55 protein-coding genes, 1 tRNA gene and 1 riboswitch (2 of these 57 only partly in view) are annotated in these 57,237 nt (G+C 68.9%); of the genes, 48 read left to right on the top strand and 8 right to left on the bottom strand.

Annotation, left to right across the window (positions count from 1 at the left end; translation table 11 throughout):
• The 3 genes from ACYVK7_RS25930 to ACYVK7_RS25920 all read left to right on the top strand — a co-directional run.
• Positions 1–195, top strand: the final stretch of a protein-coding gene (locus ACYVK7_RS25930) for an FAS1-like dehydratase domain-containing protein (RefSeq protein ID WP_460890601.1). 291 nt of this gene lie to the left of the window's left edge; only the last 195 of its 486 coding nucleotides appear in the window; its start codon lies off the left edge, out of view; the stop codon is at positions 193–195.
• Positions 192–614 carry a MaoC/PaaZ C-terminal domain-containing protein gene (locus ACYVK7_RS25925; RefSeq protein ID WP_460890600.1) on the top strand — a complete coding sequence of 141 codons (423 nt, stop codon included), beginning with the start codon at positions 192–194 and terminating at the stop codon, positions 612–614. Before ACYVK7_RS25930 ends, ACYVK7_RS25925 begins: the two co-directional genes overlap by 4 nt.
• 116 nt (positions 615–730) lie before the next feature.
• Positions 731–3,028: an N-acetylmuramoyl-L-alanine amidase gene (locus ACYVK7_RS25920; RefSeq protein WP_460890599.1), complete on the top strand. Its 2,298-nt coding sequence runs from the start codon at positions 731–733 to the stop codon at positions 3,026–3,028.
• A 105-nt stretch (positions 3,029–3,133) separates the two neighbouring features.
• On the opposite strand, the gene ACYVK7_RS25915 is transcribed toward ACYVK7_RS25920, so the two are convergent.
• Entirely contained in the window at positions 3,134–4,480 is a 1,347-nt protein-coding gene (locus ACYVK7_RS25915) for a C39 family peptidase (protein ID WP_460890598.1), read from the bottom strand.
• Positions 4,481–4,609: 129 nt separating this feature from the next.
• Positions 4,610–4,715, top strand: a riboswitch (TPP riboswitch).
• On the opposite strand from ACYVK7_RS25915, the gene thiC reads away from it, so the two are divergent.
• Entirely contained in the window at positions 4,710–6,485 is a 1,776-nt protein-coding gene (gene thiC, locus ACYVK7_RS25910; RefSeq protein WP_460890597.1) for a phosphomethylpyrimidine synthase ThiC, read from the top strand. Its footprint overlaps the riboswitch before it by 6 nt.
• 84 nt (positions 6,486–6,569) lie before the next feature.
• On the opposite strand, the gene ACYVK7_RS25905 is transcribed toward thiC, so the two are convergent.
• On the bottom strand, positions 6,570–7,691 hold the full coding sequence (locus ACYVK7_RS25905; RefSeq protein WP_460890596.1) for a LacI family DNA-binding transcriptional regulator: 1,122 nt from the start codon (positions 7,689–7,691) through the stop codon (positions 6,570–6,572).
• Between the two features lie 106 nt (positions 7,692–7,797).
• On the opposite strand from ACYVK7_RS25905, the gene ACYVK7_RS25900 reads away from it, so the two are divergent.
• The gene (locus tag ACYVK7_RS25900; protein ID WP_460890595.1) at positions 7,798–9,042 is read left to right on the top strand and encodes an MFS transporter; all 1,245 of its coding nucleotides are present in this window, start codon (positions 7,798–7,800) and stop codon (positions 9,040–9,042) included.
• Between the two features lie 158 nt (positions 9,043–9,200).
• Entirely contained in the window at positions 9,201–10,415 is a 1,215-nt protein-coding gene (locus ACYVK7_RS25895; RefSeq protein ID WP_460890594.1) for a UDP-N-acetylmuramate dehydrogenase, read from the top strand.
• 23 nt (positions 10,416–10,438) lie between these two features.
• On the opposite strand, the gene ACYVK7_RS25890 is transcribed toward ACYVK7_RS25895, so the two are convergent.
• Positions 10,439–11,482: a L,D-transpeptidase family protein gene (locus tag ACYVK7_RS25890; RefSeq protein ID WP_460890593.1), complete on the bottom strand. Its 1,044-nt coding sequence runs from the start codon at positions 11,480–11,482 to the stop codon at positions 10,439–10,441.
• A gap of 140 nt (positions 11,483–11,622) precedes the next feature.
• A complete protein-coding gene (locus tag ACYVK7_RS25885; RefSeq protein WP_460890592.1) occupies positions 11,623–12,696 on the bottom strand; it encodes an adenosine deaminase in 1,074 nt (357 codons plus the stop codon).
• A 185-nt stretch (positions 12,697–12,881) separates the two neighbouring features.
• Here ACYVK7_RS25885 and ACYVK7_RS25880 point away from each other — a divergent pair, with 185 nt between their 5' ends.
• A complete protein-coding gene (locus ACYVK7_RS25880) occupies positions 12,882–14,867 on the top strand; it encodes a serine/threonine-protein kinase (RefSeq protein ID WP_460890591.1) in 1,986 nt (661 codons plus the stop codon).
• A 31-nt stretch (positions 14,868–14,898) separates the two neighbouring features.
• On the opposite strand, the gene ACYVK7_RS25875 is transcribed toward ACYVK7_RS25880, so the two are convergent.
• The 4 genes from ACYVK7_RS25875 to ACYVK7_RS25860 are packed head-to-tail and all read right to left on the bottom strand — an operon-like array spanning position 14,899 to position 18,602.
• Positions 14,899–15,510 (bottom strand): response regulator, encoded by a 612-nt coding sequence (locus ACYVK7_RS25875; protein ID WP_460890590.1) that lies wholly within the window; start codon positions 15,508–15,510, stop codon positions 14,899–14,901.
• On the bottom strand, positions 15,507–16,805 hold the full coding sequence (locus ACYVK7_RS25870; protein WP_460890589.1) for a sensor histidine kinase: 1,299 nt from the start codon (positions 16,803–16,805) through the stop codon (positions 15,507–15,509). Before ACYVK7_RS25870 ends, ACYVK7_RS25875 begins: the two co-directional genes overlap by 4 nt.
• Positions 16,795–17,658, bottom strand: coding sequence for an ABC transporter permease (locus tag ACYVK7_RS25865; RefSeq protein ID WP_460890588.1), 864 nt, complete (start codon positions 17,656–17,658; stop codon positions 16,795–16,797). Before ACYVK7_RS25865 ends, ACYVK7_RS25870 begins: the two co-directional genes overlap by 11 nt.
• Complete coding sequence (locus tag ACYVK7_RS25860) at positions 17,658–18,602, bottom strand: ABC transporter ATP-binding protein (protein WP_460890587.1); 945 nt, start codon at positions 18,600–18,602, stop codon at positions 17,658–17,660. Before ACYVK7_RS25860 ends, ACYVK7_RS25865 begins: the two co-directional genes overlap by 1 nt.
• Positions 18,603–18,854: 252 nt before the next feature.
• Between ACYVK7_RS25860 and ACYVK7_RS25855 the strand changes: the two genes are divergently transcribed.
• The 41 genes from ACYVK7_RS25855 to rplO all read left to right on the top strand — a co-directional run.
• Positions 18,855–18,930, top strand: a tRNA-Trp gene (locus ACYVK7_RS25855).
• 101 nt (positions 18,931–19,031) lie between these two features.
• On the top strand, positions 19,032–19,277 hold the full coding sequence (secE, locus tag ACYVK7_RS25850; RefSeq protein WP_460890586.1) for a preprotein translocase subunit SecE: 246 nt from the start codon (positions 19,032–19,034) through the stop codon (positions 19,275–19,277).
• A gap of 246 nt (positions 19,278–19,523) precedes the next feature.
• The gene (gene nusG / locus ACYVK7_RS25845) at positions 19,524–20,363 is read left to right on the top strand and encodes a transcription termination/antitermination protein NusG (RefSeq protein ID WP_460890585.1); all 840 of its coding nucleotides are present in this window, start codon (positions 19,524–19,526) and stop codon (positions 20,361–20,363) included.
• Positions 20,364–20,434: 71 nt separating this feature from the next.
• Positions 20,435–20,866, top strand: coding sequence for a 50S ribosomal protein L11 (rplK, locus tag ACYVK7_RS25840; RefSeq protein WP_275004517.1), 432 nt, complete (start codon positions 20,435–20,437; stop codon positions 20,864–20,866).
• Positions 20,867–20,960: 94 nt separating this feature from the next.
• Entirely contained in the window at positions 20,961–21,677 is a 717-nt protein-coding gene (gene rplA, locus ACYVK7_RS25835) for a 50S ribosomal protein L1 (protein ID WP_357465115.1), read from the top strand.
• Between the two features lie 274 nt (positions 21,678–21,951).
• Entirely contained in the window at positions 21,952–22,584 is a 633-nt protein-coding gene (locus ACYVK7_RS25830; protein WP_460890584.1) for an RNA polymerase sigma factor, read from the top strand.
• Positions 22,575–23,135 (top strand): hypothetical protein, encoded by a 561-nt coding sequence (locus ACYVK7_RS25825; protein ID WP_460890583.1) that lies wholly within the window; start codon positions 22,575–22,577, stop codon positions 23,133–23,135. Before ACYVK7_RS25830 ends, ACYVK7_RS25825 begins: the two co-directional genes overlap by 10 nt.
• 84 nt (positions 23,136–23,219) lie before the next feature.
• Positions 23,220–24,773, top strand: coding sequence for a S8 family peptidase (locus ACYVK7_RS25820; protein ID WP_460890582.1), 1,554 nt, complete (start codon positions 23,220–23,222; stop codon positions 24,771–24,773).
• 42 nt (positions 24,774–24,815) lie between these two features.
• Positions 24,816–27,413: a CHAT domain-containing protein gene (locus ACYVK7_RS25815; protein ID WP_460890581.1), complete on the top strand. Its 2,598-nt coding sequence runs from the start codon at positions 24,816–24,818 to the stop codon at positions 27,411–27,413.
• 735 nt (positions 27,414–28,148) lie between these two features.
• Positions 28,149–28,598: a GNAT family N-acetyltransferase gene (locus tag ACYVK7_RS25810; RefSeq protein WP_460890580.1), complete on the top strand. Its 450-nt coding sequence runs from the start codon at positions 28,149–28,151 to the stop codon at positions 28,596–28,598.
• A 261-nt stretch (positions 28,599–28,859) separates the two neighbouring features.
• Positions 28,860–31,457: a CHAT domain-containing protein gene (locus ACYVK7_RS25805; protein WP_460890579.1), complete on the top strand. Its 2,598-nt coding sequence runs from the start codon at positions 28,860–28,862 to the stop codon at positions 31,455–31,457.
• 187 nt (positions 31,458–31,644) lie between these two features.
• On the top strand, positions 31,645–32,883 hold the full coding sequence (locus tag ACYVK7_RS25800) for an MFS transporter (RefSeq protein WP_460890578.1): 1,239 nt from the start codon (positions 31,645–31,647) through the stop codon (positions 32,881–32,883).
• Between the two features lie 476 nt (positions 32,884–33,359).
• Positions 33,360–33,890: a 50S ribosomal protein L10 gene (rplJ, locus tag ACYVK7_RS25795; RefSeq protein ID WP_377190354.1), complete on the top strand. Its 531-nt coding sequence runs from the start codon at positions 33,360–33,362 to the stop codon at positions 33,888–33,890.
• An 81-nt stretch (positions 33,891–33,971) separates the two neighbouring features.
• Positions 33,972–34,358: a 50S ribosomal protein L7/L12 gene (gene rplL / locus ACYVK7_RS25790; protein ID WP_357465130.1), complete on the top strand. Its 387-nt coding sequence runs from the start codon at positions 33,972–33,974 to the stop codon at positions 34,356–34,358.
• A gap of 395 nt (positions 34,359–34,753) precedes the next feature.
• Positions 34,754–38,266 (top strand): DNA-directed RNA polymerase subunit beta, encoded by a 3,513-nt coding sequence (gene rpoB / locus ACYVK7_RS25785; RefSeq protein ID WP_460890577.1) that lies wholly within the window; start codon positions 34,754–34,756, stop codon positions 38,264–38,266.
• A gap of 96 nt (positions 38,267–38,362) precedes the next feature.
• On the top strand, positions 38,363–42,247 hold the full coding sequence (locus ACYVK7_RS25780) for a DNA-directed RNA polymerase subunit beta' (protein ID WP_460890576.1): 3,885 nt from the start codon (positions 38,363–38,365) through the stop codon (positions 42,245–42,247).
• A gap of 468 nt (positions 42,248–42,715) precedes the next feature.
• Entirely contained in the window at positions 42,716–43,090 is a 375-nt protein-coding gene (gene rpsL / locus ACYVK7_RS25775; RefSeq protein ID WP_108492305.1) for a 30S ribosomal protein S12, read from the top strand.
• The gene (rpsG, locus tag ACYVK7_RS25770) at positions 43,090–43,560 is read left to right on the top strand and encodes a 30S ribosomal protein S7 (RefSeq protein WP_020016110.1); all 471 of its coding nucleotides are present in this window, start codon (positions 43,090–43,092) and stop codon (positions 43,558–43,560) included. The genes rpsL and rpsG overlap by 1 nt, the downstream gene beginning before the upstream one ends.
• Before the next feature lie 93 nt (positions 43,561–43,653).
• On the top strand, positions 43,654–45,756 hold the full coding sequence (gene fusA / locus ACYVK7_RS25765; RefSeq protein ID WP_460890575.1) for an elongation factor G: 2,103 nt from the start codon (positions 43,654–43,656) through the stop codon (positions 45,754–45,756).
• Between the two features lie 122 nt (positions 45,757–45,878).
• On the top strand, positions 45,879–47,075 hold the full coding sequence (gene tuf, locus ACYVK7_RS25760) for an elongation factor Tu (RefSeq protein WP_460890574.1): 1,197 nt from the start codon (positions 45,879–45,881) through the stop codon (positions 47,073–47,075).
• Positions 47,076–47,600: 525 nt separating this feature from the next.
• Positions 47,601–47,909, top strand: coding sequence for a 30S ribosomal protein S10 (gene rpsJ / locus ACYVK7_RS25755; protein WP_019146773.1), 309 nt, complete (start codon positions 47,601–47,603; stop codon positions 47,907–47,909).
• A 14-nt stretch (positions 47,910–47,923) separates the two neighbouring features.
• A complete protein-coding gene (gene rplC, locus ACYVK7_RS25750) occupies positions 47,924–48,577 on the top strand; it encodes a 50S ribosomal protein L3 (RefSeq protein WP_460890573.1) in 654 nt (217 codons plus the stop codon).
• A 5-nt stretch (positions 48,578–48,582) separates the two neighbouring features.
• Positions 48,583–49,275 carry a 50S ribosomal protein L4 gene (gene rplD, locus ACYVK7_RS25745; protein WP_460890572.1) on the top strand — a complete coding sequence of 231 codons (693 nt, stop codon included), beginning with the start codon at positions 48,583–48,585 and terminating at the stop codon, positions 49,273–49,275.
• Positions 49,272–49,571 (top strand): 50S ribosomal protein L23, encoded by a 300-nt coding sequence (gene rplW / locus ACYVK7_RS25740; protein ID WP_460890571.1) that lies wholly within the window; start codon positions 49,272–49,274, stop codon positions 49,569–49,571. Before rplD ends, rplW begins: the two co-directional genes overlap by 4 nt.
• Before the next feature lie 31 nt (positions 49,572–49,602).
• Positions 49,603–50,439: a 50S ribosomal protein L2 gene (rplB, locus tag ACYVK7_RS25735; protein ID WP_460890570.1), complete on the top strand. Its 837-nt coding sequence runs from the start codon at positions 49,603–49,605 to the stop codon at positions 50,437–50,439.
• A gap of 14 nt (positions 50,440–50,453) precedes the next feature.
• Positions 50,454–50,735 (top strand): 30S ribosomal protein S19, encoded by a 282-nt coding sequence (gene rpsS, locus ACYVK7_RS25730; RefSeq protein ID WP_357473565.1) that lies wholly within the window; start codon positions 50,454–50,456, stop codon positions 50,733–50,735.
• Between the two features lie 67 nt (positions 50,736–50,802).
• The gene (rplV, locus tag ACYVK7_RS25725) at positions 50,803–51,162 is read left to right on the top strand and encodes a 50S ribosomal protein L22 (protein ID WP_116673591.1); all 360 of its coding nucleotides are present in this window, start codon (positions 50,803–50,805) and stop codon (positions 51,160–51,162) included.
• A complete protein-coding gene (gene rpsC / locus ACYVK7_RS25720) occupies positions 51,162–52,004 on the top strand; it encodes a 30S ribosomal protein S3 (protein ID WP_460890569.1) in 843 nt (280 codons plus the stop codon). Before rplV ends, rpsC begins: the two co-directional genes overlap by 1 nt.
• Positions 52,005–52,006: 2 nt before the next feature.
• Positions 52,007–52,423 carry a 50S ribosomal protein L16 gene (gene rplP / locus ACYVK7_RS25715; RefSeq protein WP_020016120.1) on the top strand — a complete coding sequence of 139 codons (417 nt, stop codon included), beginning with the start codon at positions 52,007–52,009 and terminating at the stop codon, positions 52,421–52,423.
• Positions 52,423–52,662 carry a 50S ribosomal protein L29 gene (rpmC, locus tag ACYVK7_RS25710; RefSeq protein ID WP_116673593.1) on the top strand — a complete coding sequence of 80 codons (240 nt, stop codon included), beginning with the start codon at positions 52,423–52,425 and terminating at the stop codon, positions 52,660–52,662. The genes rplP and rpmC overlap by 1 nt, the downstream gene beginning before the upstream one ends.
• Before the next feature lie 4 nt (positions 52,663–52,666).
• On the top strand, positions 52,667–52,954 hold the full coding sequence (gene rpsQ, locus ACYVK7_RS25705; protein WP_460890568.1) for a 30S ribosomal protein S17: 288 nt from the start codon (positions 52,667–52,669) through the stop codon (positions 52,952–52,954).
• A gap of 133 nt (positions 52,955–53,087) precedes the next feature.
• Positions 53,088–53,456: a 50S ribosomal protein L14 gene (gene rplN / locus ACYVK7_RS25700; RefSeq protein ID WP_020016123.1), complete on the top strand. Its 369-nt coding sequence runs from the start codon at positions 53,088–53,090 to the stop codon at positions 53,454–53,456.
• Positions 53,457–53,458: 2 nt separating this feature from the next.
• Entirely contained in the window at positions 53,459–53,800 is a 342-nt protein-coding gene (gene rplX / locus ACYVK7_RS25695; protein ID WP_253869170.1) for a 50S ribosomal protein L24, read from the top strand.
• Positions 53,800–54,372: a 50S ribosomal protein L5 gene (gene rplE / locus ACYVK7_RS25690; protein ID WP_460890567.1), complete on the top strand. Its 573-nt coding sequence runs from the start codon at positions 53,800–53,802 to the stop codon at positions 54,370–54,372. The genes rplX and rplE overlap by 1 nt, the downstream gene beginning before the upstream one ends.
• A 1-nt stretch (position 54,373) precedes the next feature.
• The gene (locus ACYVK7_RS25685; RefSeq protein ID WP_021480434.1) at positions 54,374–54,559 is read left to right on the top strand and encodes a type Z 30S ribosomal protein S14; all 186 of its coding nucleotides are present in this window, start codon (positions 54,374–54,376) and stop codon (positions 54,557–54,559) included.
• Between the two features lie 73 nt (positions 54,560–54,632).
• Complete coding sequence (gene rpsH, locus ACYVK7_RS25680; protein WP_460890566.1) at positions 54,633–55,031, top strand: 30S ribosomal protein S8; 399 nt, start codon at positions 54,633–54,635, stop codon at positions 55,029–55,031.
• Positions 55,032–55,052: 21 nt separating this feature from the next.
• A complete protein-coding gene (gene rplF / locus ACYVK7_RS25675) occupies positions 55,053–55,589 on the top strand; it encodes a 50S ribosomal protein L6 (RefSeq protein WP_460890565.1) in 537 nt (178 codons plus the stop codon).
• Between the two features lie 2 nt (positions 55,590–55,591).
• Positions 55,592–55,963, top strand: a complete 372-nt coding sequence (gene rplR, locus ACYVK7_RS25670) for a 50S ribosomal protein L18 (RefSeq protein ID WP_460890564.1) — start codon at positions 55,592–55,594, stop codon at positions 55,961–55,963.
• A 31-nt stretch (positions 55,964–55,994) separates the two neighbouring features.
• On the top strand, positions 55,995–56,648 hold the full coding sequence (gene rpsE, locus ACYVK7_RS25665; RefSeq protein ID WP_460890563.1) for a 30S ribosomal protein S5: 654 nt from the start codon (positions 55,995–55,997) through the stop codon (positions 56,646–56,648).
• Positions 56,648–56,830 carry a 50S ribosomal protein L30 gene (gene rpmD / locus ACYVK7_RS25660; RefSeq protein ID WP_020016131.1) on the top strand — a complete coding sequence of 61 codons (183 nt, stop codon included), beginning with the start codon at positions 56,648–56,650 and terminating at the stop codon, positions 56,828–56,830. Before rpsE ends, rpmD begins: the two co-directional genes overlap by 1 nt.
• A gap of 2 nt (positions 56,831–56,832) precedes the next feature.
• Positions 56,833–57,237 carry the 5' portion of a 50S ribosomal protein L15 gene (gene rplO / locus ACYVK7_RS25655; protein WP_460890562.1) on the top strand. The gene runs 48 nt beyond the window's last position, so the window shows 405 of its 453 coding nt (coding positions 1–405); its start codon is at positions 56,833–56,835; its stop codon lies off the right edge, out of view.

Below are 57,237 nucleotides of genomic sequence, written 5' to 3'. Positions count from 1 at the left end.
GCCGGCGACGAGCTGACGACGGTGCTCCACGTGGACCGGGTCGTCATCCGCGGCGCCATCAGCATGGTGACCACGCGCTGCGAGATCTACGCGGTGCCGGAGAGCGTCGAGGTGCCGTCCCCCGAGGCCGACGCCCTGGGCGAGTCCGTCGCCACCGTGACGTCCACGCTCGCGATCCGAGGTGAGGACGCATGAGCCGTCCCGACATCGCCACCCTCGCCGTCGGCGACGTGATCGGCACGCGCACCGTCACCTTCGACCGCGCGGCCCTCGTCCGTTACGCGGGTGCGAGCGGCGACCTCAACCCGATCCACTGGAACGACAAGGTCGCCGAGGGCGCGGGTCTGCCCGGCGTGATCGCGCACGGCATGCTCACCATGGGCACCGTCGTCGGCCTCGCGGTCGACTGGGCGGGCGACCCCGGCGCCGTCGTCGACTACCAGACGCGGTTCACGAAGCCCGTCGAGGTGCCCAACCCGGGCACCGCGTCGATCGAGGTCACAGGGACGATCGGCCAGATCGACGCCGCCGCGGGCACGGTCCGCGTGGACCTGGCCGTCACGGTCGACGGAGCCAAGGTGCTCGGCCGTACCCAGGTGCTCGTCCGCCTCTGACGCCGAGTCGGGCCCGGCGGGCTCAGCGCTGTTTCACCTCCAGGCCTTCTCATGCGCGCCCCGATCGGGTGTGATTCTCTCGTCCAGGTTTACGGACTCGACGAGAGGATCCCCGCGTGACGTCACGACGGCGCATCACAGCCTTGGCCACAGCGGCCGGGGTACTCCTTCCACTCATTCCCCTCTCGGCGGCCGATGCGGCCCCGACAGCGGCCGATGCCGCCCCGACAGGGGGCGACGGCGTCGTCGCCTGCGCCCCGGTTCTCGCCGCCGGTTCGCTCGACGAGGCCTTCACCGCCGCCGCCGAGGCGACCGGAGTCCCGGCCGACCTGCTCAAGGCGGTGTCGTACATGGAGTCGCGCTGGGACCAGCACGCCGGCCAGGTCAGCGCCGACGGCGGCTACGGGGTGTTCAACCTCGCGGGCGGCGCGGGGCCCGGCCACGCGCACGGCGAGGGGTTGCCCCTGTCGGCGGTCACCGACAAGCAGGGCCCCGCGCGCGAGGGCACCCCGGAGCTCGCCCGTGCGGCGGCGCTCACCGGTCTCGACCAGGCCACCCTGAAGTCCGATGCGCAGGCAAATGTCTGCGGCGGTGCGGCGCTCCTCGCGTCCTATCAGGCCCAGGCGGTGCGGGACGGCGCGACCGACGACGCCGCTACCGGTGCCGCCACGACCGACACCGATCCGGCCGCCACGACGTCGAACACCCTGGCCGCCTGGCAGACCGCCGTGTCGCGGATGAGCGACGTCGAGAGTTTCGCTACACAGGTGTACCGAACTCTTCGTGAGGGTGCCGGCACCACCACCCCGGCGGACGGAGCGGTCGTCCTCACCGGCAACCGGGACGTCGTCGTGCCGCGGACGGCCGGCAGCAGCGACCCGGAAGCGGACTGCCCCGAGGACCTGGGCTGCGAGTGGCTGCCCGCCCCGTACGAGAAGGCGTCCCCTGACCTGCCGGACGGTACGGGGGACTACGGCAACCACGACCAGGCCGACCGCACCGGCGCGGGCGGCCCGTCGCTCGACTACATCCTGATCCACGACACGGAGACGGCCTACCAGCCCACGGTCAACCTGGTGCAGGACCCGACCTACCTGGCCTGGAACTACACCCTGCGCTCCTCGGACGGACACGTCGCGAACCACCTCGACCCCGCCGACGTCGGCTGGCACGCGGGCAACTGGTTCATGAACATGCACTCGATCGGCCTGGAGCACGAGGGCTGGGCGGGTACGGGCGCCTGGTACACGGAGGCGATGTACCAGGCGTCGGCGGCGCTGGTACGTCACCTCGCGGCGGAGCACGACATCCCGCTGGACCGGGCGCACGTCATCGGGCACGACCAGGTTCCGGGCATCCTGCCCGGGTACACCAAGAACGTGCACTGGGACCCGGGTCCGTACTGGGACTGGGACCACTACTTCGAGCTGCTCGGCGCACCGGTCGGCGGTGACCTGGAGGCGACGACGAACGTCGAGCCGGGTGACGTCGTCGAGGTGCGCACCGGATATGCCGAGAACCCGAACCTGGTGACGGGCTGCGAGGCGGCGTCTCCTGGTTCGGGCGACTGCGTCGAGGGGGCGGGGACCAACTTCCGATACCTGCACCAGGCGCCGTCGGACGACGCGCCGCTGGCGAAGGACCCGGGCTGGAAGCCGGACGGGTCCGACGGCAGCACCTACGCGAGCGACATCAGCGCGCGCGTGCAGTCCGGGCACAAGCTCGTCGTCGACCGGGTCGAGGGCGACTGGCTGGGCGTGTGGTGGGCCGGGTCGCTGGCGTGGCTGCACAACCCGGCCGACCGGCCGGTGGTGGTGCCCGCCACGGCGAAGACCGTCACCGTCGCCGGTGACGCCCCGGCGCCGGTGTTCGGCCGCGCGTACCCGGAGGTGGACGCGTACGAGGAACACCCGGGCGTACCGGTGCAGGAGGTCACGCCGATCGAGTACCGGGTCGGCGTGGAGCAGACCTACGCGGTGGCCGACGACCACGTGCCCTCCGACTACTACCGGGCCGCCACCTTCGACGGTTCCGGGCCGGGCGACCGCACGGTGGTGCGGGGCGACGACGTGTACTACCAGCTGTGGCTGGCCCACCGGCACGTGTTCGTCAAGGCGGCCGACGTCGAGCTGCACGACCCGGTGGTCGCGGATGTGACCGGGCCGACCATCGAGGGCCGGGCCAAGCCGGGGAAGGTGCTGACGGCCGACGCCGGCACGTACCTCCCGGAGGACGTCTCCGTCACCTACCAGTGGCTGCGCGACGGCGAGCCGGTGCACCGGGCGACCGGCCCCCGGTACCTGGTGACGGGCCACGACCGGGGTGCCGAGCTCACGGTCGAGGTCACGGCGTCGGCCCCGGGCCACACGCCGGCGACGTACACGTCCCCACCGAAGCCCATCTCGCCGAAGTAGTCATTTGGCGAGGTAGTCGGTTGGCGAGGTAGTCATCCAGCGAGGTAGTCATCCAGCAGGCGCTGGATGACTACCTCGCCAACCGACTACCTCGGCGAGGGGCGGCTACCAGTTGGGCGTGACCCCCGGGACGTTGCGGGGGAGCTTCACGTCGTGCGGGTGGTAGACGTACGTGATGCCGTCGGTCGACGTCTGCCACACGCGCTCGAAGTTCTCCCGCGTGTACACCGAGCGCACCGCCTCGTTGCTGGCCTTGTTCGGGTCGTTGATGATCGGGTCGCCCTCCGCGGTGAACCCGATCAGCGTGACGATGTGCCCGTTCGTGCCGTAGCCGGCCTCCGGCATCTCCTCCTCCTCGAAGTTGATCGAGAGGATGAGCGGGATGCCGGCCTCGATGAACCGCTCGGCCTCCGCGAGGGAGCGCAGCCGGGTCACGAACGAGTCCAGGCCGAACGTGCTCGCGTACGCGGCGTTGAACGGCCAGTTGCCCGCGCCCTCGTACGCGTAGTCCCACGTGTGCATGGCGGCGTAGTCGACCTGCGGGTCACCGTTCGGCGCCTCGATCCCCTCCAGCTCCTCCGGCGGGACCTCCCGGCCGTAGGAGTACAGCACCATCGTGGACGACGTCGGCGAGCACCACACCTGACCGCCGCCCCCGAACTCGGGGTACTCGCCGCGGTGGATGTTCTGGCTGTACCGCGGCACGTCGAGCTCGACCGCGCGGCCGAGCGTGAACTCGGTGGTGCCCGGGTAGTGCGAGTCGGGCAGGTACTCGTTGGTCATGGTGGTCACCATGTCCAGCCGCGGGGAGACCCGCGTGCCCTCCGGCCGGTACAGCGTGGCCCGGGTCTGGAAGGCGACCGGTTCGTGGCCGGACTTCGCCACGTAGGTATCGGTGAAGAGGTACGCGTCGTCGTCGGTCTGGCCGTTCACCGAGGTGCGGTGGATGTCGCCGACCTCGCCGTCGGCGGGCGCGAACTCGTCGCCGGACGCCCAGCGGCTCATCACGAACCACTTGGTCCACGTCCCGTCGGCCTTGCGCCCGCGGAACTCGATCTCCACCCAGGTGCCCGTCGGCGTGACGGCGTTCCACGAGCTGACCGACTCGTCGACCGGGTACCCGGTCTCGACGACCGGCGAGGTCCACCGGCCCGTCTCGTAGCTGACCGGCGTGCCGTCGCCGAACGGATCGGTGTACTCGACGGTGTCACCGGCGCCCCGCAGCACGAGCCCGCCCCTGGCGCCCGGCCGCAGGTTCTCCGACTCGCCCGCGCGCAGCTCGTGGTACCCGTCCCAGGTGGTCAGCGTGATCTGGTTGTCCGACGCCGTCGTGCCTGCCTCGGGCGCGCCCGTCGCCGGCACCGCACTCGCCACGATTCCTGCCTGCACCACGAGCGCTCCCGTCGCTGCCAGCGCGAACGCCCTCGTCCGCAGCTTCTCTCGGATCGACATGCCTGCCTCCATGTCCCGGGCCCACAACGGGATGGAGTGGGCCGTTGACCTTCTTTACCAGACCCGAGGCCGGGACAGAAGGGTTCTGCCCCCAGGTGATCTGACAGCCGTCATGGTGCTAACGTCATCGCGATCCCACGGGTGCCTCGCGCAGGGGCTGAGATCGGGCTGGACGGCCCGGGACCGTTGAACCTGTCCGGTTAACACCGGCGTAGGAAGCAGGAGTCTCATGATGGAGAACACCCAGTCCCGCACGCTCGCGTACGAGCACGAGCACGACGGCGGGCACAGCACACCGCACGAAGAGGACGGCCTGCGTGTGCCGGTCACCGAGATCGCACTGGCCCCCTCGCCCGACGGCACCCCGAACGAACCGGTGCGGGTCTACCGCACCCAGGGGCCCGGTTCCGACCCGGTGCGCGGTCTCGCTCCGGCCCGAGAACCCTGGGTCGTGGCGCGAGGAGACACGCAGGAGTACGACGGCCGCCGTCGGGCGCTGACGGACGACGGCAGGGGCGCCGTGCGCCGGGGCGCAGCCTCGCAGGAATGGCAGGGCGAACGGCGCAGGCCGCGCCGCGCGCTCCCCGGGCGGACCGTCACCCAGATGCACTACGCACGCCAGGGCGTGATCACCCCGGAGATGCGGTTCGTCGCGGTACGCGAGGGCTGCGACGTCGAGCTGGTGCGCAGCGAGGTAGCCGCCGGCCGGGCGATCATCCCGAACAACGTGAACCACCCGGAGTCCGAGCCGATGATCATCGGCAAGGCGTTCCTGGTGAAGGTCAACGCGAACATCGGCAACTCGGCCGTCCACAGCTCGATCGCCGAGGAGGTGGAAAAGCTCGAGTGGGCCACCAAGTGGGGCGCCGACACCGTCATGGACCTGTCCACCGGCGACGACATCCACACCACCCGCGAGTGGCTGCTGCGCAACTCGCCCGTCCCCATCGGCACCGTGCCCATCTACCAGGCGCTGGAGAAGGTCAACGGCGACGCGAGCGCGCTCACCTGGGAGGTCTACCGCGACACGGTGATCGAACAGTGCGAGCAGGGCGTCGACTACATGACCGTGCACGCCGGCGTGCTGCTGCGGTACGTGCCGCTCACGGCCGACCGCGTGACGGGGATCGTGAGCCGCGGCGGGTCGATCCTCGCGGGCTGGTGCCTCGCCCACCACCAGGAGAACTTCCTCTACACCCACTTCGACGAGCTCTGCGAGATCTTCGCGGCCTACGACGTCGCGTTCTCCCTGGGCGACGGGCTGCGGCCCGGCTCGCTCGCCGACGCGAACGACGAGGCCCAGTTCGCCGAGCTCGACACGCTCGCCGAGCTGACCAAGCGAGCCTGGGAGCACGACGTCCAGGTCATGGTCGAAGGTCCGGGGCACGTCCCGTTCCACCTCGTCCGCGAGAACGTGGAACGACAGCAGGAGCTCTGCGAAGGCGCCCCCTTCTACACGCTCGGCCCGCTCGTGACCGACATCGCGCCCGGCTACGACCACATCACCTCCGCCATCGGCGCGACCGAGATCGCCCGGTACGGCACGGCGATGCTCTGCTACGTCACGCCCAAGGAGCACCTCGGCCTGCCGGACCGCGACGACGTGCGCACCGGCGTCGTCACCTACAAGATCGCCGCGCACGCCGCCGACGTCGCCAAAGGGCACCAGGGCGCGCGCGACCGGGACGACGCCCTGTCCAAGGCCCGCTTCGAGTTCCGCTGGCGCGACCAGTTCAATCTCTCGCTCGACCCGGAGCTCGCCGAGGCGTACCACGACGAGACCCTGCCGGCCGAGGCAGCGAAGACCGCGCACTTCTGCTCGATGTGCGGGCCCAAGTTCTGCTCGATGCGCATCTCGCAGGACATCCGGGACGAGTTCGGCGGCGTGCAGGCCCAGGCGGCGCTCGCGGACGCGGCGGTAGCGGACGGCATGGCCCAGAAGTCGGCGGAGTTCCGCGAGTCGGGCGGCGACATCTACCTCCCGACCCCCACCCTCCGCCCCTGACCCTCCGTTGAGTGCTGGATCTTCGCCCCGTCCACCGCCCGGATGGGGCGAAGATCCAGCACTCAACGGGTTGGGCGGGGCGGGTCAGGTCAAGTGGGGGACCGGGCCTGTCGTCGTCCCCTCGACCAGGCTGACCGGGAGCACCACCGACTCCGGCTCCTCACCGGCGAGCAGCGCGATGACGGCCAGGCCGAGCGCACGACCCTTCTCGACGAGCGGCTGGTGCACGCTGGTGAGCAGGTCGGGAGAGAGCCACGGCAGGTCGAGCCCGTCGAACCCTGCGACCGACACGTCCTCGGGCACGCGCAGGCCCAGCTCGCGAGCGGCGATCACCGCGCCGGCGGCGAGCAGGTCGGAGTGGGCGACGATCGCCGTCGGGCGGTCCCGGGCGGGCGCCCACTCGGACAGGATCTCGGTGGCGGCGTCGCGTCCGTGTTCCACGAGCGAGGCGGGCGTCTCCCACGACATGACCGGCTCGATGACGTCCCGCACTCCGGCCAGGCGGTTACGGGTGGGCGTGCGCTCCACGATGGCGAGCCGGTCGGCGTCGACGAGCCCCGACCGCTCGTCCCTGCCGAACGGCAGCGCGATCTCCGCGATGCGCGTGTGCCCCAGCTCGACCAGGTGCCGCACCGCCTCGGCGGAACCCTGCCGGTCGTCGACGCCGACGACGGGCACGCCGGGCACGTGCTGGCCCTCGCCGATCACGACCGGGACGCCCCGCCGCTGCAGGGCGGCGAGGTTGGGGTCGTCCTTGAGGGTCCCCCAGACGAGCACGGCCACGTCCATGGCGGCGGCCTCGACGAGCGGGTCGACGGCGGGCGGCAGCCCGGCCTCGGCAGCGAGCCCGACGGACTGTGCCGTGGCGCCCTGCGGCATCCCGGGGACGAGCAGCACGCCGAGGCCCTGCTCGCCGATCGCCGAGACCAGGCCGTGCAGCACCTGGGTGGAGACAGGGTCCCTGAACGACCGGCCCAGCTGGTCGCCGATCACGACGCCGACGATCCCTGAACGACCCGACCTGAGCTGCCGGCCCAGGGGGTTCGGGCCGGAGTACTCGAGCTCACGGGCGGCGGCCAGCACCTTCTCCCGCGTCTCCGGCGTGATGGGCCCCGCGCCGGAGAACGCGAGCGATGCGGTGGAGACGGAGACACCTGCCAGCTCGGCGACCTTCGCGAGGGTCGGTCGTACGGTCTGGCGGCTCATCGCGGTCCTTCTCTCGATCGGGCACGGGCGGTGCAGGGAGGAATCTGCTGGGCTGATCCCAGGTTGTGGCCTACGGTCGGGAGATTCAATCGCACCAAGGAGTCCAGTGCCTACTGCACACGCCGCCGCTCGTGCGGTCTTCGTCGTCTTTGCTGCCAGTGGGTTCGCGTTCGCGAGCTGGGCGTCGCGCCTTCCGGCGGTGCGCGACGGCTTGTCCTTCTCCGAGCAGGAGATGGGCCTCCTGCTCCTGACCGGGTCCATCGGCTCGGTCGCAGCGATCCCGCTCTCCGGCCTGGTCGCGGAGCGTTTCGGGACCTCTCGGACAGTAGTCACCTTCGCGGGGGTCCTGGTCGTGGGGCTGGCCGTCGCCGGGTACGGCGTGGTGACGGACGCGCACCTCGCGGTGCGCCTCGGCCTGATCCTCTTCGGCGTGGGCGCCGGGGTCTGGGACGCCGCGATGAACCTCGAGGGCGCCGCCGTGGAGCAGCGTCTCGGCCGTGCGGTCATGCCGGTGTTCCACGCCGGGTTCTCGTTCGGCACGGTGCTCGGCGCGGGTATCGGTGCCCTGGTGGCCACGGTGGGCGTGCCGGTCGTCTGGCACATCGTGACGGCCGGGCTGGTCGCCCTCGTGTCGGTGCTGGTCTCCGTCCGCTACTTCTCGCCGAGCGTGGTCTCCGCCGCGGTGCCGCACGGCGTGCCCGTCGGTGACGCCGGCAGCGCGGACGGCGCCGACCCGGGAGAGGTGACGCCGCCGACGTCGGGCGTCCGGGGGCTGCTCGCCGCCTGGCGCGAGCCGCGCACCCTCGCGATCGGGCTGGTCGTGCTCGCCGCGGCGCTCACCGAGGGAGTGGCCAACGACTGGGTCAGCCTCGCGGTCGTGGACGGCTTCGGCACGTCCGACGGTATGGGGGCGGTTGGCCTGGCCGTCTTCCTCACCGCCATGACGACGGCGCGGCTCGCCGGCACGCGCGCCATCGACCGGTTCGGGCGGGTGCCGGTGCTGGTGCTGTCCGCCCTGCTGGCGTTCGTCGGCGTGCTCACGTTCTCGCTGGTCCCCGTGCTGTGGGTGGCCCTGGTCGGGGTAGGCCTGTGGGGCCTCGGCGCGGCGATGGGGTTCCCGATGGGCATGAGCGCCGCGTCGGACGAGCCGCGCCGCGCCGCGATGCGGGTGGCCGCGGTCTCGACCATCGCGTACACGGCGTTCTTCGTGGGCCCGCCGCTGATCGGGTTCGTCGCCCACTCGACGGGCTACCGCCTCGCGGTGCTCGTGCTGCTGGTCCCGATGGTGCTGGGCCTGCTGGTGGCGCGTTCGGTGCGTCCGTTGCCGACGGCTGCCGGTGTGAAGAGGTAGTGCAGGGCGGCGAGATGCACGGTGCCCAGCGACTGGGCCGTGAGGGCGAGCAATGCACACGTCCGTGGGCACCAAAAGGTTCCAGAATTGGCAGACATCACCCACGGCATGTCGAAGATGTGCACAAATCCAACGCGTCAGGTAGATAGGCTTGCACGGTGAGCCCATACCCGGCAGACACCGTCCAGGCGCAAGCGGTGGCCCCCAGCCTCGCCGACCTCACCACACTCCGCGTGGGTGGCCCGGCAGCCTCGTTCGTGGAGGCAGAGGAAGAGGCTGCACTGATCGAGGCGGTGAGCACCGCGGACGACGACGGTGTGCCGCTGCTGGTCGTGGGTGGCGGCTCCAACCTGCTCGTGGCTGACGAGGGTTTCGACGGTGTCGTCGTACGGGACAGCCGCACCGGCATCACCGTCGAGTCGGACGACTCCTGCGGCGGCGCCGTGGTGAGCGCGCCGGCCGGGCAGAACTGGGACGAGCTCGTGGAGCGTGCCGTCTCCGACGGCTGGGTCGGCATCGAGTCGCTGTCCGGCATCCCCGGCACGGTCGGAGCGGCCCCGGTGCAGAACATCGGCGCGTACGGCCAGGAGCTCTCCGGCGTGGTCTCGCTCGTACGCACCTGGGACCGGGCCGAGCGACGGGTGCGTACGTTCTCCGTCGGCCAGCTCGACTTCGGGTACCGCACGTCGCTCCTCAAGCGCTCGATGCACAGCGAGGGGCGCGAGGGCACTTCGTGGGATGACGGCGGCGACCCGCTGGCCCCCTGGTACCCGTCGCCGCGCTACGTGGTGCTGAACGTCCAGTTCCAGTTCCGGCTCGGCACGCTCTCCGCGCCCGTCGGCTACGGGGAGCTGGCGCGGCGTCTCGGCGTCGAGGTGGGCCACCGCGCCCCGATGAAGGAGGTCCGCGAGACGGTGCTGGGGCTGCGCGGCGGCAAAGGGATGCTGCTCGACCAGCCGGCTCTCGACGCCGCACCGGACCACGACCGCTGGAACTCGGGCTCGTTCTTCACCAATCCCGTGATCCCTGTCGAGCACCTGGCGCACCTGCCGGAGGACGCTCCCCGCTACCCGGTTCGCTCCTCGACGCCCGAGACGAGCACCGGCCCGAGCCTCGGCGCCATCGACCCGGCGCTCGTCAAGACCAGCGCCGCCTGGCTCATCGAGCACGCGGGCTTCGGCAAGGGGTTCGGGCTCGCGGGCGAGCGCAGCCCGGCACGGCTGTCGACCAAGCACACGCTCGCGATGACCAACCGCGGGGGTGCGCGGGCCGAGGACGTCATCGCCCTGGCCCGCGCCGTGCGCGACGGGGTCCGTGACCGCTTCGGGGTAACGCTCGTCCCGGAGACCGTCCTGGTGGGCGTCTCCCTCTGACCGGCGCCCCCTGGCGGGCAGCCCTAGTAGACGACGACCGGCGTGCCCGACGGCGCGCCCCACGTGTCCCAGATCCAGTCCATCGCGCTGTTCGACACGCGCACGCACCCGTGCGACGCCGGGAACGCGGGGACCGACGACGACCCGTGCACCGCGATGCCGCCCGTGAAGAACTTGGGCCGCCACATGTCGCCCAGCTCGAGCGACGACGAGTGCATCCCGTTCACCTCGCGGTACACCGCGAACGACCCCCGCGGCGTGTACGCCGTGTAGGTGGCGCCCTTCGCGTCGTACGTCTCCCCGTTGCCGGACGACGCGTTGATGACTTTCACGACGGTGCCGTCCTCGACCGCCAGCACGAGCTGCCGGTCGACGTCGATCTCGAGCACCTTGCCCGACGACGTCTGCGGCTGGGGCACCAGGCCGTCGTCCGCCGCCTTCCGCGTGGCGTCCCCGACCACGCCGTCGCGGTACAGGCCACCGGCCTTCTGCAGCGCGAAGACCGCCTGCTGCGTCTCGCCGCCGTAGGAGTCGTCGACCGAGGTGATGAAGTAGCCGAGGTCCTGCAGCCGCTGCTGCAGGTCGCCCACGCGGTTGCTCACCTCGCCGTACTCGATGTGGTCCGGCTCCTCGGGCTTCTCGTCCTCAGGGTCCTTGGCCTCGTCCTTGCCGTCGGGCTTCTCGCCCGCGTCGTCGCCCCCGTCGCCCTCGTCCGACGGCCGGTCGTCGTTCTTGCCGTCGTCGTTCCTGCCGCCGTCACCGGCCTCGTCGTCCGGCTCGCCGGGCGCCGCCGTGCCGTCGTCCTCGCCGTCGGCGCTGCCCTCGTCCGTCGGCGTGCCGTCGTCCGGGTTCTCGGACGCCGGACCGCTGGGCTCCGCACCGGGGGAGCTCTCCTCCGGTGCGGGCGAGCTCGGCGCCGGCGTGCTGCTGGCCGCCGCGTTCTCCTGGGGCTCCTGCTCGCCACCGCACGCGGACAGCAGGCCCGCCGTCAGCGCGACCGCGCCCAGCGCCCCCATGATCCTCTTGCCGGCGAGCCTGCCCACACCGTGGGTCGTCCTGCTGTGCATTGCCCGCATCCTGACTCCTCCTCGGCCGCACCTTCTGGGGTGATGCGGCACCGCGCACACGAGACGACGTCGTCCCCTCGTGAGTGTCCTGTATCTCTAACCGACGCGCGGGTACCCAGGTTGGTTGGGTCGGGCGATCGTCACCCAATCGTGACGGTGCCGCCCGTCGGGAGCTGATCCACCGGATCCGCGGGATCGGGGCCGGCCAGCCACGCGTCCACACCGGCCAGGAGACGTGCCTTGGTACCCGACGACGCCCGGCTCGCCCGGATCGACGACGACGCCAGCCCGGCGACCTCCTGGTCGGTGAAGCCGTGCGCGCTCCGCGCGATCTCGTACTGGTCGACCAGCCGCGACCCGAACAGCAGGGGGTCGTCGGCGCCGAGCGCGACCAGGGCGCCCGCGTTCACCAGGGTACGCAGCGGTACCTCGCTCGCCTCGCTGTAGACGCCCAGGCCGATGTTCGAGCCGGGGTTCACCTCGAGCGCGACACCCCGCTCCACGATGCCGGCGAGCACCCGCTCGTCCTCGGCTGCCCGCACGCCGTGCCCGATCCGGTCGGGGACCAGCTCGCGCATGACCTCGCTGATGTGGTCGGGACCGAGCAGCTCGCCGCCGTGCGGCACCGCGGCCAGGCCGGCCCGCCGCGCGATGTCGAACGCGTGGCCGAACTGGGACGTGTCGCCACGGCGCTCGTCGTTCGACAGCCCGAAGCCCACCACCTCGCCGACGCCGTCGCCCGCGTACCGCGCGGCGAGCCGGGCGAGCGTGCGCGCGTCGAGCGGATGCTTCATGCGCGACGCCGCGATGATCACGCCCACCTCGATCCCGTGCGCCGCGCTCGCGGCCTTGGCCGCGTCGATGACGATCTCCACGGCCGGGGTGATGCCGCCGACGAACGGTGCGTAGGAGGTCGGGTCGACCTGGATCTCGAGCCGTCCCGATCCCTCCGCGGCGTCGTCGGCCGCTGCCTCGTCGACCAGCCGGCGCATGTCCGCCTCCGAGCGCACGCACGCCCGGGCGGCGTCGTACAGGCGCTGGAAGCGGAACCAGCCACGCTCGGTGGCGGGTAGGCGCAGGGGGTCGTTGTCGATGAGGGCCTCCGGCAGCCGCACGCCGTGCGCGGCGGCCATGTCGACGAGGGTCGGTACCCGCATGGATCCGGTGAAGTGGAGGTGGAGGTGCGCCTTGGGCAGGAGTGCGAGGTCGCGCATCTGCGTAGTCTGGCAAAGCGGTGGTCCTCCGGCAGCCGCGGGTCGTGATACTCCGCACTACTCACACATCCCATCGCTCCATCTTTGGTGCGCTCGCGCTGCGCTCAGTATCCTGAAAAGAACATGCCCCAGATAGCCGAAATGACTGATTTGCTCGAACTGCAACCACGAACACCGGTGAACCAGTGAACGCAGAGACCACGGACGAGGACAACGCCGCGGACCTTCCCGTCCACGTCGTCCTCGGCGGTAAGTACGAGCTGGTCGACGTCCTGGGCACTGGGGCAACGTTCACCGTCTACGAGGCGCAGCGGGTAGCGGTCCCGGCCGAGCCGGAGCCCGCGGTGAGCGAGGCCGGCGAGCCGGACGACGCCGACGCGAGCACCGACGGGGCGGACGAGTCCGACGCGAGCGACGCCGACGCGGGCGCCGACGACGACCCGGCGGGTGACGGCACCGGCACGGCTGACGGTGCCGCCGCGGACTCCGACGCCACGGACTCCGGCGCGACAGACCCTGACGCGACAGACCCTGACGCGGCCGACCCGGAGGCGACGGCCGAGACCGACGCGGCGGCGGCGCCCGAGGAGCCGGAGGTCGACCTCGACCAGCCGCTCGTCGTGAAGGTGCTCCACCCGCACCTGGTCGACGACCAGAACGCGCGCGACTCCCTGCGGCGCGAGGTCGACGCGTCGGCGCTGGTGGACCACCCCGGCGTCGTGAAGGTCCTGGACTCCGGCGAGGAGGACGTCGCGGGCGCGAACGTCCCCTGGACGGTCATGAACCGGATGCCGGGTGTGTCCCTCTCCGACTTCGCGGGAGACAACGGCCTGCCCTGGCGCGATGCGCTCGCGATCCTCGACGGCCTCCTGGAGGCGCTCGGCGCCGTGCACGCGGCCGGTCTGGTGCACCGGGACGTCGCGCCCCGCAACGTGATGGTCGACAAGCAGGCCGACGGTACGTTCGTCGTCGGGCTGCTGGACCTGGGTCTCACGCGGCCGGCAGGCGGCGACGGCGACGGCGCGACGGTGGCCGGGTCGGTCATCGGCATGTCGCCGGAGCAGGCGCGCGGCAAGCCCCTCGACGCCCGCAGCGACATCTACGCCGCCGGCGCGCTCACGTACTACACGCTGACCGGGCACGCGCCGTACGAGCGCGCGCAGGCGGAGGACGTGCTGCGTGCGCACGTGAACGCCCCCGTTCCCGCGGCCTCCGCGCGCCGTGCGGCGGTCCCCGCGTCGGTGGACCGGCTCGTCTCCCGGGCGATGGCCAAGGACCCGAACCGGCGGTTCCCGACCGCCGAGGCGATGCGGGGGACGGTCACGATCCTGCTCGGTGGCCCGGCCGGCCGCCTGGGCACCAGCGGCGAGACCATGCAGCTCGGCGTGGGCGCCGGCGGCACCGAGGTGATCGACCCGGTCGCCGGGGCAGCCGGCTCGGGCACGATGAAGCTGGGCCAGGTCAGCGAGGGCGCCGACCGCACCATGATGGTCGGTGCGGTGGGTGCCGCGGCGGCGGGGGCCGGGATCGCCGCGGCGGCCGGCGCCGAGGATGCTGCCGCGACCGAACCGATGGCCGGTGTGCCCACGGCACCCGTCGGACCGCCGCCCGCTGGGCCCCCTCCCGTCGGACCGACTCCCGTGGCGCCGCCGGAGGAGGAACGAAAGTGGTGGCACGCCTTCACGACCGGTGGCGGACGCGTGGCCACGATCATCGTGTTCGCGCTCCTCGTGTTCGGTGGCGCGGGGCTGCTGATCGCGAACATCCTCGACGACCAGGGCGCACAGGTGGTCACGCCGACCGTCAGCCCGGAGCCGGAGCGGCCGTCGCGTGAGCCCACGTCGTCGCCCACGCCGACCGAGACCGAGGACGACGTGTACGTGCCGCCGCCGGCCCCCGACCCGACACCGACCCCGACGGTGACGGTGACCCAGGAGCCGACGGACGAGCCGACGCAGGAGCCGACGCCGACGCAGGAGCCGACGCCGACGCAGGAGCCGACCCCCACGCAGGAGCCGACCCCCACCCAGGAGCCGACCCCGACGCAGGAACCGACGACCGAGCCGAGCACCCCGGCCGTCGAGCCGACGACCGAGCCGACCGGCGGCAGCACCGGCGGGGGTGGCGAGGCCGGCGGCGACACCGGCGCCGACCCCATCGACGGGCGGTAGGGCGACCGGCGGCCGGCCGTCGGTCAGCCGCTCAGGTGATCCAGCCGCGCGCCCTGGCCACGGTCACGGCGCCGGTCCGGTCGGCGACGCCGAGCTTGGCGAACGCCCGGATGAGGTGCGTCTTGACGGTCGCCTCCGAGATGGACAGCTCGCGCCCGACCTCCGCGTTCGACCGGCCGAGCGCCACCAGCGCCAGCACCTCGGTCTCCCGTGCGGAGGGCCGCTCCGCGGCCGTGCGCACGGAGCTGACCAGGCGCGTCGCCACGCTGGGGGCCAGCACCGTCTCGCCGCGGGCCGCCGCCCGGACACCCGCGACGAGCTCGGCACGTGGCGTGTCCTTGAGCAGGTACCCGGTAGCCCCCGCCTCGACCGCACGCAGGATGTCGCCGTCGGTGTCATAGGTCGTCAGCACGACGACCCGCGGCCCGGTGCCCACGATGCCCGCCGTCGCGGCGACACCGTCGAGCACGGGCATGCGCAGGTCCATGAGCACGACGTCCGGCCGCAGCGACGCGGCCAGCGCCACCGCCTCGCGCCCGTCGGCGGCCTCGCCCACGACCTCGAGATCGTCCTCGACGGCGAGCATGCCCACCAGTCCCGACCGCACCACCGGATGGTCGTCCACCACCAGCACGCGGATCATCCCGCCACCCCCTCGTCCGGTCGTCCGTCGACCTGCCCGTCCACGGGCACCCGCGCGCACAGCATGGTGCCGCCGTCGTCCCCCGGACCCACGGCCAGGGTGCCGCCCGCCGAACGAACGCGCTCCCGCATGCCCGCCAGGCCGAAACCGTCCGCGACGTCCGCGCCGATCCCCGTCCCGTCGTCGGCCACCGTGAGCGTGACCTCCCCCTCCGCCTGCCCCAGCCGCACGACGACGGCCCGCGCCCGCGCGTGCCGCCGCACGTTCGCCAACGCCTCCTGGGCGGCCCGCAGCAGCACCACCTCGACCGCGGGCGACAGCGCCCCGACCTGGGCGGTCCCGACGTCGACGGTCAGGCCGGTCTCCTCGGCGAACCGGCTCCCGAGCCGGCCCAACGCCTGGGGGAGGGACGCGTCCTGCAGCGCCACCGGCGCGAACGCCGCGACCAGGGCCCGGGCCTCGGCAAGGTTGTCGCGCGCGGTCTCCTCGATGACGTGCAGCCGGTCCCGTGCGGCGCCGTCGTCGCCCACGTCGAGCGCCGCCGACGCCGCCTGCGCCTGCATGACAACGCTCGTGAACCCCTGGGCGAGCGTGTCGTGGATCTCGCGCGCGAGGCGCTCACGCTCCGCGAGCACCCCGGCCTCGTGGCTGGTCTGCGCCAGCTGGGTCTGCGCCACGTGCAGCTTGCCGAGCAGCCGCACATGCTGCTCGGCGCGCCCCATCGCGACGTGGAACCACAGCCCCAGCCCGATCGCGAACACGAGCGTGACCAGCATCTGCGGCACGACCTCGCCCATGATCGCGAGGTCGAAGTCGTACTGCGCCAGGATCCCGACCGACGTCGAGGCGGCGAGCGCGACGCAGCCGAGGATGCCGTGCCGTATCGACTCCAGCAGCATCCACACCTGGGCGAACGCGATGAACAGCAGCAGCGACGCGACACCGGCCTGGGAGACGGTCACGCCGGTGCCGACGACCACCACCACGAGATACAGCAGGGCCAGCCGCTGGTCCCGCGTCCGCGCCGCCCGAGCGCCCCACAGCAGATAGGCCACGACGATCGCGGCCATCGCCGTGCAGGCGACCGCGAGATGCACACCCCGGGTGCCCTCCAGCACCACCGCGACCGTGGTCAGCGCGATGATCACGCCGAACGCGGCGTCCCACCACCGCACCTGGTGCCCCCACCCGGCGTACAGACGCTCCAGGTCGTAGTCGGGGCCGGACCCGTTCTCGGACAGCGCTCCGGCGTCCTCCGTGTCCGCCCCGGTCACCGGGCTCCGCTCAGCCGTCATCGTGCCGGCGCCACCGGAACGTACGAGCGCCGACCACGAGCGCGACCACCAGCCATGCCGCAAGTACAGCAGCCGTCGCACCGTGCTGCCAGGCCCCCGACGGCTCCGCGGCCGCGAAGGTGTCCGGCAGGAACACCGAGCGCATGCCCTGCGCTATCCACTTGAGCGGGAACAGCGACGAGAGGTCGAGCATCCAGCCCGGCAGCTGGCTCACCGGGAAGAACACCCCGGACGTGAACTGCAGCAGCAGCACCGGCGTGACGACGACGGCGCTCGCGGACCTGCCGGAGCTCGGCACCGACGAGTACGCGACGCCGCAGACTGCCCCGGCCGCCGTGCCGAGCACGAACACCCAGGCGAACGTGGCCCACTGCCCGGCCTCGTCCGGCAGCGGGACGTCGAAGACGAGCGCTGCCACCGCGAGCAGCAGTGCGGTCTGCACGAGCACGGTGACCAGCGACAGGAACACCTTGCCCAGGAAGTACGACGTCGCGGGCAGCGGCGTGGCACGGAGGCGCTTGAGGGTGCCGTCGTCCCGCTCGACGGCGATCGAGATCGCGAGCGTCTGGAAGGTCGAGAGCATGACCCCGGTCGCCACCATGCCCGGCAGGAAGTACTGCGCGAAGCTGACGGTCACGCCGTCGGCCACGATGGGGTCGTCGTCGGCGAAGACCGTCGAGAAGATCGCGAGCATGAGGATCGGGTAGGCGAACCCGAAGACCACCGAGTCGCGCTCGCGGACGAACTGGAGCAGCTCGACGCCGGCGCGCACCAGCCCCTGCCGCAGCGTGCCCGGCAGCCGCTGTGCGGGCGGTGCCGCCGTGCCGGACCTCGTGGTCGTCGTCGCGCTCATCACGCCGCCTCCTTGCTGTCGTCGCTGCCGTTGGTGTCGGTTTCGCGGCCGGTCGAGGGCGCATCGTCGGCCGGGTGCTCGCCGATCAGCGACAGGTACACGTCCTCGAGCGTCGGCCGGGTGATCGAGAGGCCGGGCACCTCGTGGTCGGGGCCGGCCGCCGAGATCAGCCGGGCGACGGCGGCCGTCGGGTGGTCCGTCCGCTCGGTCCGGCGCACGCCGCCGTCGTCCCACGCAACCACGGGGGTGCGGGCCTCGGGCCCGCCCAGGGTGTCGGGCGTGCCCGAGGCGACCACCACGCCGTCTCGCACCACGACGACGCGGTCCGCCAGCTGGGCCGCCTCGTCCAGGTAGTGGGTGGTGAGCAGGATCGTGGTGCCGCCGTCGCGCAGGCTCAGGACGAGGTCCCAGAACGACCGCCGTGCCTGCGGGTCGAACCCGGTGGTGGGCTCGTCCAGGAACAGCAGCTCGGGCCGGCCGACGATCCCGAGCGCCACGTCGAGCCGCCGCCGCTGCCCGCCGGACAGCCCGCGGGTGCGCGCCCTGGCCTTGCCCGCGAGCCCGACGGCGTCGATGACCTCGGCGGGGTCGCGCGGGTCGGGGTAGGACGCGGCGGTGGCCCGCACCTTCTCCAGCACGGTGAGCTCGCTCATGTCCCGGGAGTCCTGCATGACGACGCCGATACGGGCCCGCCAGGCGCGGCCGGCCTCGCGCGGGTCCTCGCCGAGCACCCGCACCTCGCCGCCGTCCCGGTCACGGAAGCCCTCGAGAATCTCGACGGTGGTGGTCTTGCCCGCGCCGTTCGGGCCGAGGACCGCCACGATCTCGCCGGGGGAGACGTCGAGATCAAGGCCCGCGACGGCGTCCTTGTAGCCCGTGCGGGGGTTGCCGTACCGCTTGCGGAGGCCCCGTACTCGCACGGCCAGTGGGTCGGAGGTCTGCATGCCGTCGAGCATGCTCCGGCAGGCCCTGTCCGCGGGACGCCCGTTCGGCTGCACCTGCTGTCCATCGTTCGGTGGACAGCGGTCCTGGCTCGTGCGAGGCCGACCGTACGGAAGGCCTGACGCCGCTGCTCGGGACGGGTTCGACCTACGGCCGTGGTTACCGTACAGTTGTGCCTCGGTGATTGATGCTCACGTGATGCGGCGTGCCTCTCCGAGGCGTGCGGCGGTGCGTGGCAGCAGCATTGACCACAAAGGGTAGTGGCGCAATTGGTAGCGCAGCGGTCTCCAAAACCGCAGGTTGCAGGTTCGAGTCCTGTCTACCCTGCCAGCGTGAACCCCAGCGGGGCCGCGCGCAGCGGGCCCACGTGAGTGGACCTGGAAAGCCAGTCCGCGCCGCCCGGCGCGCCGGGCCACAGGAGTGGGGTAGCAGTGAGCGACACCGAGGTGATCCAGAGCGCCGCGGAGCGTCCGAGCAGGGGCGGCGGCAACATCTTCGCCCGAATCGCGCTCTTCGTGCGCCAGGTGGTGGCCGAGCTCAAGAAGGTCGTCGCACCGACGCGCTCCGAGCTCATGACGTACACGTCCGTCGTGCTCGTCTTCCTGGTCGTCGTCATGATCTTCGTGGTGGCGCTGGACTACGCGTTCGGCATGCTCGCGGGCTGGGTCTTCGGCTGATCGACGCTTCCGCGACGGCACGCTGACGCGTCCGTAGAAGGCCCCGACCGCAGGTCGGCGCCGGTCCGGGTGCGCCGGACAAGCAGATGGGGCACGCTGCGCAGTACTTCGCTGTGATCGTTCTCGCCTGTTGCTGATTGTCCCTTCGCGGCATTTTCGCGCGACAATGGGCGAACACAGCTCGTAGAGGTACGCACACCCGTGCCGGGTGCAGCCCGGCGCACGAAGAGAAAGCAGGTTCGTTTCGTGTCCCAGGACTCTCTGGACCAGACGGAGAACGCCTCGCCGTCCGACGGCGACGATGCGGCCGTCGACGCGCCCCTGGACGCCGAGAACGTTGACGTGCCTGCGGACGCCGAGACTGCGGCCGACACCGACGCCGAGACCACGGACGAGAGCGACGCCGAGTCCACGGACGAGGGCGACGCCACGGACGAGCGCACCGTCGACGCAGACGGCGACGTCATCGTGGACGAGGTCGAGGAGTTCAAGCGAACCCTCCGCACCCAGCTGGGCGACTGGTACGTCATCCACTCGTACGCGGGCTACGAGAAGCGCGTGAAGACCAACCTCGAGAACCGCATCCAGAGCCTCAACATGGAGGACTACATCTTCCAGGTCGAGGTGCCGATGGAAGAGGTCGCCGAGATCAAGAACGCGCAGAAGAAGATCGTGAGCCGGGTCCGGATCCCGGGTTACGTCCTCGTGCGCATGGACCTGACCGACGAGTCGTGGGGCGCCGTCCGGCACACGCCGGGTGTCACGGGCTTCGTCGGGCACACGCACCAGCCGGTGCCGCTGAGCTTCGACGAGATCTACTCGATGCTCGCGCCGTCGATGCTGCCGCAGCCGTCGCAGGCCGGTCAGCCGGCCGCCTCCGGTGGCGCGTCGACCGGTGGCAAGGCCCCGGTCCACGTGGACTTCGAGGTCGGCGAGTCGGTGACCGTGACCGACGGTCCGTTCGACACGCTGCCCGCCTCGATCTCCGAGATCAACGTCGAGGCCCAGAAGCTCAAGGTCCTCGTTTCCATCTTCGGCCGGGAGACCCCGGTCGAGCTCGGGTTCAACCAGGTCGCCAAGATCTGAGTTCGTCCCCGGCACTTGCAACCGGGTCATCGCCCACGGCGTCGGCCCAACCGAACAGAAGGTAGACAAGCATGCCCCCGAAGAAGAAGGTCTCCGGCCTCATCAAGCTGCAGATCCAGGCCGGCGCCGCGACGCCGGCTCCGCCGATCGGCCCCGCGCTGGGTCAGCACGGCGTGAACATCATGGAGTTCTGCAAGGCGTACAACGCCGCGACCGAGTCGCAGCGCGGCAACGTCATCCCGGTCGAGATCACGGTGTACGAGGACCGCTCGTTCACCTTCATCACCAAGACCCCGCCGGCCGCCGAGCTGATCAAGAAGGCTGCCGGTGTCCCCAAGGGCTCCGCGACGCCGCACACGGTCAAGGTCGCCTCGATCACCAAGGACCAGGTCCGCGAGATCGCGACGACCAAGCTGCCGGACCTCAATGCGAACGACCTCGAGGCCGCATCGCTGATCATCGCGGGCACCGCCCGCTCGATGGGCATCACCGTCTCGGAGTGACGAGACCCGTCAGACCAAGGTGACCGGCGGACGTCGTCGGCCACCGCAAGTGGCAGGGCCATCCGGCCCGCTACGACCACAAGAGGAGAGAAACATGGCAAAGCGCAGCAAGGCGTACCTCGCCGCCGCGGAGAAGATCGACAGCGACTCGGTCTACGCGCCGCTGGACGCGATCCGTCTCGCCAAGGAGACCGCCACCGTCAAGTACGACGCGACCGTCGAGGTCGCGTTCCGGCTGAGCGTCGACCCGCGCAAGGCGGACCAGATGGTCCGCGGCACGGTCAACCTGCCGAACGGCACGGGTAAGACCGCCAAGGTCATCGTGTTCGCCAACGCCGCCAAGGCGGAGGAGGCCCGCGCGGCCGGTGCCGACGAGGTCGGTGGCGACGAGCTGATCGAGAAGGTGGCCGCCGGCTACACGGACTTCGACTCCGCTGTCGCCACGCCGGACCTCATGGGCAAGGTCGGTCGTCTCGGTAAGGTGCTGGGCCCCCGTGGTCTCATGCCGAACCCGAAGACCGGCACCGTGACGATGGACGTGGCGAAGGCTGTCGCCGACATCAAGGGCGGCAAGATCGAGTTCCGCGTCGACAAGCACGCGAACCTGCACTTCATCATCGGCAAGGCCTCCTTCTCGGAGACCCAGCTGCTGGAGAACTACGCGGCCGCGCTCGACGAGGTCCTGCGCCTCAAGCCGTCGTCCTCGAAGGGCCGCTACATCAGCAAGGCGACCATGACCACGACGATGGGCCCCGGCATCCCGCTGGACCAGAGCAAGACCACCAAGCTCCTGGACGACGTCTCGGCCTGAACCGAGCGCTCCTGAGCGCGAGAAGGCCCGCATCCCCTCGGGGGTGCGGGCCTTTTTGATCTGTGTTCGGCGGGATGTATCGAACCGGGTGTTCGCCCCTCTTGTCTGATGAGCGGCACGGTGCCGACGCGCGTCGAGGAGGGAGGAGTGCCTGATGGGCACAGTTTTCTACCTCCCCGGATCCGCGGTCTCGGCCGTAGACTCGGCTGGTCCAAGTGGTCCACGTCCGGTACTGGACATGGAAACATCCGCCAGCAGAGAATCCCGTGGTGCAATGACAGGATCAAGGGAGGCCCTGCCCGACGTCGACGGGTCCGGGCTCACGCTCGGCGATCGCGCTGCGATCGCCCTGACCGAGTACCGCGAGGGCAACCACCAGGCACTCGGTGAACTGGTCCGCGAGGCGACGCCGCTGCTGTGGCACACGGTCCGTGCGCAGGGCGTCGAGCCTGATGCCGCCGAGGACGTCGTGCAGAGCACCTGGGTGGCGCTCGTGCGGCACGCCGACTCCATCGCGGAGCCCAAGGCCGTGCTGAAGTGGCTCCTGGTCACGGCGAAGCGCGCCGCCTGGGAGGCCGTGCGCAAGCATCGCGACGACGAGAAGCGCCGCACCGAGCTCCCGGACGACAGCCCGGAGCACCCGACCGCGCTCCCCTCGAAGGACCCGTTGCCGGATGCCGAGGTGCTGCGCGACGAACGCGACCGCATCCTGTGGACGTCGCTCCAGAAACTTCCCGGACGCTGCCAAGAGCTGCTGCGTCTGGTTTCGCTCGCCGACCGGCCGGACTACCGGTACATCTCGGCGGCGATCGGAATGCCGATGGGTTCCATCGGCTCGACCCGTGGACGCTGCTTGGCAAAGCTGCGCACCATCCTCGACGAGCAGGGGGACTTCTCGTGGACCTGACGCCGGATCCGAACAAGGACGAAGAGGCCATGGGGGACCTCTCGTTCGACCCGAAGGGCAGGATCGACGCGGACGACGGAACCGTGCTCACCCGTCTTGCCCATCTGGTCGAGGCGGTTGACCCGGTGCCGAGCGACCTCGTCGAGCGGTCGCTGTTCGCGATCACCCTGGCCGGCCTGGAGGCCGACCTCATGGAGGCCGTCTACCTCGACGCGCCGCTCGCGGGCGTCCGGGGGGCCGCCGCTGCAGCGCGCGCCGACGACACGGCGCCGGCCGAGGCCAAGACGATCACCTTCACGCACGACTCGCTGACCGTCATGATCAGCCTGTCCCCGTCCGCCGGCGGGCGGGTACGGATCGACGGGTGGGCCGCTCCAGCGGCCGGCCTGGACGTGGAGCTGCACCGCCCGGGGGTCGACGTGGTCACTGTCGCCTCCGACGAGGACGGTCGGTTCGCCTTCGACTCCGTCGAACGCGGGCGCGCGAGCCTCGTGGTCCGCCGGACCGACGGCGGTGGCGGCGCCGTGAGCACGCCGGTGATCGAGCTCTGAACTTCTGAACTGTTGGAACCCTGACCCTGCCGAGGGGGCGCGGCAAGGTCGGCCGAGTGCGTCTATCGATGGAGAGGTACTGCTGTGAGTGAGCCCATGCCCGAGGGAATGCGCGTCCGGGACCACGCCGGGATGTGGCGTCCGGCGAGAGACCTGGACCCGGCGGAGGTCACGTCGCGGCGAGGCGGGCGGGTCAGGCCAACCCAGTACGTAGCGAACCGCCTGATCGTGCGTGGGCGGCCCGACGGCGACGACGCCGTGCTGGTCGCCTTGCGTGATCGCGCACGGGCGCGTGGCCTTGCCCTGGAGGAGGTCGCCCTGCACCCGGGAGCATCTCGGGAGGGGGAGAGCTTGCTGGACGCGCGACACGGTGTGGCGTTCCAGGTGACGGGGAACGAGAGCAGCGTCGGGGAAGCTGACGCGTGGGACCTCATGGATGAGGTCGCCGAGGTACTGGGTGATGACGACCGTCCGCGTGTTTCGCTGGACCACCTCGTACTTGGTCACCAGAAGTGGGAGCCGCACGGCCCTCCTGGGACCCGTTCGCCCGCAAGTTTTCTGGGACCGGCTCCCCTGCGTGCCCACGGTGAAGGCACCACACCGTTCGTCACCGCGGAAGGGGCTGCCCGACCTGTCATTGCCGTCTTGGACTCCGGTATCGGCGCGCACCCGTGGTTCGAGGAGCCAGGTACCGTCGTGATCCGCGATGCGACGGTAGACGGGGAGCCGATCGGCACGAGTGCCGAGGACGAGCCACTCTATGACTGCGAGGTACGTGGTCGCCGTCGCGATCGCGCGGACGAGCTCGACACCTACGCGGGGCACGGAACCTTCGTTGCGGGGGTTGTCCACCAGGTATGTCCCGACGCGGCAATCCTGCCTGTTCGCGTGTTCGGTGGCGACGGTCGAGTCAGCGAATGGGACCTGGCACGTACGCTCGAGAAGCTCCTTGAGTACCACCTGCGCGGCGTTGCCGGTCAGGAAGGGTTCCACCCCGTCGATGTGGTCGTGCTGAGCGCCGGGTTCTATGCCGAGCACCCCGAGGACGATGACGACTACGAGGGTGTCCTGCGAGGCCGCCTGCGTGATCTTCGCCGGGTGGGGGTCCTGGTCGTGCTCTCGGCGGGTAACGACGGCTCTGCCAGGCCGACGTACCCGGCGGCATGGGCACCGAAGGTCTATCGCACGGAAGCAGGGGCCGTGCCGCGTGACCCTTCGGACCTTCGACCGGACTACACCCCTCTGCTGGCCGTCACCGCGATGAACCCGGACGGCTCGCTCGCCGATTTCAGCAACGATGGTCCGTGGGTGACAGCCGTCCGGAACGGCGTACGTGTCGTGAGCTCGATGCCCACGACCTTCGATGGCTCGCAGGAGCCGTGGAAGAGCGGCGATGGCCTACGGCAGTCGCTCGATCCTGACAACTTCGTGGGCGGTTTCGGCACGTGGAGTGGCACGTCGTTCGCCGCCCCGACACTTGCGGGTGAGCTGGCCGGAGCGGTTCTTGCCGCACGAGTGACAGCCGCGGTAGGGGGAAACGGGCTCAATGGGAGCATCTCAGCTCGTGTAGCGGCAGCATGGAACGCAGTAGCCGCGGTCGGCGACTTGTACGCGAGGGCGCCTGCCATGGCAGGGTGACCTGCTAGGCGCGTGGGCGCCTTGTCGTGTTGGAGGCGCACCGTGGACCCGAGACTGTCAGCACTGCGTAACCGCTACGAGGCTGCCAGGAAGTGGAACTCACAGTACGAACCGGCGAAGGCCGCCGAAGGGTTTCGCGCGTTGTTGTCCGACCTCCGTTCCACGGACGCGGCGGACCGCGCTGCGCAGGAGGAGCACTCGCGCCTCACCACACGATGCTGGCTCGGGCTAGCGGTAGCGGAGTTCGGTATCTCCGGCGATCTCGACACCGCTACTGCGCATATTGAACGAGCCGAGGCCAGCGCGTCCTGTGCACCAGAGACGGTGAGACCCAACCTGGTCGGACTGGTCTCCGGACAACGGGGTGTCCTGCTGCTTCGGGTGGGTAATTTTGCGGAGGCTGCTGGACACATCTCCGACTCGATCAAGTCGCACGCACCAGATGACCATCGCAGCTTCGCGATCGACCATCTGAACAGAGGCTTCGCCGTGTCTCAGGCCGGCAAACTCCACGATGCCCTGCGCGACTACGAAGCGGCTCGTGATCGCTCGGCGCTGGCCGGAAGCAGCGTGACCCAGGCATCGGCCTTGCACAACATCGGCTACGTGCGTCACCTCCTGGGCGACCTGCCTGGCGCACTGACCGCGATGGAAGAGTCGCGCAGCCTGCTCCCGGATGGTGCACGTGGGATCGAGAACCTGGGTCGTGCAGAGGTGCTCTTCGAGGCGGGTCTGGTCGCGGATGCCGAGACCATGCTCGCTGAGACAGTCCCCGAACTCGCCGAGTCGAGACTTCGCCCTGAACGTGCGGAGGCAGAGCACTACTGGGCGCGGAGCCTGCTGGTGCTGCGTCGATTTGATGAGGCGCAGCGCGTTGCTCGCCTGGCTCGCCGGCATTTCGAGGCAGCGGGTCATGCTCCCCGTGCCGTGCTCGCGCGCGTTCTGGAGCTCGAAGCAGCCCTTGCGCCAGCTCGGCGGGCAGAGCCGGTCGCCCGGGGCCTGGCTCGGCGTCGAGCAGGACAGTCGCTTACTGCCGCGCGTCAAGGCGATGCAGCCGGGCCGGTCCTCGGCCAACATCCTGGGCACGCTGCCCGGCTGGTCGCTGCGCAGTGGTTCCTGCACGCGGAGGATCTCGACTCTGCGCGCGCCACGCTGCGAGAACTCCCGCGTGGCATGTCGAACGCACCGCTGACGATGCGGATCCAGCACTACACGGCCCAGGCTGAACTAGCGTTCGCCGCGAATGATCGTGCCAGGGGGCTCCGGGCGGTCCAGGCTGGTCTGGGTCTGCTCGCGGACCACCGGAGTCGACTCGGTTCGGTCGAATCAGTCACCGCTGCCGCAGCCCACGGCGTCGATCTCAACCGCATCGACGTCACCGCCGCCGCTCGTACCGGGAGACCGTCAGCTCTGTTCGACGCGCTGGAGCGAGGCCGCGCGACGTTCGCGGGCACCGGTCGAGTCACCCCGCCGAACGACCCAGAGGCTGCGGCGCTCCTGACCGAGGCACGCGGTCTGTTGGCGAAGGCTCGCGAGATGGGTGCAACAGGTGCCAGGGAGCGTGAAAGGCTCACCCGTCGCGCACACCGAATCCAGAACGAGGTGCGTGAACGCTCGTGGCGGCACGCCGGCAACGCAGGCGGTGTGCAGCGGCCGGTGACGGCTAATGAGCTGCGCCGCGTTCTCGTTGGTCGTGGCGACGGGGCAGCGGTGGTTGCCAACTTCCTGGTGCTTGATGGCGTCCTGCGATGTGTTCGAGTGGATGCCCGGACTGTGACGATCATCGACTTCGGAACGGCCGACGACGTCACCGAACGCGTCCGCCGCCTAGGCGCTGACTTCGCCATGGCCGCCAACGACCTGATCCCTACGCCGCTCCGCGCCGCTGCCAAGTCATCGCTGGAACGCAACCTCAAGGTCCTCGACGACATCCTCCTCGCCCCGCTCCGCGCCCACGGCGACCTCTACGTCGTCGCCCGCGAGCCCTTGCTCAGCGTTCCCTGGACCGCGCTCCCGTCCCGCGCCGGCCTGCGCACCGCCGTCAACTCCTACGTGGCACGGGGCCGCACCCACGCCCGGCCCAGCGGCAAACGCCGACTCCTGGCGGCAGCCGGCCCCGGCGTGAAGCACGGCACCGAGGAGGTCCACGCCGTCGGGCGCCAGTGGGCAGGCGCGACGGTTCTGACCGGGGAGCACGCCGTCACCGAGCACGTCCGTACCGCTCTGGCCACGCACGACGTCGTGCACCTCGCCACCCACGGCCAGCACGACGCCGACAACCCCCTCTTCGCGAGCATCGACCTCGCGGACGGTCCGCTGTTCGCCCACGAGCTCGACGGGACGCCGCTGCCCGGGTCGGTGGTCATCCTGTCGTCGTGCGAGGTCGGTGGCTCCACCCAGGTGCTCGGTGGTGAGGTGCTCGGCCTGACGTCGGTCCTGCTGCGACTCGGCGCCCGCGCCGTCATCGCCTCGGTCGCCAAGCTCTCCGACGAGCTCGCGGCCCGCGTCATGCCCCGCCTGCACGCCCACCTGCGCGACACCGACGACCCGGAGGCGGCGCTCGCGGCGGCCCTCAAGGACGTGGCGGAACCCGTCCCGCTGGTCTGCTTCAGCTCGGTCGAAGGGCTCGCGAATCGTTGACCGGAGCCAAAGACTGCCCGTAGCATCCCTCACATCCGATATGTCGAGTTCTGTATCTGAGAGCTCACGTCGATGGGAGTGCTTATGCGCAAGAACCAGGGTGGCTTCATCATCAGCCGGGAGAACGGCGGCTTCACTCGCCGGCAGAACGGCGGCTTCTAGAACGCCGTTCATACCGACATGCGTCCATCGGCTCTGCTGGTCCTGTGGCACACCACCATGCGGGCCTGGCGGGCTTCGAACTGACTGAGGGGAGTGACTATGCGCAGGAACAAGGGCGGCTATTGAGCCAGGAAGTCAGGCAGTCTGAGACCGCCTATGCTCTCTGGGCTGGCTAGCACGCATTCCCGAGTTCACGCCGCGCCCGAGTTCACGCCGAGGTCGGCTGTGGCCGGAAGGGTGTCGCGGCCGTGGCGCAGGCGGGACGGTGATCTCTACGTCAGCACGTCGTGAGGGCGGGTTTGCGGTCGCTCTCCTGCAGAGTCTGTTTGGTCCGGAGTTTCCGGGCAGAACTCAGTCCACATTAAGGGGGTAGCAATGCGCAGGAACGGCGTTGGATTTGGTCGCAAGAACATGGGTGGATTCTAGGATTGGCAAATTGGGCGTGGGTCGCACTCGGCAACGGGGCCGACCCCCACGCTGATCGTCGAATGTGTGGGGCACGGGACGGTCGTGCAGGGCCGTCCCGTGCCGGTATGTACTTCCGTACAGGACTAGGTAAACATGGACACAAGAGTGACCGTTCGCCCGTTCGCACCCGTTGACTTGGGACAAGTGGTCAGTTTTGAAGAGGTCGTCTTTGGCGAGGATCGATGGTCCCGGGATTCGATTGAAGCGACGGTCGAGCACCCCGACACCCGGCTGTTTGTGGCCGAAGTCGAGAACGAGAGTGGGCCAACTTTTGCGGGCTACTGTGCGTTGTATATCGAGGGCTCGACCGTATTCGTCACTACAATCGGGGTGGGGGAGCGGTTCCGGCGGATCGGTGCCGGTCGGGCTATGATGGCAAGGCTGATGGATGAGGCACGTCGCATGGGTGCGTCGTCGATGCGCCTTAATTTGCGTATCGAAAACTTCGGTGCCAAGAAGTTGTACGAGTCGATAGGTTTCAGATCCGTAGGGGTCGAGAAGGGCTACTACGAGTCGGACGGTGCCGACGCGGAGACGATGGTGCTGGAGTTCTGAACTCATATCTCCTCCTCGACGCAATGGACCGGGCTCGGCGGATATGGGACAGTCGGCCTGGTTTAGTTTTCCGGGGAGCGTGCGGGTTGCTACATGCGCTGTCCTCGGTCAGTCCGTTCAACGTGACTTTTCAACTTGAGACTGTCGACGTCCTGGAGTTCCGACCTGCAGCGTTGTATCGGCCGGTGACATAGGGCACGTCACCCGCTAGCGTGTCCCGCCTGACGCCCCGTGGCGGCGCCAAAGAGGCGAGGGGGCACCATGTGGCCGGAACTTGAGGCGGAGCTGCTGGTCGCGCGGGAGCTCAACTCCCGGTCGCGGCCCGGCGACGCTCTGCCCCGGTTCCGGGACCTGCTCGACCGGCTGCGGTGCATCGACCCCGCCGGCCTCGACCCCGGGGACCACGAGCGCTGGGCCGAGGGCACCGTGCGTTCCCTGACGGGGGAGGCGGTCGCCGTCCAGGCGGTCGAGGACACGCTCGACAAGCCCCTCGCGCTCCTCGAGGACGCCGATGTTCGTGCGGACGCCGCACCGCCGTCGTCCAGGGCGATGCTCGCCGCCGTCATCGAAGGGACGCGCGGCCTGCTCCTGCAGCGCGCGGGCCGGCAGGCCGACGCCACGAAGGCCTTCGACCGCGTGCTCGCGGAGCCGGTGCTGCTGCCCCCGCGCGACCTCGCGGTAGCGTTGCTCAACCGGGGTGCGACGGCGATCGAGACCGGCCGGCTCGACGCCGCGCTCCAGGACTTCGACGCCTGCCACGAGCGGGCGATGCGCGCCGACCTGCCCGGCGTCGCGTCGCTCGCGCTGCAGAACACCGGCTTCGTGCGGTACGCGCTCGGCGACATCCCGGGCGCTCTGCAGGCCATGGCCGCGGCCCGTGCCGTCGACCCCGAACGAGCGGACGGGGTGCTCGACATCGGCCGCGGCGCCGTCCTCTACGAGGCAGGCCTGCTCGAGGACGCCGAGCGGGTGCTCACCCAGGCGATCTCCCGCATGGTCCTCCCCGGCCGGGCCCAGCACCGCGCGGACGCCGAGTACTTCCGCGCCCGCTGCCTCATGGCGCTGCACCGCTGGGACGAGGCCCGCGCCGGCGCGGCCTTCGCCCGGCAGTACTACGCGGGCATCGGCCACCCGCAGCGAGCAGCGGTCGCCCACGTCGCGGAGCTGGAGGCGATCCTGCTGCCGGTCCGCCGCGGCGAGGTCCCCGTGCCGGACGACGCGCGCCTCCGCGCCGAGCACGCGCTCGAAGCGGTGCGGGCCGGCGACGAGGTGGACCCGCTCCTCGGACAGCACCCCGGGCTGGCCGCACGGTTCGTCGCGGCCCAGTGGTACCTCCTGGCCGACGACGTCGCGGCCGCCCGCGCCGTGCTCGACAACCTGCCCGACGGCATGGCCAACGCTCCGCTCACCACCCGGATCCAGCAGCAGACGGTGCTCGCGCAGATCGCCTTCGCATCGGGGGACCGCGAAGCGGGCGTCGCCGCCGTGCGACTGGGCCTCGGGCTGCTGGCCGACCACCGCGTCGGCCTGGGCTCCGTCGAGTCCGTGACCGCCGCCGCCGCGCACGGCGTCGACCTGCAGCGCACCGACGTCGAGGCCGCCGCCCGGACCGGCGAGCCCGACGCGCTGTTCGAGGCCCTCGAACGCGGCCGTGCCACCTTCGCCGGCGTGGGTGGCGCCGCCGCCCCGGACGACCCCGCCGTGCGAGCACTCGTCACGGAGGCCCGCGGCCTCGTCGCCCGGGCCCGCACACTCACGAGCCGGGAGAGCGCGGCCGACCGCTCGTACCTCTTCGAACGCTCCGGCAGGCTCCTGGCGACCGCCCGCGAACGCGCCTGGCACCGCACGGGCGACGACTCCACCGCGGTCGAGGAGCGCCCCGCCACCGTCGCGGACGTCCGCAGCCTGCTGTCCGCCCGCGACGACGGCGCCGTGGTCGCCAACTTCCTGGTGTTCGACGGCGTGCTGCGCTGCGTCCGCGTGGACGCGCACGGCACCCGCATCGTGGACCTGTGCCCCGGAGCCGACGTCGCCGAGCGGGTGCTGCGCGCCCGCGCCGACCTCGGGGTGTGCGCCAACGACCTCGTACCCCCGGCGCTGCGCGACGTCGCCCGGCGCTCCCTGACCCGCAACCTCGACGCGATCGACCGGCTCCTCGTCCAGCCGCTGGAGGCCGAGGGCTCCCTCTACGTCGTGGGCAGGGACCCGCTGGTCGGGGTGCCCTGGACCGCGCTCCCGTCCCGGCGCGGCAAGCGCACCACGATGCGGTCGTACGTGGCGCGGGGACGAGCCCACCCGCGGCCGGGGGAGGAGCACCGCCTCCTCGCCGCCCACGGCCCCGGCGTCACCCTCGGCGCGCAGGAGGTACGGGCGGTCGGCACCGTCTGGCCCGGCGCGACGGTCCTCACCGGCGCGGACGCCACCACGTCCGCCGTGCGCGAGGCGCTTGCCACGCACGACGTCGTGCACCTCGCGACCCACGGCCGGCACGACGCCGACAACCCCCTCTTCGCCTCCGTCGACCTCGCCGACGGTCCGCTGTTCGCCCACGAGCTCGACGGCACACGGCTGCCGGGATCCGTGGTCATCCTCTCGGCGTGCGAGGTCGGCGGCTCCTCCCAGGTGGTCGGCGGCGAGGTGCTCGGGCTCACCGCCGTGCTGCTGCGGCTCGGCGCCCGCGCCGTCGTCGCGGCAGTCGCCCCGCTCTCCGACGCCGTGGCCGCCCGCGTGATGCCACGCTTCCACGCCCACCTGCGCGCGACCGACGACCCGGAGGCGGCGCTCGCGGCGGCGCTCGCCGACGAGCCGGAGCTGGCACCGCTGGTGTGCTTCGGCTCCCTGGAGGGCTTGGAGCGCTGACGACGACCGGGAGTGCGGCACGTCAGGTCTGAACCGCTGGGATCAGGCACTCGCTCCCTCCGCGGACTTGGTTGACCCCTCGACTGCTCTGCGTCAGACTCATGCGCACTTGTCCAGATTGGCGCGTTTGGGGTTCGTGATGGCCCCTGCGGTCGAGCCAGTTGGCAGCTAAACGGAGGAAGTCCGCGTGTCGACTGAAGCCACTGAACCAGCAGAGGTCGAACGGGTTTCACCTCCGTTCAAGCGGGACAAACTTGCGCACCTGTGGATCGTGACTCGGGCGATGTCGGGTGTCACCGACACGATCTGGAGCATCGGTCTCGCTTGGACTGCTGTGCAGGTCGGCAGCCCGGCTGCAGCGGGCGTTGTCGTAGCTGCGGGAACGGTACCTCGTGCCCTGTTGCTCATGTTTGGCGGGACGTTTGCTGACCGATTCGACATCCGCCAAGTACTGATCTGGTCGAACGTCGGCCAGTTGTCGGCTCTGGCGGCTGTGTTGGTTGCCTCGACCGCTGCAGAGCCGTCCTACCCCCTACTGATCGCTGCCGCTGCGATCCTTGGCGCCTGTGACGCCATGTACGAACCAGCTGCAGCGACGATTGCGCGTCAGATCGTCCACCCCTCGGATCTGCCGGCCTATACGGGCGTCTACCAGACGGTCGGCAGACTGGGCGAACTGTTCGGATCCGCGGCTGGTGGCGTCGTGGTTGCGTACTGGTCCATCCAGGGAACCGCGGTACTGAACATCGCGGCGTTCGGTGGAGTCTTGCTCGTCCTGTTGTTCGGCCTGAGGCTCCGGTACCCGATCGCGAAAGTTGAGTCGGGATCGATACTTCGAAGCGTTCTCGGCGGCTTCGCACACCTGAAAGATGCCCCTCTGACGAGGACGCTCGTTCTGTCGCAGATGCTGCTCAACGTCTTCATCGTCCCGCCGCTCGGACTTGGAATAACGCTCCGTACTAGGGAACTGGGTCTTGGAGCCGAAGTCGTGGGATACGTCGGGGTCGCGGTCGGCATCGGCGCAACGGTCGGCGCCCTACTTACGATCCGGTTCAAGGCTCAACACCCCGCGCGACTCGCGTACATCCTCTTCGCCGTCGAGGGGTTGGCTATTGCCTTGTTGGGTGTCGGTGGTGTTGAGACCTTGTACGTTGGCGCGTCGACCATGGGCCTCTGCGCTGGGGCAGCATCTTCGATGCTTGGTGCAGTCTTCATCGCGCAACTCAAGGGCGAGTACACGGGCCGGATGATGGCGCTCGCGCAGGTTGGCGATGAGTGTCTTCTGCCGCTGAGCACTGTCACGTTCGGCGTCGTCGTAGGTGCGACCTCAGCAACCGCCGGTCTAGCCATCTTCGGCCTGGCCATGTTCATCGCGATGGCTCTGCCGTTGCGGAATCGGCAGATTCGAAGAATCACTGTCTCGTGACATGTCCGTCTCGCAGCGGGGATCGAGTTGGCGCCTCTGGCGTGATTCGGCTCCCTTGGGGGCTTGAGCGCTGATGGCGCCTGCCCAGCCCGGCCCGTTTGACGTCGGCTGCGTCGGCGCCGTGTGGACTCCGTCGAACGTAGGGTTGGTCGCAGGAGGAGGCTCGATAACGCGACGGAGCCTACTTTCGGCGGCGTGTGGCGGGCGCCACCCTGACTTGGGAGCGGCATCGGGCTTTAGTGGGTGTACGATCTCCGTGTAACCCAAGACCGCCGGTTGTCCGACGCTGCTCTCTCGCAGAGCGGAAGAGGACCGAAGTCCCGCAGAGAGCGGGGGCCTGCGTAGGTGCGAACTCGAGTGCGGCCCTGCCGCGCAACCGAGCCCCGTCGCCTGCGCCGGGGCTCTTTCTCATTTCCGGGGCCCAGCCCGGGGCGTACGCCTCAGGGAACGGTGGTACCACCACCGGAAGGACTGCCATGGCGACGCCGGAGAAGGCAGCCGCTGTTGCGGAGCTCGCGGACAAGTTCCGTGACTCCAACGCAGCCGTGCTGACCGAGTACCGCGGGCTCACCGTTGCGCAGCTCAAGGAGCTGCGTCGGTCGCTCGGCGGCAACGCAACCTACGCCGTGGTGAAGAACACGCTCACGGAGATCGCGGCCAAGCAGGCCGGTGTCGAGGGTCTCGACGCCGCACTGAAGGGCCCCTCCGCCATCGCATTCGTGACCGGGGACCCGGTCGAGGCTGCGAAGGGACTGCGTGACTTCGCCAAGGCGAACCCCGCTCTGGTCATCAAGGGGGGCGTGCTCGACGGCGCCTCCATGACGGCCGCAGAGATCACGAAGCTCGCGGACCTCGAGTCCCGCGAGGTTCTGCTGGCCAAGGCGGCCGGTGCCATGAAGGCGAAGATCAGCCAGGCTGCTTACGCCTTCAGCGCCAAGCCCGCTCAGGTCGCTCGCGTCATCGATGCCCTGCGTCAGAAGCAGGAATCGGAGGGTGCTGCCGCCTGATCGGGTGGTAGCACAGCAACAAACCCCCTGCTTCTGGCGGGCTGACCGGCCCGCGAAGCGATTACCGAAAGGAACGCCAACATGGCGAAGCTCAGCACCGAAGAGCTCCTGTCCACCTTCGAGGAGCTCACCCTTCTCGAGCTCTCGGAGTTCGTGAAGGCCTTCGAGGAGAAGTTCGACGTCACCGCTGCCGCTCCGGCCGCCGTGGCCGTTGCCGGCCCCGCCGGTGGCGCCCCCGCCGAGGCCGCCGAGGAGAAGACGGAGTTCGACGTCATCCTCGAGGCTGCTGGTGACAAGAAGATCCAGGTCATCAAGGAGGTGCGCGCGCTCACGTCCCTCGGTCTCAAGGAGGCCAAGGACCTGGTCGACGGCGCCCCCAAGCCGGTTCTCGAGGCTGCCGACAAGGACGCCGCCGAGAAGGCCAAGGCTGCCCTCGAGGGCGCCGGCGCCACCGTCACCCTCAAGTGACCTCTGGCTGTACCGCCTTCGGGCTGGTGTGACGGTCGCCCGGGCTCGTCCCGGGCGCCGTCCGCCGACTGCAGAGGCCCGCACCCTTGAAGGGTGCGGGCCTCTCGTGTCTTCGCAGTTCACCCGCTACGCCGCGGCCGTGCGGATACGCAACGATTCGAAGGTTATTGCGATCTCGGCGTGCACGTAGTAGGGCGACTGGACATACTAGAACCAGATAGGTATGCTAGCGCTTTGCGCCCGCGTGTGCCCTCGACGCCTCCCCCTGCTTCCCGAAAGTCCTGGTTGCATCCCCGCTTGTGGGATGCCCTCCGGCGACCGGTGAAGTCCGGCAGAGCTTCCTGCAGCACCGCAGAGCGTACAGCGTTCACTCGAACTGCAGGGAAGGACCCCTCTTGGCTGCCTCGCGCACCCCTTCAGCTCCGTCCGCCGAAGCCATTGCGAACCGTACCGCTTCCCGTCGCGTTTCTTTCGCAAAGATCTATGAGCCACTCGAGGTCCCCGACCTGCTTGGCCTTCAGACCGAGAGCTTCGACTGGCTTCTTGGTAACCCAGCCTGGCAGGCCAGGGTAGAAACTGCCAAGGCGGCTGGCCGTAATGATGTCCCGGAAACCTCGGGCCTCGAGGAGATCTTCGAGGAGATCTCCCCGATCGAGGACTTCGGCTCCTCGATGTCTCTCTCCTTCTCGAACCACCGCTTCGAGCCGCCGAAGTACACGGCGGACGAGTGCAAGGAGAAGGACTTCACCTACGCGGCCCCGCTGTTCGTCACCGCGGAGTTCGTCAACTACACCACCGGTGAGATCAAGAGCCAGACCGTCTTCATGGGTGACTTCCCGCTCATGACGGCCCGCGGCACCTTCATCATCAACGGCACCGAGCGCGTCGTCGTCTCCCAGCTGGTGCGTTCGCCGGGCGTCTACTTCGAGCGCACGCCCGACAAGACCAGCGACAAGGACGTCTTCTCCGCGAAGATCATCCCGTCGCGTGGTGCCTGGCTCGAGTTCGAGATCGACAAGCGCGACGCCGTCGGCGTCCGCGTCGACCGCAAGCGCAAGCAGTCCGTGACGGTGCTGCTCAAGGCCCTCGGCATGAGCGAGGCGGAGATCCGCGAGGAGTTCGCCGAGTTCCCGTCGGTGCTCGACACGCTCGAGAAGGACCACGTCCACACCGAGGACGAGGCCCTGGTCGACCTGTACCGCAAGATCCGCCCGGGCGAGCCGCCCACGGTCGAGGCCGGTCGCGCGCTGCTCGAGAACTTCTACTTCAACCCGAAGCGCTACGACCTCGCGAAGGTCGGCCGCTACAAGGCGAACAAGAAGCTCGGTGTCGACGCCCAGCTGGCCGAGTCCACGCTGTCGCTGACCGACGTCGTGGCCACGATCAAGTACCTCGCGGCCCTGCACGCCGACAAGCAGGCCCTGTCGGGCATGCGCAACGGCGAGCAGGTCGAGGTGCGCGTCGAGGTCGACGACATCGACCACTTCGGCAACCGCCGCATCCGCGCCGTGGGTGAGCTCATCCAGAACCAGGTGCGCACCGGTCTGTCCCGCATGGAGCGCGTCGTTCGCGAGCGCATGACCACGCAGGACGTCGAGGCCATCACGCCGCAGACGCTGATCAACATCCGTCCGGTCGTCGCGTCGATCCGTGAGTTCTTCGGTACCTCGCAGCTGTCGCAGTTCATGGACCAGAACAACCCCCTCGCGGGCCTGACGCACAAGCGTCGCCTCAACGCGCTGGGCCCGGGTGGTCTGTCCCGTGACCGCGCCGGCATGGAGGTCCGTGACGTCCACCCGTCGCACTACGGCCGCATGTGCCCGATCGAGACCCCTGAGGGTCCGAACATCGGTCTGATCGGTTCGCTCGCGTCGTTCGGTCGCATCAACCCGTTCGGCTTCATCGAGACGCCGTACCGCAAGGTCGAGAACGGCAAGGTCACCGACAACATCGAGTACCTGACGGCCGATGACGAGGACCGCTACATCATCGCGCAGGCGAACACGCCGCTGCTCGCGGACGGCACGTTCGTCCTCGACCGCGTGCTCGTGCGCACCAAGGGTGGCGAGACCAACGACATCCCGGGTGCCGAGGTCGACTACATGGACATCTCGCCGCGCCAGATGGTGTCGGTCGCGACTGCCCTGATCCCGTTCCTCGAGCACGACGACGCCAACCGCGCCCTCATGGGTGCGAACATGCAGCGCCAGGCGGTGCCGCTGGTCCGGTCCGAGGCCCCCGTGGTCGGTACCGGCATGGAGCGCCGCGCGGCGGTCGACGCCGGCGACGTCATCGTGGCCACCAAGCCCGGTGTGGTCACCGAGGTCTCGGCCGACCTGGTGCTCGTGGCGAACGACGACGGCACGACGGGCTCGTACCGCGTGCACAAGTTCGTGCGCTCGAACCAGGGCACGAGCTACAACCAGCGCGTGCTGGTCGACGAGGGTGCGCGGGTCGAGGTCGGCTCCGTGCTCGCGGACGGCCCGGCGACGGACGAGGGCGAGCTCGCGCTCGGCCGCAACCTGCTGGTCGCGTTCATGTCGTGGGAGGGCCACAACTACGAGGACGCGATCATCCTGTCGCAGCGCCTCGTGGAGGACGACGTGCTCTCCTCGATCCACATCGAGGAGCACGAGGTCGACGCTCGCGACACCAAGCTCGGCCCCGAGGAGATCACGCGGGACATCCCGAACGTCTCCGAGGAGGTCCTCGCGGACCTCGACGAGCGCGGCGTGATCCGCATCGGTGCCGAGGTCGGCGCCGGCGACATCCTGGTCGGCAAGGTCACCCCCAAGGGTGAGACCGAGCTGACCCCGGAGGAGCGCCTGCTGCGCGCGATCTTCGGCGAGAAGGCGCGCGAGGTGCGCGACACCTCGCTCAAGGTGCCCCACGGCGAGCAGGGCACGGTCATCGCGGTGCGCGAGTTCAACCGGGAGGACGGCGACGAGCTGCCCGCCGGCGTGAACCAGCTGGTGCGCGTGTACATCGCGCAGCGCCGCAAGATCACGGTCGGCGACAAGCTGGCCGGCCGCCACGGCAACAAGGGCGTCATCTCGAAGATCCTCCCGCAGGAGGACATGCCGTTCCTCGAGGACGGCACGCCCGTCGACGTCATCCTGAACCCGCTGGGTGTGCCGGGCCGCATGAACGTGGGCCAGGTGCTGGAGACCCACCTCGGGTGGATCGCCAAGCAGGGCTGGGACGTCTCGCTGGCCGAGGACAAGGGCGGGGAGTGGCTGGAGAGCCTTCCCGACGTCGCCCACACGAGCGAGCCGGGCCGCCCTGTCGCCACGCCGGTGTTCGACGGCCTGGAGGAGGTCGCGCTCCGCGGTCTCTTCGGGGCGACGCTGCCGAACCGTGACGGCGAGCGCATGGTCAACCCGGACGGCAAGGCGTTCCTCTTCGACGGCCGCTCCGGCGAGCCGTTCCCCGAGGCCGTCTCGACCGGCTACATGTACATCCTGAAGCTGCACCACCTGGTCGACGACAAGATCCACGCACGTTCGACCGGCCCGTACTCGATGATCACGCAGCAGCCGCTGGGTGGTAAGGCGCAGTTCGGTGGTCAGCGGTTCGGTGAGATGGAGGTCTGGGCACTCGAGGCGTACGGCGCCGCGTACACGCTCCAGGAGCTGCTCACCATCAAGTCCGACGACGTCCCGGGCCGTGTCAAGGTCTACGAGGCGATCGTCAAGGGCGAGAACATCCCCGACTCGGGCATCCCTGAGTCCTTCAAGGTGCTCCTCAAGGAGATGCAGTCGCTGTGCCTGAACGTCGAGGTGCTCTCGAGCGACGGTGTCTCCATCGAGATGAAGGAGTCGGACGACGAGGTGTACCGCGCCGCTGAGGAGCTCGGTATCGACCTCTCGAGGCGGCCGAACGCCGCCTCCAGCGTCGACGAGATCTGACACCGGTCCGCGCCCGTGCATCGGGCGCGGACCCGGACTCCAGGCGCGGGCCTGGACACCACGAGGATTTTCGAGAACTTCAGGAAGTAGGACATCTTGCTCGACGTCAACGTCTTCGACGAGCTGCGTATCGGCCTCGCCACGGCCGAGGACATCCGTGCCTGGTCGCACGGTGAGGTCAAGAAGCCAGAGACCATCAACTACCGCACCCTCAAGCCGGAGAAGGACGGGCTCTTCTGCGAGAAGATCTTCGGTCCGACCCGCGACTGGGAGTGCTACTGCGGCAAGTACAAGCGCGTGCGCTTCAAGGGCATCATCTGCGAGCGCTGCGGTGTCGAGGTCACGCGCTCCAAGGTGCGTCGTGAGCGCATGGGCCACATCGAGCTCGCCGCTCCCGTCACCCACATCTGGTTCTTCAAGGGTGTGCCGTCCCGTCTGGGCTACCTGCTGGACCTGGCACCGAAGGACCTCGAGAAGGTCATCTACTTCGCGGCCTACATGATCACGTCGGTCGACGACGAGGCCCGCCAGGAAGACCTGCCGAACCTGCAGAACGAGATCGATCTCGAGAAGAAGGAGATCTCCGACCGCCGGGACAACGACATCAACACCCGCGCCCAGAAGCTCGAGGCCGACCTGGCCGAGCTCGAGGCCGAGGGTGCCAAGGCCGACGCGCGCCGCAAGGTGCGCGACTCCGCCGAGCGCGAGATGGCTCAGCTCCGCAAGCGTGCGGACCAGGAGCTGGACCGCCTCGAGCAGGTCTGGGACCGGTTCAAGAACCTCAAGGTCGCTGACCTCGAGGGCGACGAGATGCTCTACCGGCAGCTCCAGGACCGCTACGGCACCTACTTCGAGGGTGCGATGGGCGCGAACGCGATCCAGCAGCGCCTCCAGAACTTCGACCTGGAGGCCGAGGCCGAGTCGCTGCGCGAGACCATCCGCTCCGGCAAGGGCCAGCGCAAGACCCGTGCACTGAAGCGGCTCAAGGTCGTGAACGCGTTCCTCACGACCACGAACTCGCCCACGGCGATGGTGCTCGACGCCGTCCCGGTCATCCCGCCGGACCTGCGCCCGATGGTGCAGCTCGACGGTGGCCGGTTCGCGACGTCCGACCTGAACGACCTGTACCGCCGCGTCATCAACCGCAACAACCGTCTCAAGCGGCTGCTGGACCTCGGTGCGCCCGAGATCATCGTGAACAACGAGAAGCGGATGCTCCAGGAGGCCGTGGACTCGCTGTTCGACAACGGCCGCCGCGGCCGCCCGGTCACGGGCCCCGGCAACCGTCCGCTGAAGTCGATCTCCGACATGCTCAAGGGCAAGCAGGGTCGATTCCGGCAGAACCTGCTCGGTAAGCGCGTCGACTACTCGGGCCGTTCGGTCATCGTGGTGGGTCCGCAGCTCAAGCTGCACCAGTGCGGTCTGCCCAAGCAGATGGCGCTCGAGCTGTTCAAGCCGTTCGTCATGAAGCGGCTCGTGGAGCTCAACCACGCGCAGAACATCAAGAGCGCCAAGCGCATGGTCGAGCGCACCCGCCCCGTGGTCTGGGACGTGCTCGAAGAGGTCATCACGGAGCACCCCGTGCTCCTGAACCGTGCGCCGACGCTGCACCGCCTGGGTATCCAGGCGTTCGAGCCGCAGCTCGTCGAGGGCAAGGCCATCCACCTGCACCCGCTCGTGTGCGGCGCGTTCAACGCCGACTTCGACGGTGACCAGATGGCCGTGCACCTGCCCCTGAGCGCCGAGGCGCAGGCCGAGGCCCGCATCCTCATGCTCTCGAGCAACAACATCCTCAAGCCGTCGGACGGCCGTCCGGTGACCATGCCCTCGCAGGACATGATCATCGGTCTGCACCACCTCACGAGCGACCGTCCGGACGCCGTGGGCGAGGGCCGTGCGTTCGGTTCCGTCGCGGAGGCCATCATGGCCTTCGACCGGGGCGAGCTGGACATCAACGCGAAGATCAAGCTGCGGATGTCGGACCTCGTGCCGCCGCTGAAGGACTTCGAGGCGCCCGAGGGCTGGGAGCCGGGGCAGCAGCTCCTGTTCGACACCACCCTCGGCCGGTACCTGTTCAACGAGGCGCTGCCCGTCGACTACCCGTACGAGAACGGCGTGGCCGACAAGAAGCGTCTGTCGACGATCGTCAACGACCTCGCCGAGCGCTACCCGAAGGTCGAGGTGGCCGCGGCGCTGGACGCGCTCAAGGACGCCGGCTACCGGTGGGCCACGCGTTCCGGTGTCACGATCGCCATCTCCGACGTCGCTGCGCCGACCGCCAAGGCGGAGATCCTCGACGAGCACGAGGCTCGGGCCCTCAAGGTCCAGCAGCAGTTCGACAAGGGTCTGATCACCGACGACGAGCGCCGTCAGGAGCTCATCGAGATCTGGACGCAGGCCACCGACAAGGTCGCGCAGGCCATGCGGGTCAACCTCGAGAGCAACGCGCGCAACACCGTCATGCGCATGGTCGGCTCCGGCGCCCGTGGTAACTGGATGCAGGTCCGTCAGATCGCCGGTATGCGCGGTCTCGTGGCGAACCCGAAGGGCGAGATCATCCCTCGTCCGATCAAGTCCAACTACCGCGAGGGCCTGTCCGTCCTCGAGTACTTCATCGCGACGCACGGTGCCCGTAAGGGTCTGGCCGACACGGCCCTCCGTACGGCGGACTCGGGTTACCTGACCCGTCGTCTGGTGGACGTCTCGCAGGACGTCATCATCCGCGAGGAGGACTGCGGCACGGAGCGTGGCCTCACGCTGCCGGTCGCCGAGAAGCTCCCGGACGGCTCGCTCGTCCCGGACGACCGCGTCGAGACCAGCATCTACTCGCGTACCTTCGCGACGGACGTGGTGGACGCGGACGGCAACGTCATCGCGACCGCCGGGTCGGACGCGGGCGACGTCATCATCGACCAGGTGATCGCCGCCGGCATCGAGAGCGTCAAGGTCCGTTCGGTCCTGACGTGCGAGTCCCGCGTCGGCACCTGCGCCAAGTGCTACGGCCGCTCCCTGGCCACGGGTCTGCTCGTGGACATCGGCGAGGCCGTCGGCATCATCGCGGCGCAGTCGATCGGTGAGCCGGGCACGCAGCTGACGATGCGTACCTTCCACACCGGTGGTGTGGCCGCCGCCGAGGACATCACGCAGGGTCTGCCGCGTGTCACCGAGCTCTTCGAGGCCCGCACCCCCAAGGGTGAGGCGCCCATCGCGGAGTACACGGGTCGCGTGACGATCGAGGACACCGAGCGGACGCGTCACCTCGTGCTGACGCCGGACGACGGTGGCGAGGAGATCAAGTACCCGGTCACGAAGCGTGCGCGCCTCAAGATCGCGGACGGCGACCACGTCACCGTGGGTACCCAGCTCGTCCAGGGTGCTGTCGACCCGAAGAAGGTGCTGCGGATCCTCGGCCCGCGTGCCACGCAGACGCACCTGGTGGACCAGGTCCAGGAGACCTACCGCAGCCAGGGTGTGGACATCCACGACAAGCACATCGAGGTCATCGTGCGGCAGATGCTGCGTCGCGTGACCGTGCTCGACTCGGGTGACTCGCACCTGCTGCCCGGTGAGCTCGCGGAGCGCATGCGCTTCGAGGACGCGAACCGCAAGGCCGTGTCGGAGGGTGGCCAGCCGGCCGCCGGCCGTCCGGAGCTGATGGGTATCACGAAGGCCTCGCTCGCCACCGACTCGTGGCTCTCGGCGGCCTCCTTCCAGGAGACCACCCGGGTGCTCACCGAGGCGTCGATGAGCGGTCGTCGCGACCCGCTGCTGGGCCTCAAGGAGAACGTCATCATCGGTAAGCTCATCCCGGCCGGTACGGGTCTGCCCCGCTACCGCAACGTCGAGGTCGAGCCCACCGAGCAGGCCAAGGCCGAGCTCTACCCGAGCTTCGGCTACGACGAGATCGACTTCCCGACGCTCGGTATGGGCTCGGGCGAGGCGATCCCGCTGGAGGACCTGGACCTCGGCGACTTCCGCTGATCCGGTCCTGACCGCACGCCAGAGCGAGCCTGTCAGCAGCACGTGGATGTGTCAGACGTACAGATCACCCCGGTGACCTGCACGTCTGACACGTCCGGCGGCTGCTGACAGGCTCGCTGTGTTTCGGCGGGCGTTCGGACGGGCAACCTCACACCCGATTCGTTTTGACCGCCTGTAAACACGTGAGTATTCTTAGAATTCGTGCCCGCGCCGTCGGGTCGCACCTCTTGAAGGCAGCCGCGAGGCAGCTTCGGAAGCGACCGATGTGAGTGCGTGGGCATCCCGGTGTAATCCTCGGGGGCACGTCGTGCCCCGATGGTGGAGCCGGGCCATCGAGCCGGTGGTACGTGGCGTAGCAGTCCCCGTGGGGGCTGTGGGTGCCGCATGCGATCGGCACGCACAAGCCAGAACCATCGACGGGGACGCCGGCAGGGCGTCGCCGAAGCTCAAGAAGACGACGGAGACGTAGTGCCTACGATCCAGCAGCTCGTCCGCAAGGGGCGTACCTCGAAGGTCACGGCGTCCAAGACGCCGGCCCTTCATGCCTCCCCTCAGCGGCGCGGTGTGTGCACTCGCGTGTACACCACCACCCCCAAGAAGCCGAACTCGGCGCTCCGCAAGGTCGCGCGCGTGAAGCTCTCCTCCGGTACCGAAGTCACCGCGTACATCCCCGGTGTCGGCCACAACCTGCAGGAGCACTCGATCGTGCTCGTGCGCGGCGGCCGCGTGAAGGACCTTCCCGGTGTCCGTTACAAGATCGTCCGTGGCGCTCTCGACACCCAGGGTGTCAAGGGTCGCAAGCAGGGCCGCAGCAAGTACGGCGCCAAGAAGGAGAAGAGCTGATGCCCCGCAAGGGTCCGGCCCCGAAGCGGCCGCTCATCGTTGACCCGGTGTACGGGTCCCCTGTTGTCACGCAGCTGATCAACAAGGTCCTGCTCGACGGCAAGAAGTCGACCGCCGAGGCGATCGTCTACGGCGCCCTCGAGGGCGTCCGCGCCAAGACGGACGGCGACCCCGTCGTCGTGCTCAAGCGTGCGCTGGACAACGTCCGCCCCGCGCTCGAGGTGCGCTCCCGCCGCGTTGGTGGTGCCACCTACCAGGTGCCCGTCGACGTCCGCCCCACGCGTGCCACCACGCTCGCACTGCGCTGGCTCACCGACTTCTCCCGCGCTCGTCGTGAGAAGACGATGACGGAGCGTCTCATGAACGAGATCCTCGACGCGTCGAACGGTCTCGGTGCTGCGGTCAAGCGCCGCGAGGACATGCACAAGATGGCCGACTCCAACAAGGCCTTCGCGCACTACCGCTGGTAGTAGCTTCCGAGCGGCCCCGGGTCACCCCGGGGCCGTCGGTGGATGCATAACCGCCGGCCCCCAGCCCACCTTCAGACCAAGGGGTAAGACACCGTGGCACTCGACGTGCTGACCGACCTGAACAAGGTCCGCAACATCGGCATCATGGCCCACATCGATGCCGGCAAGACCACGACGACCGAGCGCATCCTGTTCTACACGGGTGTGAACTACAAGATCGGTGAGACGCACGACGGTGCGTCGACGATGGACTGGATGGAGCAGGAGCAGGAGCGCGGCATCACGATCACGTCCGCCGCGACGACCTGCTACTGGAAGAACAACCAGATCAACATCATCGATACGCCGGGTCACGTCGACTTCACGGTCGAGGTGGAGCGTTCGCTCCGCGTGCTCGACGGTGCCGTTGCCGTGTTCGACGGCAAGGAGGGCGTCGAGCCCCAGTCGGAGACGGTCTGGCGCCAGGCGGACAAGTACGACGTCCCGCGCATCTGCTTCGTCAACAAGATGGACAAGCTCGGTGCGGACTTCTACTTCACCGTTGACACCATCATCAACCGCCTCAAGGCGAAGCCGCTCGTCATCCAGCTCCCCATCGGTGCTGAGAACGACTTCGAGGGCGTCGTCGACCTCATCGAGATGAAGGCGCTCACGTGGCGCGGCGACACCAAGATGGGCGAGGAGTACGAGGTCGAGGAGATCCCGGCCGACCTCGTCGAGAAGGCCGACCAGTACCGCGCCCAGCTCATCGAGGCTGTCGCGGAGGCGGACGACGAGCTGCTCGAGAAGTTCCTCGGCGGCGAAGAGCTGACGATCGCGGAGATCAAGTCCGGTATCCGCAAGCTCGTCATCAGCTCCTCGGCCTTCCCGGTCCTGTGCGGCTCGGCGTTCAAGAACAAGGGCGTCCAGCCCATGCTCGACGCCGTGATCGACTACCTGCCGACCCCGCTCGACGTGCCGGCCGTCCAGGGCCACGACGTCAAGGACGCCGAGAAGATCGTCGAGCGTCGCCCGGACGAGACGGAGCCGTTCTCGGCCCTCGCGTTCAAGGTCGCGACGCACCCGTTCTTCGGCAAGCTGACCTACGTCCGCGTCTACTCGGGCAAGGTCGCGCAGGGCGCCCAGGTGCAGAACTCGACCAAGGGCAAGAAGGAGCGCATCGGCAAGCTCTTCCAGATGCACTCCAACAAGGAGAACCCGGTCGAGGAAGCGCACGCCGGGCACATCTACGCGTTCATCGGGCTCAAGGACGTCACCACCGGTGACACGCTCTGCGACCCGGCGAACCAGGTGATCCTGGAGTCGATGAGCTTCCCGGAGCCCGTCATCGACGTGGCGATCGAGCCGAAGACGAAGGCCGACCAGGAGAAGCTGTCGACCGCTATCCAGAAGCTCGCGCAGGAGGACCCGACCTTCCGCGTGAAGCTGGACGAGGAGACCGGCCAGACCGTCATCGGCGGCATGGGCGAGCTCCACCTCGACATCCTCGTCGACCGCATGCGTCGCGAGTTCAAGGTCGAGGCCAACGTCGGTAAGCCGCAGGTCGCCTACCGCGAGACCATTCGCCGCGTTGCGGAGAAGGTCGACTACACGCACAAGAAGCAGACCGGTGGGTCCGGCCAGTTCGCCAAGGTCCAGGTGACCTTCGCACCGCTGGAGACGACGGAGGGCGAGCTCTACGAGTTCGAGAACGCCGTCACCGGTGGCCGCATCCCCCGTGAGTACATCCCGTCCGTGGACGCTGGTATCCAGTCGGCCATGCAGCAGGGTGTGCTGGCAGGCTTCCCGGTCGTCGGCGTCAAGGCGTCGCTGATCGACGGTGCGTACCACGACGTCGACTCCTCGGAGATGGCGTTCAAGATTGCCGGTTCGATGGTCTTCAAGGAAGGCGTCAAGCGCGCCGACCCGGTCCTGCTCGAGCCGGTCATGGCCGTCGAGGTGCGTACGCCCGAGGAGTACATGGGCGACGTGATCGGCGACATCAACTCCCGACGTGGCATGATCCAGTCCATGGAGGACGCGACCGGTGTCAAGGTCGTTCGCGCCCAGGTGCCGCTGAGCGAGATGTTCGGTTACATCGGCGACCTCCGGTCGAAGACCCAGGGTCGCGCGGTGTACTCGATGCAGTTCGACAGCTACGCCGAGGTTCCCAAGGCAGTTGCCGAAGAGATCATCAAGAAGACCCGGGGCGAGTGAGTCCCCACAGGTCGACCCGCACAACCAACCTGTAGGAAGAACCGCACGCCCCGCAGTTGTAGGCTTCTTGGCCGAACATCTGCAACGTTCGGAACATCTACCCAAGTCCCAGGAGGACCCCAGTGGCTAAGGCCAAGTTCGAGCGGACCAAGCCGCACGTCAACATCGGCACGATCGGGCACGTCGACCACGGCAAGACGACGCTGACCGCCGCGATCTCGAAGACGCTTGCGGACAAGTACCCGGACCTTCCGGCGAACACGCAGCGCAACTTCGATGAGATCGACAACGCGCCGGAAGAGAAGCAGCGTGGTATCACGATCAACATCACGCACATCGAGTACGAGACGCCGGCGCGCCACTACGCGCACGTCGACGCCCCGGGTCACGCCGACTACATCAAGAACATGATCACCGGTGCCGCCCAGATGGACGGCGCGATCCTGGTGGTCGCCGCGACCGACGGCCCGATGGCCCAGACGCGTGAGCACGTGCTGCTCGCCCGCCAGGTCGGCGTGCCCTACCTGCTCGTTGCGCTCAACAAGTCCGACATGGTCGACGACGAGGAGATCCTCGAGCTCGTCGAGATGGAGGTCCGTGAGCTGCTCTCCTCGCAGGAGTTCGACGGTGACAACGTCCCCGTCGTGCGCGTCTCGGGCCTGAAGGCTCTCGAGGGCGACGCCGAGTGGGTCGAGAAGGTCGTCGAGCTGATGGACGCTGTCGACGCGAACGTTCCGGAGCCGGAGCGCGACCTCGACAAGCCGTTCCTCATGCCGGTCGAGGACGTCTTCACGATCACCGGTCGTGGCACGGTCGTCACCGGTAAGGTCGAGCGTGGCAAGCTGGACATCAACTCCGACGTCGAGATCGTCGGTATCCGCGAGCCGCAGAAGACCACGGTCACGGGCATCGAGACGTTCCACAAGCAGATGGACCAGGCGCAGGCCGGCGACAACACCGGTCTCCTCCTGCGCGGCATCAAGCGCGAGGACGTCGAGCGTGGCCAGGTCGTCGTGAAGCCGGGTTCGATCACCCCGCACACGAACTTCGAGGCTCAGGTCTACATCCTGGGCAAGGACGAGGGTGGCCGTCACAACCCGTTCTACTCGAACTACCGCCCGCAGTTCTACTTCCGCACCACGGACGTCACCGGCGTCATCACGCTGCCCGAGGGCACCGAGATGGTCATGCCCGGCGACAACACCGAGATGTCGGTCGAGCTCATCCAGCCGATCGCCATGGAGGAGGGTCTGGGCTTCGCCATCCGCGAGGGTGGCCGCACGGTCGGTTCAGGCCGTGTCACCAAGATCATCAAGTGATCTTGGAGCACTGACTCACCTGACGGAAGTCAGCTGAACGATGGGGCCCGGGTGCTTCGGCGTCCGGGCCTCATCGCGTGAGTAGTAGGCGTCACACCGTCCTCCGTTTGGTACATGCGGAGTCGTGTGGCAAGATTGCATAGTTGCCTGTCACAGGCGCGCTCTTTCAAGTGTCGAACAGTGTGCAGAACCGCAGTCCCTGACCCGGAGCATTCGGGTCGGCAGAGGCTGGAGCGGTCACCCTCCCGGGGAAAACCGGGTGAGGGGTCGCGGGGTTTATCGCCTGCTATTCGATGCGTACGAGGCGCCCCGCGGAGCACACGTCCTCCGGTCTTCCGGAGGGACTGTTCCGAGCAGGCTCGGCAAACGTCGTGGTCGGTCCCGGCTGTACAGCCAGGGCAGATCACTTCCCAACGGCCCCGGCACCAGAGATGGTGTTATGCGCCCGGCTGTGCCGCTTTAAGCGACACGCCCGAGTGCGTGGGTCGGACAGTAGCGGTTCGAGAGAGAGAGTCAGACGACGCCATGGCGGGACAGAAGATCCGCATCCGGCTCAAGTCCTACGACCACGAGGTGATCGACAGTTCGGCGCGCAAGATCGTCGACACGGTCACTCGCGCTGGTGCGACGGTCGTGGGTCCGGTGCCGCTGCCGACGGAGAAGAACGTCTTCGTTGTGATCCGGTCGCCTCACAAGTACAAGGACAGCCGTGAGCACTTCGAGATGCGTACGCACAAGCGGCTCATCGACATCATCGATCCCACGCCCAAGGCCGTCGACTCGCTCATGCGACTCGACCTGCCGGCGGACGTGAACATCGAGATCAAGCTCTGAGGCTGGAGGACATCATGACCAACCAGCAGAAGAACGTGACCGCGTTGCTCGGTACCAAGCTCGGTATGACCCAGCTCTGGGACGAGGCAGGCCGCCTCGTGCCGGTGACCGTGGTCGCCGTGGGCACCAACGTGGTGACCCAGGTCCGCACGGTGGACGTCGACGGCTATGCGGCCGTCCAGCTCGCCGCCGGCCAGGTCGACCCGCGCAAGGTCACCAAGCCCCTCAAGGGTCACTTCGAGAAGGCGGGTGTGACGCCGCGTCGTCACGTCGCCGAGATCCGCACCGAGAACGCCTCCGAGTTCACGCTCGGCCAGGAGATCACCGCTGAGGCCTTCGAGGCCGGCGCCGTGGTCGACGTGGTTGGCACCACCAAGGGCAAGGGCACCGCCGGTGTGATGAAGCGTCACGGCTTCTCCGGCGTGGGTGCCTCGCACGGTGCGCACCGTAACCACCGCAAGCCCGGCTCGATCGGTGGCGCTTCGACGCCGTCGCGAGTCTTCAAGGGTCTGCGGATGGCGGGTCGGATGGGTAATGACCGTCAGACCACCCAGAACCTGACCGTTCACGCGGTCGACGCAGAGAAGGGCCTGCTGCTCGTCAAGGGCGCAGTTCCCGGCCCCAAGGGTGGCGTCGTCCTCGTGCGTAACGCCGCGAAGGGAGCGTGAACCCGATGTCCGCTCTGACTGTCGACGTCCTGGACGCCCAGGGCAAGAAGTCCGGCACCGCCGAGCTCCCCGCTGAGGTGTTCGACGTCGCCGTGAACATCCCGCTGATCCACCAGGTGGTCGTTGCGCAGCGCGCAGCCGCCCGCCAGGGCACCGCGTCCACGAAGACTCGTGGCGAGGTCCGCGGTGGTGGCCGCAAGCCGTACAAGCAGAAGGGCACCGGTCGCGCCCGCCAGGGTTCGACGCGTGCTCCGCAGTTCGCCGGCGGTGGCACCGTCCACGGCCCGCAGCCGCGCAAGTACGACCAGCGCACCCCGAAGAAGATGAAGGCCGCCGCCCTGCGCGGTGCCCTCTCTGACCGCGCTCGTGCCGGCCGTGTGCACGTCGTTGCCGGGTTCGGCATCGACGGCGTCCCGTCGACCAAGACGGCGCTCTCGACGATCACGAAGCTCACGACGCGGGCCCACGTGCTCGTCGTGACGCAGCGCGACGACGAGGCCACGGTCAAGTCCCTGCGCAACGTGCCTGAGGTGCACCTCCTGGTCGCCGACCAGCTGAACACCTACGACGTGCTCGTCTCCGACGACGTCATCTTCACCGAGGGTGCGCTCGCCGCGTTCCTCGAGGGCCCGGCCAAGGGCGCGAAGGCTGTCGCCACGGAGTCCGAGGCCGAGACCGCTGAGGAGACCGCCAAGTGACCACCGTGAAGGACCCGCGCGACATCCTGCTCGCGCCGGTCGTCTCCGAGAAGAGCTACAACCTGCTCGACGAGGGCAAGTACACCTTCATCGTGGACCCGAGCGCGAACAAGACCGAGATCAAGATCGCTATCGAGAAGGTCTTCAGCGTCAAGGTCGCGTCGGTGAACACGATGAACCGCAAGGGCAAGACGCGTCGTACGCGTTTCGGCCTCGGCAAGCGCAAGGACACGAAGCGTGCGATCGTCACCCTCCGCGAGGGCTCGATCGACATCTTCGGCGGTCCGGTCGGCTGAGCTGACTAGAGACGATTGAGGACAGGTTTCCATGGGAATCCGTAAGTACAAGCCGACGACGCCCGGCCGCCGCGGCTCCAGCGTCGCCGACTTTGTCGAGGTCACGCGGTCGCAGCCGGAGAAGTCGCTGGTCCGCCCGCTGAGCAAGACCGGTGGTCGTAACAACACCGGTCGCATCACGACGCGTCACAAGGGCGGTGGCCACAAGCGTGCCTACCGCGTCATCGACTTCCGTCGTCACGACAAGGACGGCGTGCCCGCGAAGGTCGCTCACATCGAGTACGACCCCAACCGCACGGCGCGCATCGCGCTCCTGCACTACGCGGACGGCGAGAAGCGCTACATCATCGCGCCGAACAAGCTGTCGCAGGGCGACCGCATCGAGGCCGGTGCGGGTGCCGACATCAAGCCCGGCAACAACCTGCCGCTGCGCAACATCCCGACCGGTACGGTCATCCACGCCATCGAGCTTCGGCCCGGCGGCGGTGCGAAGATCGCTCGTTCGGCTGGCGCGTCGGTGCAGCTCGTCGCCAAGGACGGCCCCTATGCGCAGCTGCGCATGCCGTCCGGCGAGATCCGCAACGTCGACCTGCGCTGCCGCGCGACGGTCGGCGAGGTGGGCAACGCCGAGCAGTCGAACATCAGCTGGGGCAAGGCCGGCCGCATGCGCTGGAAGGGCAAGCGCCCGACCGTGCGTGGCGTCGCCATGAACCCGGTGGACCACCCCCACGGTGGTGGTGAAGGCAAGACGTCCGGTGGACGCCACCCGGTCAGCCCCTGGGGCCAGGCCGAGGGTCGTACCCGCCGTCCGAACAAGTCGAGCGACCGGATGATCGTCCGTCGCCGTCGTACCGGCAAGAAGCGCTGATAGGAGCCTGAAACATGCCTCGTAGCCTGAAGAAGGGCCCCTTCGTAGACGACCACCTCCAGAAGAAGGTGGACGTCCAGAACGAGAAGGGGACCAAGACAGTTATCAAGACCTGGTCCCGTCGGTCGGTTGTCACGCCCGACTTTCTCGGTCACACCTTTGCCGTGCACGACGGTCGCAAGCACGTCCCGGTCTTCGTGACCGAGTCGATGGTCGGCCACAAGCTCGGCGAGTTCGCTCCCACGCGGACCTTCCGCGGCCACGTGAAGGACGACAGGAAGGGTCGTCGCCGCTGAGGCGTGGGGTTTCCCCCGCTGAAGCAGTGATGATCTGGACTGTCTGAGAAAAGGAAGCAGGACAGCAATGGAAGCCAAGGCGCAGGCGCGGTTCGTCCGTGTCACGCCCCAGAAGGCCCGGCGCGTCGTGGACCTCATCCGTGGCAAGCAGGCCTCTGAGGCCGTCGCGGTGCTGAAGTTCGCACCGCAGGCCGCCAGCGAGCCGATCCGCAAGGTTGTGGAGAGCGCGATCGCCAACGCTCGGGTGAAGGCAGACCGCGCGAGCGAGCGCTTCGACGAGGGCGACCTGGTCGTCTCCGCGGCGTTCGTGGACGAGGGGCCGACGCTCAAGCGTTTCCGCCCGCGGGCTCAGGGACGTGCTACGCGCATTCTCAAGCGCACCAGCCACATCACCGTGGTGCTCGCCGACAAGGAAGGGGCCCGATAGTGGGACAGAAGGTTCACCCGCACGGGTACCGCCTGGGTATTACGACTGACCACCGGTCGCGTTGGTTCGCCGACAGCACCAAGCCCGGTCAGCGGTACCGCGACTACGTCCGTGAGGACGTTCAGATCCGCAAGCTCATGGGCACTGGCCTTGAGCGTGCCGGTATCTCCAAGGTTGAGATCGAGCGCACCCGCGACCGTGTCCGCGTGGACATCCACACGGCACGTCCGGGCATCGTGATCGGCCGTCGGGGTGCTGAGGCCGACCGCATCCGCGGTGAGCTCGAGAAGCTCACGGGCAAGCAGGTTCAGCTCAACATCCTCGAGGTCAAGAACGCGGAGATCGACGCGCAGCTCGTTGCTCAGGGCATCGCCGAGCAGCTGGCCAGCCGTGTCTCGTTCCGTCGCGCGATGCGCAAGGGCATGCAGTCCGCCCAGCGCGCCGGTGCGAAGGGCATCCGCGTGCAGGTCGCCGGCCGCCTCGGCGGCGCCGAGATGAGCCGTTCGGAGTTCTACCGCGAGGGCCGCGTGCCCCTGCACACGCTCCGCGCGTACATCGACTACGGCTTCTACGAGGCCCGCACCACCTTCGGCCGTATCGGCGTGAAGGTGTGGATCTACAAGGGCGAAGTCACCGAGAAGGAGTTCGCCGCTCAGCAGGCTACTGCCGCGCCCCGTCAGGGCCGTGGCCGTGGCGAGCGCGGTGGCGAGCGTGGCGAGCGCGGTGGCGACCGCCGCGGTGGCGGTCGTCGCAACGAGCGTCCGGCCGAGCGCAACGCTGAGGCAGCCCCCGCGGCTGAGGCAGCTGCCGCTCCGGCCGCAGAGACCGGAACGGAGGCCTGACCATGCTGATCCCGCGCAGGGTCAAGCACCGCAAGCAGCACCACCCGTCGCGCTCCGGTGCGGCCAAGGGTGGCACCCAGATCGCGTTCGGCGACTTCGGTATCCAGGCTCTGGAGCCGGCGTACGTCACCAACCGCCAGATCGAGGCGGCGCGTATCGCAATGACTCGCCACATCAAGCGTGGCGGCAAGGTGTGGATCAACATCTACCCGGACCGTCCGCTGACGAAGAAGCCTGCCGAGACCCGCATGGGTTCCGGTAAGGGTTCTCCGGAGTGGTGGGTCGCCAACGTCAAGCCGGGCCGGATCGTCTTCGAGCTGGCCGGTGTTGACGAGTCCCTTGCTCGTGAGGCCATGCGCCGCGCGATGCACAAGCTCCCGATGAAGTGCCGTTTCGTGGTGCGCGAGGGTGGTGTCTGATGGCTATCGGTACGCAGGGGCTTGCCCCCATCGATCTGGATGGCATGGATGACGAGACTCTCGTCGCCAAGCTGAAGGAAGCCAAGGAGGAGCTCTTCAACCTCCGCTTCCAGTCGGCGACCGGCCAGCTCGAGAGCCACGGTCGTCTCAAGGCCGTGCGTCGCGACATCGCTCGGATCTACACGATCCTGCGTGAGCGCGAGCTCGGTATCCGTACGGCTCCGAGCGTGAGTGAGTGAGGCAATGAGCGAGAACACGACTGCTGCGGCCCCCGAGGCCCAGCGCGCGACGCGTAAGGTGCGCCGTGGCTACGTGGTCAGCGACAAGATGGACAAGACCATCGTGATCGAGGTCGAGGACCGGGTGAAGCACCCGCTCTACGCCAAGGTCATCCGTCGCACCACGAAGGTCAAGGCGCACGACGAGCAGAACAGCGCCGGTGTCGGCGACCTGGTCGTCATCATGGAGACCCGCCCGCTGTCCGCTACCAAGCGGTTCCGCCTGGTGGAGATCCTCGAGAAGGCCAAGTAAGGCTTCTCTTCCCGCTGGGGGCGGTGCGTGACACACGTACGCGTGGCGCCCCCAGCACAGCAACTATCCGTTCGGCCAGGCTCACCGGAAGCAGTCCGCGTGAGAACCAGTTCGACGACAGGAGTTCACTCAAATGATCCAGCAGGAGTCGCGACTTCGGGTCGCCGACAACACGGGTGCCAAGGAGATTCTCTGCATCCGCGTTCTCGGTGGCTCCGGCCGTCGCTACGCCGGAATCGGCGACACCATCGTCGCCACCGTCAAGGACGCGATCCCGGGCGGCAACGTGAAGAAGGGCGACGTCATCAAGGCCGTCGTCGTCCGGACCGCCAAGGAGCGCCGCCGTCCCGACGGTTCCTACATCAAGTTCGACGAGAACGCCGCCGTCATCCTGAAGAACGACGGTGAGCCTCGCGGCACCCGCATCTTCGGCCCGGTGGGTCGTGAGCTGCGCGACAAGCGGTTCATGAAGATCATCTCGCTGGCACCGGAGGTGCTCTGACCATGGCGAAGATCAAGAAGGGCGACCAGGTCATCGTGATCTCGGGTCGCGACAAGGGCAAGACCGGACGGGTGCTCGAGGTCTTCAAGGACTCCGACCGCCTCGTGGTCGAGGGCGTGCAGCGCGTCACGAAGCACACCAAGGTGGGTCAGTCGCAGCGCGGCGCCCGCACCGGTGGCATCGAGACGGTCGAGGCGCCGATCCACGTGAGCAACGTGATGATCGTCGACCCGGAGTCCAAGAAGGGCACCCGCGTCGGGTACCGCGAGGAGCAGGTGGAGCGCGACGGTCGTACCAAGACCGTCCGGATCCGCGTTGCGAAGCGCTCCGGGAAGGACATCTGATGAGCGAGACGACCATCGAGGCCCCGGCCCTGCCGCGCCTCAAGCAGAAGTACCGCGAGGAGATCCTCCCGGCGCTGATCGAGGAGTTCGGCCACAAGAACCTGCACCAGGCCGGCGGTCTCACGAAGATCGTCGTGAACATGGGTGTGGGCGACGCGGCGAAGGACTCGAAGCTCATCGAGGGCGCCATCCGCGACCTCTCGGCGATCACCGGTCAGAAGCCGCAGGTCACCAAGGCTCGTAAGTCCATCGCGCAGTTCAAGCTGCGTGAGGGCATGCCGATCGGTGCGCACGTGACGCTTCGCGGTGACCGCATGTGGGAGTTCCTCGACCGTCTGCTGGCAACCGCGCTGCCGCGTATTCGCGACTTCCGTGGTCTGTCGCCCAAGCAGTTCGACGGCCACGGCAACTACACCTTCGGTCTCACGGAGCAGTCGATGTTCCACGAGATCGACCAGGACAAGATCGACCGGGTCCGCGGTATGGACATCACGGTCGTGACGACGGCGACGACCGACGACGAGGGCCGCTCTCTGCTGCGCCGTCTCGGCTTCCCCTTCAAGGAGAACTGACATGGCGAAGAAGGCCCTGATCAACAAGGCGGCCGCCAAGCCGAAGTTCGCGGTCCGCGCCTACACCCGGTGCCAGAAGTGCGGTCGCCCGCACTCCGTCTACCGCAAGTTCGGCCTGTGCCGTATCTGCGTCCGGGAGATGGCCCACCGCGGCGAGCTTCCTGGCGTCACCAAGAGCAGCTGGTAACACAACTACGCCGTAGGTCCGCTCGGCCCACCATGGCCGTTCGGATACCCCGGCGAGGAAGGGCAAGTGCCCGATGACTATGACCGACCCGATCGCAGACATGCTGACCCGTCTGCGTAACGCGAACTCGGCGCACCACGACACGGTCTCCATGCCGTCGTCGAAGCTGAAGACGCACATCGCTGAGATCCTGCAGGCCGAGGGCTACATCGTCGGCTGGTCCGTGGAGGACGCCCAGGTGGGCAAGACCCTCACGCTCGAGCTGAAGTACGGCCAGAACCGGGAGCGCGCCCTTGCCGGCGTGCGCCGCGTCTCGAAGCCCGGTCTGCGTGTGTACCGCAAGTCCACCGATCTGCCCAAGGTGCTCGGCGGCCTGGGCGTGGCCATCATGTCCACGTCCTCCGGCCTCCTCACCGACCGGCAGGCACAGGCCAAGGGCGTCGGCGGCGAAGTCCTCGCCTACGTCTGGTAATCCGGAAAGGAGAAAACGCCAATGTCTCGAATCGGCAAGCTTCCCGTTCCGGTCCCAGCCGGCGTGGACATCACTGTCAGCGGCGCGCTCGTGACCGTGAAGGGCCCCAAGGGTTCTCTCGAGCACAACGTGCCCGCACCCATCAATGTCGCCCAGGAGGACGCCCAGCTCGTGGTGTCCCGTCCGGACGACGAGCGGAACTCCCGTGCGCTGCACGGCCTGACCCGCACCCTGATCGCCAACATGATCACCGGTGTGACGCAGGGCTACGAGAAGAAGCTCGAGATCGTCGGTACTGGTTACCGTGTCGTGGCGAAGGGCTCGAGCCTCGAGTTCGCGCTCGGTTTCAGCCACCCCGTCGTCGTCGAAGCCCCTGCTGGCGTCACGTTCGCAGTCGAGAGCCCTACCAAGTTCTCGGTCGCGGGCATCGACAAGCAGCAGGTCGGCGAGGTCGCGGCGAACATCCGCAAGATCCGCAAGCCCGAGCCCTACAAGGGCAAGGGCGTGCGTTACGCCGGCGAGAACGTCCGCCGCAAGGTCGGAAAGGCTGGTAAGTGACGATGGCTATCAAGATCCTGGGCAAGGGCAAGTCCGTCGCTCGTCAGCGCCGTCACCTGCGCCTGCGCAAGAAGATCGCCGGCACCGCCGCTCGTCCGCGTCTGGTCGTCACCCGCTCCTCGCGCCACATGGTGGTGCAGGTCGTGGACGACAACGTGGGCAAGACCGTCGCGTCGGCGTCGACCCTCGAGGCCGACCTGCGTGCGTTCGACGGCGACAAGACGGCCAAGGCCCGCAAGGTCGGCGAGCTCGTCGCCGAGCGTGCCAAGGCTGTCGGCGTCGACACCGTCGTGTTCGACCGCGGCGGCAACAAGTACCACGGTCGCGTCGCTGCAGTGGCTGACGGCGCCCGCGAGGGCGGTCTGGCCCTGTGATGACCAACGCACGGAAGAAGAGGACTCTCTGATGGCTGCAGGGCAGCGCAGCGGCGCCCCCCAGGGTGCCGCCACCGAGAACAAGGACCGTAACGACCGCCGTGGTGGCGGCCGTCGGGACGACCGTCGCGGGGGGCGCGAGGAGAAGAGCGCCTTCGTCGAGAAGGTCGTCTCCATCAACCGCGTCTCCAAGGTCGTCAAGGGTGGACGTCGCTTCAGCTTCACCGCGCTCGTCGTGGTGGGCGATGGCGACGGAACCGTCGGCGTCGGCTATGGCAAGGCCAAGGAGGTGCCCGCGGCGATCGCCAAGGGTGTCGAGGAGGCGAAGAAGAACTTCTTCCGCGTCCCTCGTATCCAGGGCACCATCCCGCACCCCATCCAGGGTGAGGATGCAGCCGGTGTCGTGTTCCTGCGTCCGGCGTCGCCGGGTACCGGTGTGATCGCCGGTGGTCCGGTGCGCGCCGTGCTGGAGTGCGCGGGCATCCACGACGTGCTGAGCAAGTCGCTCGGCTCGACGAACCAGATCAACATCGTGCGCGCCACGGTCGCGGCACTGCGGGGCCTCGAGGAGCCGGCTGCTGTTGCCGCTCGTCGTGGGCTCCCGCTCGAGGACGTGGCTCCGGCCGCACTCCTCCGTGCGCAGGCCGCTGGTCGCGCCGAGTCGACGGCGAAGGCGGGTGCGTGATGGCTCGTCTCAAGGTGACTCAGACCAAGTCCGCCATCGGCGGCAAGCAGAACCAGCGTGACACGCTGCGAACCCTCGGCCTCAAGCGGATCGGCGACACCGCCGTGAAGGAGGACCGTGCGGAGATTCGTGGCATGGTCAAGACGGTGGCGCACCTCGTCGCCGTCGAGGAGGTCGAGTGATCATGGCGGAGAACAAGCCGCTGAAGATGCACCACCTCCGTCCGGCCCCCGGCGCCAAGACCGCGAAGACCCGTGTGGGTCGTGGTGAGGCGTCGAAGGGTAAGACGGCAGGTCGGGGTACCAAGGGTACGAAGGCTCGTTACCAGGTCCCCGCGGGCTTCGAGGGTGGGCAGGTGCCTCTGCACATGCGCCTCCCGAAGCTGCGTGGATTCAAGAACCCGTTCCGTGTGGAGTTCCAGGTCGTGAACCTGGACAAGCTCTCCGCGCTGTTCCCCGAGGGTGGCACCGTCACCGTCGAGGACCTCGTCGCCAAGGGGGCTGTCCGCAAGGGCCAGCCCGTCAAGGTGCTCGGCAACGGTGAGATCGACGTCAAGCTCGAGATCGCGGTCGACCGCGTCTCGGCGTCC

It is taken from the genome of Promicromonospora xylanilytica (assembly GCF_054782895.1).
The sequence above is the reverse complement of the archived record's forward strand: the minus strand, read 5'-3'. Positions and strand labels throughout refer to the sequence as shown.

Bases quoted from the DNA above. Each gene is read 5' to 3' on its own strand.
- ACYVK7_RS25885 (WP_460890592.1), bottom strand. From the start codon at position 12,696: ATGCGCGACCTCGCACTCCTGCCCAAGGCGCACCTCCACCTCCACTTC.
- ACYVK7_RS25915 (WP_460890598.1), bottom strand. From the start codon at position 4,480: ATGTCGATCCGAGAGAAGCTGCGGACGAGGGCGTTCGCGCTGGCAGCG.
- rplL (WP_357465130.1), top strand. From the start codon at position 33,972: ATGGCGAAGCTCAGCACCGAAGAGCTCCTGTCCACCTTCGAGGAGCTC.
- rpsJ (WP_019146773.1), top strand. From the start codon at position 47,601: ATGGCGGGACAGAAGATCCGCATCCGGCTCAAGTCCTACGACCACGAG.
- ACYVK7_RS25860 (WP_460890587.1), bottom strand. From the start codon at position 18,602: ATGCAGACCTCCGACCCACTGGCCGTGCGAGTACGGGGCCTCCGCAAG.
- rplD (WP_460890572.1), top strand. From the start codon at position 48,583: ATGTCCGCTCTGACTGTCGACGTCCTGGACGCCCAGGGCAAGAAGTCC.
- rplP (WP_020016120.1), top strand. From the start codon at position 52,007: ATGCTGATCCCGCGCAGGGTCAAGCACCGCAAGCAGCACCACCCGTCG.
- rpsE (WP_460890563.1), top strand. From the start codon at position 55,995: ATGGCTGCAGGGCAGCGCAGCGGCGCCCCCCAGGGTGCCGCCACCGAG.
- rplF (WP_460890565.1), top strand. From the start codon at position 55,053: ATGTCTCGAATCGGCAAGCTTCCCGTTCCGGTCCCAGCCGGCGTGGAC.
- rplX (WP_253869170.1), top strand. From the start codon at position 53,459: ATGGCGAAGATCAAGAAGGGCGACCAGGTCATCGTGATCTCGGGTCGC.
- ACYVK7_RS25805 (WP_460890579.1), top strand. From the start codon at position 28,860: ATGTGGCCGGAACTTGAGGCGGAGCTGCTGGTCGCGCGGGAGCTCAAC.
- rplJ (WP_377190354.1), top strand. From the start codon at position 33,360: ATGGCGACGCCGGAGAAGGCAGCCGCTGTTGCGGAGCTCGCGGACAAG.
- rplK (WP_275004517.1), top strand. From the start codon at position 20,435: ATGCCCCCGAAGAAGAAGGTCTCCGGCCTCATCAAGCTGCAGATCCAG.
- rpmD (WP_020016131.1), top strand. From the start codon at position 56,648: ATGGCTCGTCTCAAGGTGACTCAGACCAAGTCCGCCATCGGCGGCAAG.
- rpsH (WP_460890566.1), top strand. From the start codon at position 54,633: ATGACTATGACCGACCCGATCGCAGACATGCTGACCCGTCTGCGTAAC.
- rplC (WP_460890573.1), top strand. From the start codon at position 47,924: ATGACCAACCAGCAGAAGAACGTGACCGCGTTGCTCGGTACCAAGCTC.
- ACYVK7_RS25685 (WP_021480434.1), top strand. From the start codon at position 54,374: ATGGCGAAGAAGGCCCTGATCAACAAGGCGGCCGCCAAGCCGAAGTTC.
- rpsQ (WP_460890568.1), top strand. From the start codon at position 52,667: ATGAGCGAGAACACGACTGCTGCGGCCCCCGAGGCCCAGCGCGCGACG.
- rplN (WP_020016123.1), top strand. From the start codon at position 53,088: ATGATCCAGCAGGAGTCGCGACTTCGGGTCGCCGACAACACGGGTGCC.
- rplE (WP_460890567.1), top strand. From the start codon at position 53,800: ATGAGCGAGACGACCATCGAGGCCCCGGCCCTGCCGCGCCTCAAGCAG.
- ACYVK7_RS25830 (WP_460890584.1), top strand. From the start codon at position 21,952: ATGACAGGATCAAGGGAGGCCCTGCCCGACGTCGACGGGTCCGGGCTC.
- ACYVK7_RS25890 (WP_460890593.1), bottom strand. From the start codon at position 11,482: ATGCACAGCAGGACGACCCACGGTGTGGGCAGGCTCGCCGGCAAGAGG.
- rpsS (WP_357473565.1), top strand. From the start codon at position 50,454: ATGCCTCGTAGCCTGAAGAAGGGCCCCTTCGTAGACGACCACCTCCAG.
- thiC (WP_460890597.1), top strand. From the start codon at position 4,710: ATGATGGAGAACACCCAGTCCCGCACGCTCGCGTACGAGCACGAGCAC.
- ACYVK7_RS25925 (WP_460890600.1), top strand. From the start codon at position 192: ATGAGCCGTCCCGACATCGCCACCCTCGCCGTCGGCGACGTGATCGGC.
- rplR (WP_460890564.1), top strand. From the start codon at position 55,592: ATGGCTATCAAGATCCTGGGCAAGGGCAAGTCCGTCGCTCGTCAGCGC.
- rpmC (WP_116673593.1), top strand. From the start codon at position 52,423: ATGGCTATCGGTACGCAGGGGCTTGCCCCCATCGATCTGGATGGCATG.
- ACYVK7_RS25865 (WP_460890588.1), bottom strand. From the start codon at position 17,658: ATGAGCGCGACGACGACCACGAGGTCCGGCACGGCGGCACCGCCCGCA.
- rplA (WP_357465115.1), top strand. From the start codon at position 20,961: ATGGCAAAGCGCAGCAAGGCGTACCTCGCCGCCGCGGAGAAGATCGAC.
- rplB (WP_460890570.1), top strand. From the start codon at position 49,603: ATGGGAATCCGTAAGTACAAGCCGACGACGCCCGGCCGCCGCGGCTCC.
- ACYVK7_RS25870 (WP_460890589.1), bottom strand. From the start codon at position 16,805: ATGACGGCTGAGCGGAGCCCGGTGACCGGGGCGGACACGGAGGACGCC.
- rplV (WP_116673591.1), top strand. From the start codon at position 50,803: ATGGAAGCCAAGGCGCAGGCGCGGTTCGTCCGTGTCACGCCCCAGAAG.
- rpsG (WP_020016110.1), top strand. From the start codon at position 43,090: ATGCCCCGCAAGGGTCCGGCCCCGAAGCGGCCGCTCATCGTTGACCCG.
- ACYVK7_RS25905 (WP_460890596.1), bottom strand. From the start codon at position 7,691: ATGAGCCGCCAGACCGTACGACCGACCCTCGCGAAGGTCGCCGAGCTG.
- ACYVK7_RS25875 (WP_460890590.1), bottom strand. From the start codon at position 15,510: ATGATCCGCGTGCTGGTGGTGGACGACCATCCGGTGGTGCGGTCGGGA.